Origin of the sequence: Kordia jejudonensis (genome assembly GCF_001005315.1) — a bacterium.
Taxonomy (GTDB): domain Bacteria; phylum Bacteroidota; class Bacteroidia; order Flavobacteriales; family Flavobacteriaceae; genus Kordia; species Kordia jejudonensis.
Genome location: NZ_LBMG01000034.1, coordinates 1 through 57,671 on the forward strand (window position 1 = coordinate 1; position 57,671 = coordinate 57,671).

Annotated in this window: 43 protein-coding genes (1 of these 43 running past the window's edge); 25 read left to right on the forward strand and 18 right to left on the reverse strand. The window is 34.5% G+C overall.

Annotation, left to right across the window (positions count from 1 at the left end):
* On the reverse strand, nucleotides 1-1,645 hold a 1,645-nt coding region (locus tag AA089_RS23820; RefSeq protein ID WP_156169061.1), incomplete at its 3' end, for a hemagluttinin family protein.
* 223 nt (nucleotides 1,646-1,868) lie between these two features.
* Between AA089_RS23820 and AA089_RS16165 the strand changes: the two genes are divergently transcribed.
* Entirely contained in the window at nucleotides 1,869-4,922 is a 3,054-nt protein-coding gene (locus AA089_RS16165) for a glycosyltransferase family 117 protein (protein WP_046758024.1), read from the forward strand.
* 11 nt (nucleotides 4,923-4,933) lie between these two features.
* Nucleotides 4,934-5,704, forward strand: a complete 771-nt coding sequence (locus AA089_RS16170; protein ID WP_046758025.1) for a class I SAM-dependent methyltransferase — start codon at nucleotides 4,934-4,936, stop codon at nucleotides 5,702-5,704.
* Between the two features lie 111 nt (nucleotides 5,705-5,815).
* Here the strand turns inward: AA089_RS16170 and AA089_RS16175 are convergent, their stop codons facing one another.
* From AA089_RS16175 to AA089_RS16205, 7 genes are all read right to left on the reverse strand, one after another.
* Nucleotides 5,816-6,499: an SCO family protein gene (locus AA089_RS16175; protein WP_241480005.1), complete on the reverse strand. Its 684-nt coding sequence runs from the start codon at nucleotides 6,497-6,499 to the stop codon at nucleotides 5,816-5,818.
* Nucleotides 6,465-7,037 carry a toxin-antitoxin system YwqK family antitoxin gene (locus tag AA089_RS16180; protein ID WP_173427066.1) on the reverse strand — a complete coding sequence of 191 codons (573 nt, stop codon included), beginning with the start codon at nucleotides 7,035-7,037 and terminating at the stop codon, nucleotides 6,465-6,467. Before AA089_RS16180 ends, AA089_RS16175 begins: the two co-directional genes overlap by 35 nt.
* Nucleotides 7,038-7,059: 22 nt before the next feature.
* Nucleotides 7,060-7,866 carry a YHYH protein gene (locus tag AA089_RS16185; protein ID WP_046758026.1) on the reverse strand — a complete coding sequence of 269 codons (807 nt, stop codon included), beginning with the start codon at nucleotides 7,864-7,866 and terminating at the stop codon, nucleotides 7,060-7,062.
* A gap of 73 nt (nucleotides 7,867-7,939) precedes the next feature.
* Nucleotides 7,940-9,124, reverse strand: coding sequence for a YHYH protein (locus AA089_RS16190; RefSeq protein WP_053002496.1), 1,185 nt, complete (start codon nucleotides 9,122-9,124; stop codon nucleotides 7,940-7,942).
* Nucleotides 9,125-9,218: 94 nt separating this feature from the next.
* The gene (locus AA089_RS16195; RefSeq protein WP_046758027.1) at nucleotides 9,219-9,665 is read right to left on the reverse strand and encodes a Spy/CpxP family protein refolding chaperone; all 447 of its coding nucleotides are present in this window, start codon (nucleotides 9,663-9,665) and stop codon (nucleotides 9,219-9,221) included.
* Nucleotides 9,666-9,734: 69 nt separating this feature from the next.
* Complete coding sequence (locus tag AA089_RS16200; protein WP_046758028.1) at nucleotides 9,735-10,049, reverse strand: hypothetical protein; 315 nt, start codon at nucleotides 10,047-10,049, stop codon at nucleotides 9,735-9,737.
* Between the two features lie 38 nt (nucleotides 10,050-10,087).
* Complete coding sequence (locus AA089_RS16205) at nucleotides 10,088-10,666, reverse strand: RNA polymerase sigma factor (protein ID WP_046758029.1); 579 nt, start codon at nucleotides 10,664-10,666, stop codon at nucleotides 10,088-10,090.
* Between the two features lie 77 nt (nucleotides 10,667-10,743).
* Here AA089_RS16205 and AA089_RS16210 point away from each other — a divergent pair, with 77 nt between their 5' ends.
* The 4 genes from AA089_RS16210 (at nucleotide 10,744) to AA089_RS16225 (ending at nucleotide 16,474) form a co-directional block, all read left to right on the forward strand.
* On the forward strand, nucleotides 10,744-11,949 hold the full coding sequence (locus AA089_RS16210; RefSeq protein WP_046758030.1) for an RsmB/NOP family class I SAM-dependent RNA methyltransferase: 1,206 nt from the start codon (nucleotides 10,744-10,746) through the stop codon (nucleotides 11,947-11,949).
* Between the two features lie 29 nt (nucleotides 11,950-11,978).
* The gene (locus AA089_RS16215; RefSeq protein ID WP_046758031.1) at nucleotides 11,979-13,835 is read left to right on the forward strand and encodes an endonuclease; all 1,857 of its coding nucleotides are present in this window, start codon (nucleotides 11,979-11,981) and stop codon (nucleotides 13,833-13,835) included.
* Between the two features lie 321 nt (nucleotides 13,836-14,156).
* On the forward strand, nucleotides 14,157-15,278 hold the full coding sequence (locus AA089_RS16220; protein ID WP_046758032.1) for a T9SS type A sorting domain-containing protein: 1,122 nt from the start codon (nucleotides 14,157-14,159) through the stop codon (nucleotides 15,276-15,278).
* Nucleotides 15,279-15,361: 83 nt separating this feature from the next.
* Nucleotides 15,362-16,474, forward strand: coding sequence for a T9SS type A sorting domain-containing protein (locus tag AA089_RS16225; protein WP_046758033.1), 1,113 nt, complete (start codon nucleotides 15,362-15,364; stop codon nucleotides 16,472-16,474).
* 149 nt (nucleotides 16,475-16,623) lie between these two features.
* On the opposite strand, the gene AA089_RS16230 is transcribed toward AA089_RS16225, so the two are convergent.
* On the reverse strand, nucleotides 16,624-17,313 hold the full coding sequence (locus AA089_RS16230; RefSeq protein WP_046758034.1) for an aspartate/glutamate racemase family protein: 690 nt from the start codon (nucleotides 17,311-17,313) through the stop codon (nucleotides 16,624-16,626).
* Nucleotides 17,314-17,387: 74 nt separating this feature from the next.
* Between AA089_RS16230 and hutI the strand changes: the two genes are divergently transcribed.
* The 5 genes from hutI to AA089_RS16255 all read left to right on the forward strand — a co-directional run bounded on the left by hutI (nucleotide 17,388) and on the right by AA089_RS16255 (nucleotide 21,474).
* Nucleotides 17,388-18,623 (forward strand): imidazolonepropionase, encoded by a 1,236-nt coding sequence (gene hutI / locus AA089_RS16235; protein WP_046758035.1) that lies wholly within the window; start codon nucleotides 17,388-17,390, stop codon nucleotides 18,621-18,623.
* A gap of 90 nt (nucleotides 18,624-18,713) precedes the next feature.
* A complete protein-coding gene (locus tag AA089_RS16240; protein ID WP_046758036.1) occupies nucleotides 18,714-19,283 on the forward strand; it encodes a hypothetical protein in 570 nt (189 codons plus the stop codon).
* 34 nt (nucleotides 19,284-19,317) lie between these two features.
* The gene (locus AA089_RS16245) at nucleotides 19,318-20,334 is read left to right on the forward strand and encodes a formimidoylglutamase (RefSeq protein ID WP_046758037.1); all 1,017 of its coding nucleotides are present in this window, start codon (nucleotides 19,318-19,320) and stop codon (nucleotides 20,332-20,334) included.
* Nucleotides 20,335-20,337: 3 nt separating this feature from the next.
* On the forward strand, nucleotides 20,338-20,808 hold the full coding sequence (locus AA089_RS16250) for a GNAT family N-acetyltransferase (RefSeq protein WP_046758038.1): 471 nt from the start codon (nucleotides 20,338-20,340) through the stop codon (nucleotides 20,806-20,808).
* Between the two features lie 108 nt (nucleotides 20,809-20,916).
* Nucleotides 20,917-21,474, forward strand: a complete 558-nt coding sequence (locus tag AA089_RS16255; protein ID WP_046758039.1) for a TVP38/TMEM64 family protein — start codon at nucleotides 20,917-20,919, stop codon at nucleotides 21,472-21,474.
* Here AA089_RS16255 and AA089_RS16260 read toward each other — a convergent pair.
* On the reverse strand, nucleotides 21,467-23,665 hold the full coding sequence (locus tag AA089_RS16260; protein WP_156169062.1) for a tetratricopeptide repeat-containing hybrid sensor histidine kinase/response regulator: 2,199 nt from the start codon (nucleotides 23,663-23,665) through the stop codon (nucleotides 21,467-21,469). The genes AA089_RS16255 and AA089_RS16260 overlap by 8 nt on opposite strands.
* A gap of 149 nt (nucleotides 23,666-23,814) precedes the next feature.
* Here AA089_RS16260 and AA089_RS16265 point away from each other — a divergent pair, with 149 nt between their 5' ends.
* The 4 genes from AA089_RS16265 to AA089_RS16280 all read left to right on the forward strand — a co-directional run bounded on the left by AA089_RS16265 (nucleotide 23,815) and on the right by AA089_RS16280 (nucleotide 25,858).
* A complete protein-coding gene (locus AA089_RS16265; RefSeq protein ID WP_046758041.1) occupies nucleotides 23,815-24,228 on the forward strand; it encodes a VOC family protein in 414 nt (137 codons plus the stop codon).
* A gap of 23 nt (nucleotides 24,229-24,251) precedes the next feature.
* Entirely contained in the window at nucleotides 24,252-24,797 is a 546-nt protein-coding gene (locus AA089_RS16270) for an aspartyl/asparaginyl beta-hydroxylase domain-containing protein (protein WP_046758042.1), read from the forward strand.
* A 117-nt stretch (nucleotides 24,798-24,914) separates the two neighbouring features.
* The gene (locus AA089_RS16275) at nucleotides 24,915-25,169 is read left to right on the forward strand and encodes a hypothetical protein (RefSeq protein ID WP_046758043.1); all 255 of its coding nucleotides are present in this window, start codon (nucleotides 24,915-24,917) and stop codon (nucleotides 25,167-25,169) included.
* 131 nt (nucleotides 25,170-25,300) lie between these two features.
* A complete protein-coding gene (locus AA089_RS16280; RefSeq protein ID WP_046758044.1) occupies nucleotides 25,301-25,858 on the forward strand; it encodes an REP-associated tyrosine transposase in 558 nt (185 codons plus the stop codon).
* 305 nt (nucleotides 25,859-26,163) lie between these two features.
* Here AA089_RS16280 and ettA read toward each other — a convergent pair whose 3' ends face one another.
* The gene (gene ettA / locus AA089_RS16285; protein ID WP_046758045.1) at nucleotides 26,164-27,855 is read right to left on the reverse strand and encodes an energy-dependent translational throttle protein EttA; all 1,692 of its coding nucleotides are present in this window, start codon (nucleotides 27,853-27,855) and stop codon (nucleotides 26,164-26,166) included.
* A gap of 326 nt (nucleotides 27,856-28,181) precedes the next feature.
* On the opposite strand from ettA, the gene AA089_RS25670 reads away from it, so the two are divergent.
* The 4 genes from AA089_RS25670 to AA089_RS24890 all read left to right on the forward strand — a co-directional run bounded on the left by AA089_RS25670 (nucleotide 28,182) and on the right by AA089_RS24890 (nucleotide 31,339).
* On the forward strand, nucleotides 28,182-28,832 hold the full coding sequence (locus AA089_RS25670) for a DUF4331 family protein (RefSeq protein ID WP_046758046.1): 651 nt from the start codon (nucleotides 28,182-28,184) through the stop codon (nucleotides 28,830-28,832).
* Nucleotides 28,833-28,866: 34 nt separating this feature from the next.
* Nucleotides 28,867-29,424, forward strand: coding sequence for a DUF4331 family protein (locus AA089_RS25675; protein ID WP_046758047.1), 558 nt, complete (start codon nucleotides 28,867-28,869; stop codon nucleotides 29,422-29,424).
* Nucleotides 29,425-29,692: 268 nt separating this feature from the next.
* A complete protein-coding gene (locus AA089_RS16300) occupies nucleotides 29,693-30,988 on the forward strand; it encodes a tetratricopeptide repeat protein (RefSeq protein WP_053002497.1) in 1,296 nt (431 codons plus the stop codon).
* Nucleotides 30,989-31,174: 186 nt separating this feature from the next.
* Nucleotides 31,175-31,339 (forward strand): hypothetical protein, encoded by a 165-nt coding sequence (locus AA089_RS24890; protein ID WP_156169063.1) that lies wholly within the window; start codon nucleotides 31,175-31,177, stop codon nucleotides 31,337-31,339.
* 777 nt (nucleotides 31,340-32,116) lie between these two features.
* On the opposite strand, the gene AA089_RS16305 is transcribed toward AA089_RS24890, so the two are convergent.
* The 6 genes from AA089_RS16305 to AA089_RS16330 all read right to left on the reverse strand — a co-directional run bounded on the left by AA089_RS16305 (nucleotide 32,117) and on the right by AA089_RS16330 (nucleotide 42,485).
* Nucleotides 32,117-32,926 carry an anti-sigma factor gene (locus AA089_RS16305; RefSeq protein WP_046758048.1) on the reverse strand — a complete coding sequence of 270 codons (810 nt, stop codon included), beginning with the start codon at nucleotides 32,924-32,926 and terminating at the stop codon, nucleotides 32,117-32,119.
* Nucleotides 32,926-33,456, reverse strand: coding sequence for an RNA polymerase sigma factor (locus AA089_RS16310; RefSeq protein WP_046758049.1), 531 nt, complete (start codon nucleotides 33,454-33,456; stop codon nucleotides 32,926-32,928). Before AA089_RS16310 ends, AA089_RS16305 begins: the two co-directional genes overlap by 1 nt.
* Before the next feature lie 147 nt (nucleotides 33,457-33,603).
* On the reverse strand, nucleotides 33,604-33,786 hold the full coding sequence (locus AA089_RS16315) for a CAL67264 family membrane protein (protein ID WP_046758050.1): 183 nt from the start codon (nucleotides 33,784-33,786) through the stop codon (nucleotides 33,604-33,606).
* Between the two features lie 393 nt (nucleotides 33,787-34,179).
* Nucleotides 34,180-34,584, reverse strand: coding sequence for a LytR/AlgR family response regulator transcription factor (locus AA089_RS23825; protein WP_053002498.1), 405 nt, complete (start codon nucleotides 34,582-34,584; stop codon nucleotides 34,180-34,182).
* A 223-nt stretch (nucleotides 34,585-34,807) separates the two neighbouring features.
* A complete protein-coding gene (locus tag AA089_RS16325; protein WP_046758051.1) occupies nucleotides 34,808-38,920 on the reverse strand; it encodes a DUF6443 domain-containing protein in 4,113 nt (1,370 codons plus the stop codon).
* A 7-nt stretch (nucleotides 38,921-38,927) separates the two neighbouring features.
* Entirely contained in the window at nucleotides 38,928-42,485 is a 3,558-nt protein-coding gene (locus tag AA089_RS16330) for an RHS repeat domain-containing protein (RefSeq protein WP_156169064.1), read from the reverse strand.
* Nucleotides 42,486-42,912: 427 nt separating this feature from the next.
* Between AA089_RS16330 and AA089_RS16335 the strand changes: the two genes are divergently transcribed.
* Complete coding sequence (locus AA089_RS16335) at nucleotides 42,913-43,803, forward strand: TraB/GumN family protein (protein WP_053002501.1); 891 nt, start codon at nucleotides 42,913-42,915, stop codon at nucleotides 43,801-43,803.
* Between the two features lie 112 nt (nucleotides 43,804-43,915).
* Here the strand turns inward: AA089_RS16335 and AA089_RS16340 are convergent, their stop codons facing one another.
* Nucleotides 43,916-45,940 carry an NADPH-dependent 2,4-dienoyl-CoA reductase gene (locus tag AA089_RS16340; protein ID WP_046758053.1) on the reverse strand — a complete coding sequence of 675 codons (2,025 nt, stop codon included), beginning with the start codon at nucleotides 45,938-45,940 and terminating at the stop codon, nucleotides 43,916-43,918.
* 554 nt (nucleotides 45,941-46,494) lie between these two features.
* On the opposite strand from AA089_RS16340, the gene AA089_RS16345 reads away from it, so the two are divergent.
* The 5 genes from AA089_RS16345 to AA089_RS16365 form a co-directional block, all read left to right on the forward strand.
* Entirely contained in the window at nucleotides 46,495-47,664 is a 1,170-nt protein-coding gene (locus AA089_RS16345; protein WP_046758054.1) for an acyl-CoA dehydrogenase family protein, read from the forward strand.
* A gap of 167 nt (nucleotides 47,665-47,831) precedes the next feature.
* Nucleotides 47,832-48,725 (forward strand): DUF6734 family protein, encoded by an 894-nt coding sequence (locus AA089_RS16350; RefSeq protein WP_046758055.1) that lies wholly within the window; start codon nucleotides 47,832-47,834, stop codon nucleotides 48,723-48,725.
* 5 nt (nucleotides 48,726-48,730) lie between these two features.
* Nucleotides 48,731-50,683: a lanthionine synthetase LanC family protein gene (locus tag AA089_RS16355; protein ID WP_046758056.1), complete on the forward strand. Its 1,953-nt coding sequence runs from the start codon at nucleotides 48,731-48,733 to the stop codon at nucleotides 50,681-50,683.
* The gene (locus AA089_RS16360; RefSeq protein WP_046758057.1) at nucleotides 50,676-57,140 is read left to right on the forward strand and encodes a non-ribosomal peptide synthetase; all 6,465 of its coding nucleotides are present in this window, start codon (nucleotides 50,676-50,678) and stop codon (nucleotides 57,138-57,140) included. The genes AA089_RS16355 and AA089_RS16360 overlap by 8 nt, the downstream gene beginning before the upstream one ends.
* A 14-nt stretch (nucleotides 57,141-57,154) precedes the next feature.
* Nucleotides 57,155-57,671, forward strand: the beginning of a protein-coding gene (locus tag AA089_RS16365) for an NAD(P)/FAD-dependent oxidoreductase (protein WP_046758058.1). Its footprint extends 1,220 nt past the window's final position; the window shows 517 of its 1,737 coding nt (coding positions 1-517); its start codon is at nucleotides 57,155-57,157; its stop codon lies off the right edge, out of view.

Below are 57,671 nucleotides of genomic sequence, written 5' to 3' on the forward strand. Positions count from 1 at the left end.
TATCTGTATTGTCTAAGTAAGGAGATAAATCTACAGTTCCTGCACTTCCAGTAATACTCAAAATATCTGAAGCGACTGAAATTGCTTGCTCGTCTGTATTCATACTTGTTTCCCAAGAATCGCCATCCCAATAGTAGATACTATCTGTTTCTGTATCGTATACAGTCATCCCTTCATCTGTTGCACCTAAAGAACTTCCAAAAGTAGTACGTTCAGCAGTTGTTAATCTATTCAAATGTAAACCTTTGTTTGCACCTGTTAAGTCTAAAGAAGCATTTGCATTTGGTATATCAGTACCAATACCAACGCTCAGTGGGTTTGTAGCTCCACCAAGAACCATTGTATTATTGTTTACAGCAGTTGCAGCATTACCGATAGCAACTGAGTTTGTTCCCTGTACATTTGCGGCAGTACCAATAGCAATATTATTACTAGGATCTAAAGCACTTGGATCTGTAGAAGAAGCTTGGTAACCCATTACAATAGCACCATCGTTTTGTGCTATTGTTGTAGAACCAATGGCAATTGCAAACTGATTGTCAACATCTACCGAGCGTCCAATACCTACAGCATCATTTTCTGCAACATTCACACGGTCACCAATACCAACTGAGTAATCAGCCAGCGTTCCCATATTTCCTAAATATCCCATCATAATAGAGTAATCTCCTCTTACATCATGATCATGTCCTAAAGAAACTGAATATTGTCCATCAATAAATGCTCTGTTACCAAATCCCATCACATTATTATTACTTACAGTAATGTCATAACCATAAAATACGGCGTTAGAACGGTTTGTATTGTCAAAATCTGCTAACGATCCCATACCTACATTATATTGTCCTTCACGGTTTGAAAAACCAGTAGAAAAACCTACATATGTATTGTGGTTAGCGTTTGCTGTATTGTTTGTACGGTTGTTATCCCAACCTGCTTGTGCTCCAATAAATGTGTTATAATCTGCCCATTCTGTAGCAACACCAGCAGCGGCACCAACCATCGTGTTGTAAATACCGTCTCCAATATCAATAGCTGCAGAATCTCCTAAAGCAGTGTTGTGGTGACCATCATCAACATCACTCATAGATTCACTACCAACAGCTGTATTTCGGTATCCAACATCAGATGAAATACCTACTTCGTTACCAATAAATGTTTGTTTGTAACCAGTAGTGTTACTAAAACCAGCATCTTCTCCGATGAATGTGTTTTCGTAACCAGTGGTGTTGTTAGCTCCAGATTCTTCACCGACGAATGTGTTATCGTAACCAGTCGTGTTGTTTTCTCCAGATTCAGCTCCAACGAAGGTATTATCTCCACCGTTTATATTTAAGCGTCCAGCTTCATACCCAATAAAGGTATTATCAAAACCTGTGGTGTTAGAATATCCAGCCAAATAACCGATAGCAACAAGTTCACTTGTTGTAACGCTTCGTCCAGCACTGTATCCAAATAAGGTTACTCTAGATCCTGAGGTAATGAAACTACCTGTACTGTCTCCGTAAAAGGTGTTAAAATCACCTGAACTGATACTTACTCCGGAACCTGTACCCATAGTTTCGTTTAGTGTTTGTGCTTGCATAGATGTCATGCCCAATAGACACAAGACAAACACAACTACGAGGGGTAATTGTTTTCTCATAATAGAATTGTTGTTAGTTTACTTTTAAAATAAAATGGTTACTTCAAATATAGAAAATATTATTTTAACATATTTTCAAAAGTAATTAACAAAGCATTAAGATACATGCGTATATACACCTGTTTTTGATTCAACTCAAAATTGAGAGCACTTTTTTATTTGGATTTGTTAGTTTTTAGATTGAATAATTCTTTTATATTGCATCAAAAATTAACCAACTGTAATGCCAAAAGCTAAAAAAATTATTAGCTGGATGCTCTTCGCATTCGTGTTTATTGTATATGCGATCTCATCGTCTAAAACCATTGCTTTTTGGGATAGTCCAGAGTTTATTGTAAGTAATTTTACACTACAAGCATCACATCCAGCAGGAGCTCCTTTTTACACTATTCTATCAAAAGTTGTTCTATCATTTTTTCCAGCTAGCATGGCGGCATATGTTAGTAATTTGATCTCTGCCTTTTTTGGCGCATTGACTGTTGTTACATTATTTAGAATCGTTATAAATATAGCCGAACGCGTACTTTCTGAGTCAAAAAGTAACCATGCGCCTACATTAGCTTTGTTTGCTGGACTTATTTCAGCATTAACATTAGCTTTTTCAGATAGTTTCTGGACAGCCACAACAGAAACAGAAGTGTATACTTTATCATTTGCTTTGCTTACTGGAATGATCTACGTAATGCTAATGTGGGAGAAAACACAAGCACCACGAAAAGAGATAATTTTATTAGTATTTCTTGCTTTTCTTTTGGGAATTTCTACAGGAGTGCATTTAATTACTATTGCCGTTGTCATCCCTTTTTCAGTGTTGATAGCACACAAAAAATTTGGGCTGACAATCAAAAATTTTATCATTGCAATTATACTTGGTTGCATTGGCTTTTTTATCATTTATGGTTTTGTCGTCCAAGGACTCATCAAGCTAGCAAATAATTTAGACATTTGGGCAGTAAACTCGCTTGAAATGCCTTTAAATTCAGGAATACTGATCTTGTTATTTTTGCTCTCAACGCTGTTTGCAATCGCATTGGTATTCTCGCGAAAGCGTAAAAAAATAATACTTCATCATTGCATTTTAGGATTAATTTTCTTTTTGATCGGAATGAGCTCTTTTTTCATGCCTATCCAACGATCGCATACAAATACTTTAGTTTCTGATAGTATTAAAAATAGCAACAAAATGTTACAATATTTGCGTGCTGAACAATTTGGCGTTGCTGCAATTCCGTTGCTAAAAGGTCCTGTTTATAATGCTCCGCTGGATAAAGATGTTGACTTTTTGGATGGAAAACCCGCGCTGACGTATGACGATGTACAGAAGAAATATGCTGTAGTTCACGACGGAAAGTTTAAAGTTGTAAATTATTCCGATGAATTTACGATGTTTTTTCCAAGAATGTTCGATAAAGGAGATGCGGAGAAATACAAAGCGTGGACTCCTATTTTTGGCGAACCTATTACATATCCTGTTCAGGGGAAAATTGTGACAATCAATAAGCCTACATTTGGAGAAAATCTCAGCTTTTTTGTCAATTATCAAGTTTTTTGGCTAAATCTACGCTATTTGTATTGGAATTTTATCGGACGACAAAACGATCATCAAGGACTTGGTTATATCAAAGATGGAAATTGGATTAGCGGAATTAATGCGCTCGATAAACATAGAATTGGCGATCAATCTATCATTCCTGAATACTACAAAAATCACAAAGGAAATGATGCATATTACTTTTTACCGTTTATTTTAGGGATCTTGGGACTCATTGCATTGTGGAAACAGAAACACTATTTTTGGACGACTTTACTCCTATTTTTAACTTTTGGTATCGGAATTACCATTTATATAAATCCTGTGCCTTCTAGTATTCTAGTTCGTGAACGCGATTATATTTTTATCGGTTCGTTTGTCATTTTTGCATTGTGGGTTGGACTTTCAGTAATTGCGCTTTTTAAAGTAACTGCTTTCATCGCCAATCAAAAAACTCGCTATATTGTTGTTGGAATGATTGCATTTTTAGCCGCGCCAGGACAATTGTTTGCCAAAGGTTGGGACAACCATCAACGCAGTCATGACGACTTTGCATATCACTTTGGAAAAGCCTATTTAGATGCATGTCCAGAACAAGCAATTTTGATTACTGACGGCGATAATATGACCTTTCCACTTTGGTATTTGCAACAAGTGGAAGGTTACAGAACAGATGTCCGTGTGATTAATTTTGATCAATTGAATCTTGAAACACATATTGATAACTTAAAACAAAAATTATTCGCTTCAAACCCTTTAAAACTTAGCTTACGCAAAGAGAATTATGTAAGTGGTATTGAAAAATTAATCCCTTTGCAGGAAGAAATAAAAGAAGCTGCAAATTTACCTGTACTATTCAACTTTTTAAATAACGAAACTACGCGTATCAATTGGAATGGACGCATGCGACATTACATTCCGTCAACTTCATTTACAATTCCTATTGATACTGTAAACATCAAAAAAATAATAGATCCAAAAGCCGTAAATGCTTCTTATACTGAAAGCATTACTTGGAGTCATCCGAAAAAGTTTTATGGGCTAAATGAAATTGTATTGATGGATTTGCTTACAAACAACATTCAAGATCGTGCTATTTGTTTTGCAATCAATGGAAAAAAACGTCACAACATAGGTTTGGAACCTTATCTAATTCAACATGGAATGGTCAATGTTTTAGCACCAATACAACGAAAAAACCCGAAGCTCAATCCTAAAATAGTGGATACACAAATGATGTATTCGTATTTAAAAAATGATGTCAATTTTGAAGGTATCAACAATGAAGATGTATTTTTTAGAAGTGAAATTAAAGATTATACGCGTATCATATTGAGACAAAACTATTACTTTTTAGCGCAAGCATTATTGGAAGAAGGAAAGACTGCCGAAAGTGTCGAAATTTTAGATACTTGTATTTCATTATTCCCAAATAAAACAATTCCATTTGAAGAATATGCCTTTGCAATTGGCAAGTTGTATGTAAGAGCTGGAAAAGTGGAAAAAGGGACACAGATTTGTAAAACTGCGATGCAAAATATTTGGAACGAATTGCAATGGATGACTTCATTTGATCCACCATATCCAATCATTAATTTACGGCATGCATACCGTTTAAAAAATATGTATGCGCAAATGATGTCACAATTTCCAACTGGTGAGCAAAACTTGCCGGTAAGCAAAGAAAATTTTCAACAATTTGATGCTGCTTTTTTAAAGTGGCAAAACCGAAATTGGCCATATTAATTCCCCTAAGCATGTTATTTTCCACTGAAGTTACTTCATCTAAAATTATTTCTGACAATCCATTGTTTCAACGGACGCTCAAAGCTTACCATTTGGTAGCGCCACATATTTACGGCAATGTCCTTGAAATTGGTTGTGGCGAAGGCTACGGCGTTGAATTGTTGTATAAAAATGCATCGCAATTAACGTTGATTGACAAATCGCCTTATACGGCAGAAATCATTAAGGAAAAGTACCCGAAAGCAACAATCATTCAAGAGAAAATTCCGCCACTTACTACATTTGCAGACAATAGTTTTGACGTTATCGTTTCGTTTCAAGTTATTGAACATATCAAAGAAGCAGCATTGTATTTAGAAGAAATCGCTCGCGTATTAAAACCTTCTGGAAAAGCATATATTTCCACACCAAATGCTTTAAAAACGATTGCTCGAAATCCTTGGCATTACAAAGAATATACGTTTGAAAGTTTATCCGATTTGTTTCAAAATACATTTTCAACATACACAATTCAAGCAATTCAAGGAAATGAAAAAACAGTTGCCTATTATGAACAGAATAAGAAGTCTGTAGCACGGTTTTTACGGTATGATATTTTTAAGTTGGAACACAAAATTCCGTCTTGGTTATTGCAAATTCCATACGAAATTGCCAATCGCATGAATCGAAAAAAATTATTGAATAAAAATCCTGAATTGGTAAATAGCATTACGCTTGAAGATTATTCGCTTGCTGAACATTCGGAAGCAACATTGGATTTCTTTTGTACGCTGGTGAAATAGTATGTAGATGTTTTGGGTTTTGGGTCTTTGGTCTTGGGGTTTTAGATTTTGGTTTAAAAAAAGCTCCACAATATTACTTGTGAAGCCTTTACGAATGATGAAAACCAATCTTCACTCTAGTTGCAGCGTCTTAATGTCTGCAATTAATTGTTGTACTGCTGTTTTATTCAAACCGTTATAAATACCTCTGATTTGTCTGTTTTTATCAATCAACACGAAATTTTCTGTGTGTAAAAAATCGTCATCTGTTTTGTTTTCTCCTAAGTCTTCTTCAACGAAATAATAATTTCGACCTAAGTCGTAAATATCAGCACGTTTTCCTGTAACTAAATGCCACTTTTTACTATCAATTTTTTTATTTTCTGCATACGATTTTAATACGGAAACGGAGTCTATTTCAGGTGTCACTGAATGTGATAAGAGCAAAATTTCAGCATCATTTTTAAACTCTTGTTGCAAAATGCCCATATTCGCCGTCATTTTAGGACAAATGCCTGGACACGTTGTAAAAAAGAAATCTGTAATGTAAATTTTATCCTGAAACGTAGCTTCCGTAATGGTTTCGCCATCTTGATTTGTTAGCTTAAACGCAGGAATTTGATGAAATTCTTTTTGTGCTTTGCTTCCACTTTCCAACCAATGCGGTGTAAATGTTGCTTCTTTGTAATATGGCAAACTCGCCACACGACTGTCTATAGCATTTGTTGCTTTTTGCTCACAATTGAACAACAACAAACAACTTACAAAAACTACTAAAATGTTACTTTGTTTGTACAATTTCATTTTCCAATTCATAACACAATCCTGCTTTTTTCAAACCAAAAAAACGTCCGTTTTTAGCTTCGTAATTATTATATAGTTTTCCATTTTTACGCCATGCTTTTTGCAAGCCTTCTTCTTTTCCATTTACAATGGTCAGTTGCTTAAATTTCTCGCCTGTCATATACCATTGTTCTTGAATTCCGTTGACGATTCCATTGGTATAATTAGATTTTGAACGTACATTTCCATTGCTCCACCATGTTTTTGAGGTTCCATGCAATTTTCCATCCAAATAGGTAGCTTCAAAACTCAGCATTCCGGTTTCAAACCACTTTTTCCGTTCACCTTCTTTTTTTCCATTGACATATGTAATGGTTTCCGCTACAATTCCATTAGGATATATTAGTTTAGAAACTCCTGTAAATGGTTGATTTTCATAATATACCAATCCAATAGTTGACTTTAGCGTGAGCATATCTTTAGCAACTACAACCAAAAAGTTTGGGGGAGAAATATTGGCAATAGCTTCTTGCTGCTGCGGAACTTTTTTACATGAAACTACGAACAGCATAATGATAAAAATGATTGCAATATTATTGTATATTGCTCGCTGTTCCTTGATAATTTCCTGGAAATAAGATATAATACGCATTCAAATAAAGTTCATTTTGTATGTGATAATGATATTCTGCTTCAGTGGTATGTTGTGTCGTACTTGTATGTCCGCCAGAAGCATCTAAATCTGTTGGATATGTTCCTGTTGCGTTACATTTTCGTCCATATAAGAAAAAACCATCTGCAATAATTCCAATCAATTCTTCATCGTCATCTGACCATGCTTTTGGTTCTAAATGATAGTGATAACTTTGTGGTCCTGTATGCGCCGCTGTATAATCTAGTGACCCAACAGCATTGTCTAAAGGTACATTTGGACCTTCTTGATCGTTGTAAATCATTCCGCCAGAAATGGCAATTCCGATCGCTCCCAAACCTGTAGCACTTGAATTGGACGCTAAGGTAGGATTTGCAGAAACTGTCAACGAATACGATCCGTTAAAATCATCAATATTTCCTGGCGCCATATTATTAAATGAAGTAACTGTTGGTGCCACAAATAATGGATGATCCGTAGATGCAGCAGGCGTTCCCATTCTAGCAGTTGTACTTGACCAATATGGCGATGTATGATTTGGCATTCCGTTAGATTCTATTTCTACATTTGAGCCGTTTAGCATAATGGTTACATTAGTTGCATCAAATTCATCAAAAGCGGCATGCAATGTTGCCGTTTCTCCGCCACCTGTTGTAGTTGTTGTTGCATCATCATCACTTCCGCAGGCAACTACAAAAGCGATAGAAGCCAAAACTAAAAGTAGTATGATTAAAGATTTTCTGTTCATGTTGTGTACGTTTTAATTAGGTTATATTTTAGTTAGATGCCTTATTTTAAAAAAACTTGTGTTGAATTTAATATTATTGTCTTCCGCCACGTTGTCCTCGTTGTCCGCCACGCTGTCCGCCTTGTCTTTCTTGAGGTTCTGGCATATTTTCTAATTCTTTTTTTGTGATAAATCCGTCATCATCTGTGTCAATTTTTGAAAAATTTCGCTGCAATGGCCCTTTTACTTCTTCTTTGCTTAGTTTACCATCTTCATTTGCGTCCATTTGTTCAAAAAGTTCTTCCACACTCAAACGTTCTCTATTGTTTCTTCGTTTATTTCTTCTAGAACCTCTTTCTCGATTTCCGCCACGCATATTATCATTTACTTTGAAACTCTTGTGAGGCGTTCCAACAAAAAATCGTGGCAATGAAGGAAAGGTATCTGTAATGACATAATAGTAAGTTCCATCGGGAAATTCAGGTGTGTTTCCGAAACGACCGTTGGCTTCATCCAAATCGCCGTGACCTTCTACATATTCAAAATCACGCACGTATGTTCCATCATAAGGTCCATTTGGCGCTGTAATACCATCTCCAGGACGATTTCCTTGTTTTAGTTTGTAACTAGATGTCAATTCAACCAACTGCGTATTTTCTGCGGAAGCGAAACCATATTTATAATATATTGGAAACCCATCAGCCGCCCAACCAAGTAAAAACATTGTATTCTTTTTGGCTTGATTTACAATTCCCCACGGCGTTCCATGATAATGATATTCGCCAGTGGGTTGCACATGTGCGTTGTTGCAATCGTCGCCTAAATTAACTTTTGTGCTTAGTGCTTCTTTTGACCAAGTAAAATTCATCTCGCGCGTGTTTGGATTGATGAAAAATTCCATGGCTGTTGGTTCCATCTTTACACCATTAATCGCAACACCAAAAATGTATGCAGGTCTTCCCTGTCCTAACATTCCGTCACTATATACTGACGTTAGTTTTTTGTTCTTTTTGGGTTTTAATGCAACTGTATATGTCTTTTTTTGAGGAGAAATTGTATTGGGATTTCCTGCATTTGGAAACTTTCCTGTTAGATGTTCTGGAATTGCATTTGATTTGATGATGCGATAGTTGCCTTTTTCAGAAATGCTCACAATATTTTCATATCTGATCATTTCAGAACAGTCGTTTCCGCTGCTTACAGAAAAAGTATTTATTGTTTCTTGTGCAAATGACACGCAGGCAACAAGCAAAAATGTAGTGGTAAGTATGTTTTTCATATAGAAAGATTTTCATCATGTTTTGTAGTTAGATGGATTCTTTCAGAAAAACTTGTGTGCTTTTTCATTTATTTTTAAAAAACACTAAAAAAACTTACGGTCTTCGTCTTTTTTTACCGTGTTGTTTTAACGCCTTTTGCACTATGGTATTAAATTGTTTGCTTTGCTCGGCTGTACAGATTTTTTGCACTTCTCTAAAATGATAGAACGTTTTTAAATCTTTTTGACGTGTTTTTTCGCCAATACGCTTTGTCAAATTGTTTACTTTTTCTTCGTCTAGCGTAGGTTTGGAAATTTCTGCAAATAGTTCATCTTTCAACATTTTTATATCTTCCGAAAGAACTCTCATTGCTTCGTGATGCGCATCGTTTAGTAGTTCAAATTCTTGCATTTGTGTTTCCGAAAACTGTAATTCTTTGGCGATAAAATTTCCAGGATTTGGTCTTGGCGGACGTTTATCTCCAAAAATTTTAACCATAAAAAAACCATTCATCACAACTAGAAAAGCAATTAAAATGTATAGTAAAGTATTTTTTTTCACATGTATAAATTTTTAATAATAAATTAATAATGAGCTGATTATAAAATTTAAAATGTTCGTTTCATATGCTTAGTCAAATAACGAAGCTTGTTCTTCTTGCGATAGTTCATACGCGCTAGCAAATTCAGAAATATGCGTATTATATTCTGTTGTTGACAGTTGCCAGAATCCGATACTATTGATCACTAAAATACAAATTAGTGTTGCAAATTGTAATTTTGGTGTAAACCATCCGAAACCTGTTGAAACTACTTCTTCCTTTTCTGAAAACAAACGTTGCATCGTTTTGTCTTTAAAAAACGGAGAAACCTGTACCGCTTTGATTGTTTCTAAAACTTCAAAGGCATCATCAATAGGTGTATTTTTATTGTTTGCTGTGTTCATAACTATTAGTTAGATGTCATATTTAGTAAAAACTTGCGCTAGATTTCATTTTTATAAAAATTATCTAAAATTTTCTGTAAATTTTTCTTGGCGCGAAACATGAGCGATTCTACTGAAGATACACTTTTTTCAGTAATCTCAGCAATTTCTTTATATGGTAAACCATCTACTTTATGCAGTGTAAACACAACTTTTTGTGCTTCGGGCAATTGATGAATGGCTTTAAATATAGTTTCACTTTTCTCTTTATTTTCTAATAAAATCCCAGGATGATTCATCTCTGTAAAGTACGCAGTTTTATCTAATGGAATTTCATTTCCAAAAATAGATTGCATGAACGCAAATCGTTTTTTTGTATTTTTCTTTCGGATGAATTCTAAGGATTTATTGGTGGCAATTCTGTACATCCAAGTAGAAAGTTTTGAATTTCCTTTAAATGTTTGAATCGATTTGAATACTTCTACAAAAACCTCTTGCGCAATATCTTCGGCATCTTCGTTATTAGGCACAAACGACAGGCAAGTACTAAAAACAAGTTGCTCATATTCATCTAAAAGACGACCGTATGCTTCGCGTTTTCCTGCTCGTAAATCGTTTATAAAAGTAGTTTCACTCAATGATTTTATTTGAATGTTTAAATAAACTAAAAAATCTAAACATAAAACAATACCTTTGCGGTTTAATTTTGAAATAGATGCGATTACACAGAAATTTAGTTTTTTCCGTAATAGATGGACTGAACTTAATATTTAATGAAGGAGCATATGCAGACAAAGTAGTTGAAAAATTACTAAAACGAGACGCCCGCTGGGGAAGTCGTGATCGTAAGTTTGTTGCTGAAACCACTTATGAAATAGTCCGCTGGAAGCGTTTGTACGCTGAGATAGCTGATATTAAAGAAAATTATTCCCGAGAAAATTTATGGCGCATTTTTGCAGTTTGGGCAACGCTTAGAGGCATTGAGTTACCCGATTGGAATCAGCTTGCAGGTACGCCAACACGCAGAATAAAAGGTCGTTTTGATGAAGTTTCTAAAATCAGAAAAATTAAGGAATCTATTCCTGATTGGTTAGATGAATTAGGTGTTTCTGAACTGGGCGAAGACGTGTGGACAAAAGAAATTAATGCGTTAAACAAACAAGCAGACGTTATTCTTCGTACGAATACTTTACGTACCACAAAAGAAAAACTACACCAATTATTGGCTACTCTTGACATAGAAACGGAAACCGTAGAAGGACATCCTGTAGCATTGCGTTTAAAAGAACGTGGCAATATTTTCAAAAATGAAGCCTTTAAAAATGGTTTCTTTGAAGTACAAGATGCGAATTCTCAATTGGTTTCTGAATTCTTAGATGTAAAACCAGGAATGAAAGTCATAGATACGTGTGCTGGTGCTGGTGGAAAATCATTGCATTTAGCCGCGTTAATGGAAAATAAAGGCAACTTAATTTCTTTAGATATTTACGAAGGAAAATTACGTGAGTTAAAACGTAGAGCACGACGAAATGGTGCGCACAATATTGAAACACGCGTGATTACTTCTACGAAAGTGATTAAAAAATTACATGACAAAGCCGATCGTGTATTGATTGATGCGCCATGCTCTGGATTGGGCGTTTTACGTAGAAATCCGGATGCGAAGTGGAAAATTCAACCTGAGTTTTTAGAAAAAGTAAAAAATACACAACAAGATATTTTACAGCGTTACGCGCGTATGGTAAAACCTGGAGGAAAATTAGTATATGCTACTTGCTCTATCTTACCTTCTGAAAATCAAGAACAAGTAACAAAGTTTTTAGCTTCAAATGACGAATTTACACTTATAGAAGACAAAAAGCTTTTAGCATCTGAATCAGGATTTGACGGATTCTACATGGCGTTACTTGAACGAAAATAAAACCCTAAATTATTTCAATATATAGTACAATGAAAAGAATACTACCCTTTTTTATCGGATTAATTTCATTAGCAACTTTTGCACAGCAATCGTATTATAATGATGTAAACCTTACCTTAACTGGCACACAATTGCGTGATGAATTGGCAACAAAAGTGATCAATACACATTCGAACTCGTTATCGTATTCAGAGATTTGGACAGCTACGATGGTTACTGATTTGGATCCAAACAATTCAAATAATGTTTTATTATTATACGGCTGGGAAAATGGAAGTGACGGAGATGTTACGAATGACTTATCTAGAGACAAAAACAATAACGGAGGAAATGTTGGCGAGTGGAATAGAGAACATACATTTGCAAATTCATTGGCAAGTCCTGATTTAGATGCAAATACCACAAATGGACCTCCATACAGTGATGCACACAATTTACGTTCTACCGATGTACAACGAAATGGACAGCGCGGAAGTCGTTTGTTTTCAGCAGGTTCTGGAAATTCTGGAACTGTTGGTGCTTTTTGGTATCCTGGAGATGCCACACTAGGTGGAATAGATTGGCGTGGTGATGTAGCACGAATTGTAATGTATATGTACATCCGCTATGGAAATCAATGTGCGCCAAATTTAGTAGCAAACGGAACTCAAAACAGCGTAGATGCTAATATGATTGATTTGTTGTTAGAATGGAATGCTGCTGATCCAGTTTCGGCTTATGAAGATGTTCGTAATGCATATCACGAAGATATTTTTAACGCAACGGCACAAGGAAATCGTAATCCTTTTATTGACAATCCTCGTTTGGCAACACAAATTTGGGGAGGAACTCCAGCAGAAGATCGTTGGGGAATTTTTGGCACAGATACCGAAGATCCAACTGTACCAATGAATGTGATGGTAAGCAATGAAACATCAAACTCAATTACTGTTTCTTGGGCAGCTGCCACAGACAATGTTGGCGTTACAGGATATGATGTATTTGTAGACGGAATGTTAGCTCAAAATGTATCAGGCACAACTGCTACAGTAAGCGGTTTAGCTGCTTCTACGACATATGCATTTACGGTATTAGCAAAAGATGCAGCAGGAAACACTTCTGCATTATCTACTCCAGTCAATGGTACAACACTTGCTGGCGGCGGCGGAACTGGTGCAAGTTTATACTTTTCAGAATATATAGAAGGTAGTTCATTCAATAAAGCAATAGAAATTGCTAACTACACAGGAAGCACTGTAGATTTAAATGATCCTACAAATATATATACATTAAAAATTAGTACTAACGGAAACGCCATGTGGAATTCTACCTATACTTTTCCTGCTGGTGCAATGATAAGTGACGGCGATGTGTATGTCATTGGAAATACTGGTTTGGCTGTTTGTACTGGCGAAGTAGACGATTCGGACGATACTATTACAGGTTTTAACGGAAATGACGCTATCGGATTGTTTAAAAATGACGTTTTAATCGACATTTTAGGAACACTCGGAGACGGAACAACCTATGCAAGCAATACTACTTTGGTAAGAAAACCAAGTATTGATAGTCCTAATACAACTTTTACAATTGGCGAATGGGATACGTCCGCTTCAAATACGTGTACCGATTTGGGAAGACATACACAAACATTGAGTACGGAAACGTTTGAAACAGAAACATTTGCAGTGTATCCAAATCCTACAAGTGGAGATATCGTCTATATCAACACAAAAAATAATGCTGTCATTAGCGCCGTACAGGTGTATGATATGACTGGTAAACAAGTGTTGCTACAAGCTAATCCTGCTACTGAAATTAACATTCAAGGATTACAAAAAGGAATGTATATTTTACAGTTACAAATTGGAAATCAATTAATTACTAAAAAATTAATTAGACAATAAGTACAATTATTATTTTAAAAAAAGCGGTAGTGTTTCCTGTAAATGCTACCGCTTTTTTTTATTTAGGAGAATTGAAACCGATCATGAAAAAAAACTCTTGTTCTTCTTATGTAAAAGTGTTGCAACAAACGAATCTTTCAACTGAAATCAACATTCAAGAATTACGGAAAGGAATGTACATTTGACAGTTACAAATTGAAAATCAACCAATTACTAAAAAACTAATTGAACACTAAAAGTACTACTGAATTTATAAAAGGCGATCACATTCACACTGCTAGTATCGGTTTTTTTTATACATTTATGTAAAATTACCATGCTATGAAAAAAATTACTTGCATTGTTATACTACTTGTGTATAGTTTTCCATGTTTTGCACAGGATACACAAGCACCAACAACACCTACCAATTTTCAATTCTTGACGGACAATCCTTTAAGTTCATTAACTCCAGAATCATTTTATGTGGAATGGGAACATGCTACTGATAACGTTGGTGTTGCAAGCTATGAAATTTACATCAATGGAATTTTAGACGAAATAGTTCCTTACGATGGATCAAATCCTGTTCAAATTCAATATTTTTCTAATTTTCCAAATGGAACCTATTGTCTTACCATGTTAGCAAGAGATGCGGCTGGAAATGCTTCGCCACTAACTGGTCAAATTTGCAGAAACATCTATGTTATTTATCAAACTGAACCGAATAAACTTTACATTTCAGGGATGCTAAATCATGCAGGAGATGACAAAGCTATTGAATTGTCAAATCTTACATATCAAAATCTAGATTTATCAGATTTCACCTTAAAAATTAGCTACAATGGTAGTGGCACATGGGACGATGTATATACATTTCCTGCAAATGCGGTTGTTTCTACTGGCGATACGTTTATCATAGCACATCCAAATATCTCAATATGTTCAAATTTAGTTGATGATTACAACAGTACCATTACCAATTTTGATGGAAACGACGTAATTGGATTGTTCAAATACGATGTCTATTATGATACACTTGGCGAACTAGGTAACGCGGGAAGTATTGTTAACAACAATGTATTTATGAAAAGAACTTTCATGACCTCAATAATACCTACTACTATTTTTGATGGAGATCAATGGTCAACAGATGGAGATGACGGCACGTGTCCAGATTTAATGGGATTTGCTGAAAGTTTAGCAATTTTGAGTACCAATGAAGTCGCAACAAACAACTTTCAAATTTATCCGAATCCTGTTCAAGGTAATTTTATATACATTCAAACTAAAAATAATATAGAAATTAGTGCTATTCAGTTATTCGATATGACTGGAAAGGAAATCATCCGACAAGTAAACCCATCCAATCAAATTAATGTTCAAGGACTACAACAAGGAGTTTATATTTTACAATTAAAATCTAACAATCAAACCGTTACAAAGAAGCTTATCATCGAGTAAACGTGTTCAAATTTATAAAAATGGTCGTATTTTCTTAATGGTATATTTCTTTTTGCTATACTTTTAAACAAAAATTACGCATCATGAAAAAAATTACACTCACTACCTTCTTACTCTTTTTATGGAGCGTTTCTTGTTTTGCTCAAGATACAGAAGCGCCAACAAAACCCACAGACGTAACTATTGATTATCAAATTGGTTATTTATCTTGGACTTCTTCTACTGATAATATTGGAGTTGTTGCCTACGATATATATGTAAATGATACATTTCGCCTGACCATAAATCATCTTGCAAATCCAACAAATGGGATCACTTTAAACGATTTAGGACCATTTACATACGGAGGCATTTATACCTTTAAAGTATTAGCCAAAGATGCCGCAGGAAACGAATCTCCGTTTAGCTATTACAATTCTTTTGTAGCAGACGATCCGCAAGATATTTATATTCCTGATCAAGTATTTATGTCGAAAATAATGAACGGCAACAATAACGATAAAGCCATTGAAATACTAAATCTTTCAAGTACTATTTATGATCTATCTGAATTTACCCTAAAAATAAGCTATGACGGAAATACTACTTGGGATGCTACGTATACATTTCCTGCAAACAGTACACTAGGACTATCGGAAAGAATCCGAATTGCAAACTCAGGACACACATTTCCTTTCTGCAATTTGTATGGTGCGCAAGATATTAATTATCTAAATGATGTAATTACCAATTTTGATGGCAACGATGCTATTGGACTATTTCATAATGGCGTTTTAATTGATCGGCTCGGAAACTTAGGACAAAATGCAACTTTTATTGAACCCAATAAATTAGCATACAGAGCTTTTTATTCCGATCAACACACACCTTGGACACGAGAAACACCAACTTCCTATTATCATATTTGTGCAGATTTTATGGGAGAAGAATACTTACTGCTCAGCACTCCAGAAGTCGTTGCCAAGAATATTGTAGTGTATCCAAATCCTGTAAGAGGAAATCTATTACTATTTGAAACAAAAAATAATCAACTTTTACATACGGCTACAATTGTAGACATGACTGGCAAAACGGTTTTAACAACTGCTAAAATTATCAACAATCAACTAGACATACAGACGATTACACGAGGAATTTATTTTGTAAAAATTCAATCTGGCAATCAAATCAGCATTCACAAAATGATTCGTCAATAAACTACAAAAATACGCTCCAACAAAAAAGCTCCAAACACAACATTTGGAGCTTTTGTATATTACATAATTATGCCAGTAAAAATGTAATTGAAGTATAAAAATATAAACTATTTTCTATTTTTGGAAATGATTACAACTATCTTTTTAAATTAATTCAACGCAAAATCAATTGCTTTGGTAGCGTGAATCGTAGTCGTATCAAACACCGGAATTGCAACATCTTCTTGTTTTATTAGTAACGGAATCTCCGTACAACCCAAAATAATTCCTTCTGCGCCAGCCTGTTGCATACGATCAATAACTTCCAAATAGCGTTGTTTTGAAGCTGGATTCAGTTCACCTTTTGATAATTCGTCATAAATAATCCTATGAATTTCATCACGATCGTTCGCATTAGGAATCAACGTTTGTATGCCAAAAGAAGCCAAAATATCTTTATAAAAATCCTTTTCCATCGTGTATTTTGTTCCTAACAAAGCAACCGTTTCTATCTCTTTGGCAATAATTTGTTCAGCCGTTGCTTCTGCAATATGAATCACAGGAATTGAAACATTTGCACGGACAGCATCTATGGTTAAATGCATCGTATTTGCACAAATTAAAATACAATCGGCACCAGCATTTTCTAGACTTTTCGCGGCTTGTATCATCAAATCGTTCAACAAATCCCAACGACCTTTGGCTTGTAATGTATGTATGTCTTCAAATTGCACAGTATGAATAATACTTTTTGCAGAATGTTTTCCACCAAGTCGTTTCGCGGCCAACGTATTCAATACCTCATAATACAAAATGGTAGATTGCCATGTAATTCCACCAATGAGCCCAATAGTTTTCATAATTAAGAATTTATACGGTTAAAATTAGGGATTTATTCGCTTTGCTTCTACTTTTGTAACTATAAATATAGCGTATGACAACCTTACTCATTAACATCAAAGAAGTGCTGCAAGTTCGTGGAACCGCAATTGCTAACGTCGCTGGAGAAGCCATGAAAACGCTTCCAATCCTACAAAACGGCTATATTTATATTGTTGATGATGTAATTTCAGATGTTGGTATCATGGCAAACATTGAAATCGCTTCCGCAGATAAAATTATCGATTGTACAGGAAAAATAGTATTGCCAACATGGTGCGACAGTCATACACATTTGGTCTACGCTGGAAATCGAGCGCAAGAATTTGTCGACAGAATCAACGGATTAAGCTATGAAGAAATTGCCAATCGTGGTGGCGGCATTTTAAATTCAGCCAAAAAATTACAAGAAACTTCCGAAGATGAACTTTTTGTACAGTCAGCAAAACGCTTGGAAGAAGTCATGCGAATGGGAACTGGCGCTATCGAAATAAAATCAGGTTACGGACTCACTACGGAAGCCGAACTCAAAATGTTACGTGTTGCCAAACGTTTAAAAGAAACCTACAATTTTGCAATCAAAACTACGTTTTTGGGCGCACATGCGGTTCCTGCAAATTACAAAGGAAATCAAGACGGTTATATGGATTTGGTAATTAACGAAATGTTGCCAAAAGTGGCCGCAGAAAATTTAGCCGAATATGTGGATATTTTTTGCGAAAAAGGATATTTCACACTAAAAGATACCGAACGTTTGTTAAAAGCGGCGCAACACTACAATTTGATTCCAAAAATTCACGTAAATCAATTCAATGCGTTTGGTGGCGTGGCTTTAGGTGTAAAATACAATGCACTTTCGGTGGATCATTTGGAAGAGCTAAACGATGCAGACATTGAAGCATTACAAGGAAGTAACACTATGCCAGTTGCGCTACCTTCCTGTTCCTATTTTTTAAGCATTCCGTACACACCAGCTCGTAAATTGATGGATGCAGGTTTACCTGTTGCGCTGGCTACCGATTACAATCCAGGTTCCACACCTTCTGGAAATATGAATTTTGTGGTCAGTACAGCGTGCATTAAGATGAAAATGACACCTGAAGAAGCTATCAATGCAGCCACCATAAACGGCGCATATGCGATGGGACTTTCAGAAACGCACGGAAGTATTACGGTTGGAAAAGCTGCAAATTTGATTATTACCAAAGAAATAGAATCCTACAATGTATTACCATATGCGTTTGGCGATACTAATATTGAGCAGGTTTTGATCAATGGAAAAGTGATTTAAAATTTGGACTGACTTGGATTGTTAGCCGTGCATTTTTCCACACCTGATGCAGCATCTCATACTTTTTAAAAAACTACGTAACTAATTTTCATGTATAATTTCTCGCTTTCGCTGAATTCGCCACTTTCTAAGCTGCTGCTAGATAAAGGAATCGTTGATTTCAAAAGTGCGATTGCTTATGTAAATCAATTGCCCTACGGACGCACCTCTGATCGGAGTGATTACCGTTTGATACTTCCTGAACACAAAGGAACTTGTGCCACAAAACATGCTTTTTTGAAGCAACTTGCGATAGAAAATCAGCAAAATACCATCAAATTATACATAGGAATCTATCAAATGAACGAGAAAAATACCAAAGGTGTCGGAAACGTTTTAAAGCAATTTCAATTACCCTACATTCCAGAAGCACATACGTATCTTAAAATTGATGGAAACATTGTCGATATCACACGAATTACTAAAAATGAAACATCTTTTGCAGACAATTTACTAATAGAAGAAGAAATTTTGCCACATCAAATTGCAGATTATAAAGTAACTTGGCATCAAACATTTTTAAAAGGATGGATTCAAACGGAGCAACTTCCGTACACTTTTGAAAAAATCTGGAATATTCGTGAAAAATGTATCAAGGCATTGGCAAACCAAATCATTTAAAAGTGTAAATTAGCATACGCAATTGACCAAAACTATGCTTAAAGTTTACACCAAAGAACTACTTGATACGTATATCAATCTACGCAAAGGCGAAACCAAATTTGGCGAAAGAGTTACAACGCTTGCTGCTGCTGATCATTTGGAAACAGCGCTCCAAGAAAGTAATGCTAAATATGTTTTATTGGGAATTCCAGAAGATATTGGCATCATGGCAAATCGTGGAAAAGCGGGCGCGGTTACCGCTTGGAAAGCAACTTTACGTTTGTTGCTAAACACGCAACACAACGCCGTAAATAACGGAAAAAGAGTGTTAATCTTAGGACATTTAGATTTTTCTGAATGGCTTCAAACGGCAAAAAAATTAGACACAAACGCACTTGATTATTACGAACAACTTTCTAGTTTGGTTTCTAAAATTGATGAAGAAGTCAGCTATCTTATATTTCAAATTGTAAAAGCGGGTAAAAAACCAATTATTATTGGTGGCGGACATAACAATGCGTACGGAAACATTAAAGGAACTGCGCTTGGTACTAGTACAGCAATCAATGTTGTCAATTTTGACGCACATACGGACTTTAGAAGTTTGGAAGGCAGACACAGTGGGAATAGTTTCAGTTATGCGTTCAAATATGGCTTTTTGCAGAAGTATTTTATGTTTGGATTGCATGAAAATTACACTTCAAAAAAAGTATTCAATACGCTTGAAGAATATGCCGATCGCTTGCATTACAATACATTTGAAAGTATTGAAATTCGTCAGGAACAAGGATATACATTTCAATTGCATCGCGCGTTAGATTTTATAAAAAATTGTCCTTTTGGTGTAGAAATCGATTGTGATTCTATTGAAAATATTCCAAGTAGCGCCATGACACCAAGTGGTTTTAGTGCAAATCAGGCAAGAGCTTTTGCATCATTCTTCGGAAAACATAAAAATGCTGCGTATTTGCACTTATGCGAAGCAGCACCAAACGAAAATGACGCTGACGAAATGTATCGCGTTGGAAAATTACTAAGTTACCTCATTACAGATTTTATGCGTAAATAACTCATGAATACGATTTCCATTATTCCATTTGACGAAAAATATGCCTCCGATTTTTATGATTTAAATATTGAATGGCTTGAAACCTTTTTTTATGTTGAACCACATGATGAAGAAGTACTAAGCCAAGCAAAAAGCTATATTATTGATCAAGGCGGACATATATTTTTTGCTAAAATTGAGGGTGAAATTGTGGCAACCGTAGCCTTCATGAAAATTTCAGACGATATTTTTGAACTTGGCAAAATGGCAGTTACACCGAAACGAAGAGGTCAAAAAATTGGACAACAATTGCTCCAATATTGTCTGGATTTTGCAAAGTCGGAAAACATGGAAAAGCTCCTACTCTATTCCAACCGAAAACTCGAAAATGCAATTTACATTTATAAAAAATACGGTTTTGTTGAAATTCCGATAGAAAAAAATAATCCGTATGCGCGTGGCGATATTAAAATGGAATTAAAACTTAATGTCTAGTTTTTCGAAGTACTATTTGAATGGAATCATTTCATAAATAAAATTTAAAATCCCGTAACAATTGCATAGTTTTATCGTCTAGTTTACGTATCGAACGCCGAATCATCAATGAAAGAACGTTACATCACATTTTTTAGACGCTTTTGGATTGTACTCATTATTGCTTTTATAGTTTACAACTGTATTTATCCTGAAACGTTTTCTAGAGAAAATATTGCCACGCATATTCAAGCGTATGGCAGTTATGGTTTGGCAATTTTCTTTTTCTGCCACCTTATCAGAGGTTTTGTCATGTTGCCCAGTACTGCATTGATTTTTGCAGGTGTGTTTCTATTTCCAAATCACTTATTCTTAGTATTGATGCTTTCCGTAATAGGAATTGTAATTTCTTCAATGATTGTATATTATTTTGCTGACAAATTGGGCTTTGCAAAGATTTTTGATCAAAATACCAAAACATCAAATTTGGTAAAAATGAAGCTTTCCGGAAAATACGGACCGCTTTTTATCATTTTTTGGGCATTTTTTCCGTTCGTTCCTACAGATTTGATTTGCTATACAGCTGGCGCGATGAAAATTAATCCAATTGTTTTTGCTGTTAGTATTTTTATTGGAGAATTAATTTTATGCAGCGTTTACGTATACGGAAGTGCTTATTTTATATAAGATTCACGTATAAATTTTTCAATATGATTTGATGAAATTCTTCAATATCATACGGTTTGATGATAAGATCGTTCATGCCAGCTTCCTGAATTTTATCTTTAATTTGATCTTCTTCAACAGCTGTTAAGGCAATAATTGGGATGTTAATTTTTTGTTGACGAATTTGTTTTGTAGCTTCAATTCCGTCAATTTTTGGCATATTAATGTCCATTAAAATTAAATCATATGTATTGTTTTGAACCTTTTCTATCGCTTCAGAGCCATCTTCTGCAACATCACATTGGTATCCTTTACTTTTTAAAATTCGCTTGGTAACTACACGATTAATTTTATTATCGTCTACCACCAAAATGCATTTTTTCTCACTGTCAATAACATCATTTGGCGTAAGTGCAACTTGTTCTAATAGTTCTTTGCTTTCTTCAAAAACAATTGAAAATTGAAACATTGCACCTTCATTTTCTTTACTTTCAAGTGTAATATCGCTGTCAAACAATTCGAGCAAACGCTTTACAATTGGCAAGCCCAAACCAGTTCCTTGATAGTTTTTTTCAATAGGTCTTAGTTGAACAAACTTGTCAAAAATAGCTACTTGTTTTTCTTCTGGAATTCCTAAACCATCATCTTTTATGGTAAAGTTTATAGTATACTTTGCTGCTTCTTCTTTAATCAAATTGAGCTGAATCCAGATGTTTCCCGATTCAGTAAATTTGATAGCATTCCCAATTAAGTTCATTAATATTTGAGACAGTCGAACAGAATCACCCAGCAATATTTCAGGAATTTGTGGATCAATTTCTTGGTGCACCTTATTTTCACTGTGATTGATAGCAAAACCAAATGAATTTACGACTTCACTGACTAAGTTTCGAATGTTAAACGGAATGCGTTCTAACTTTACACCTTTGGATTCTATTTTATTCATTTGCAACACATTATTAATTAATGATAGCAAATATTTACTAGAGAATTTTAACGATTTAAAGTTTTCATTTTCTTTTAAATTTGGAAAATCTTCCGTGAGTAATGACGTTAAACCAACAACTCCGTACAAAGGCGTTCGTAACTCGTGACTTACTGTAGAGAAAAACTGTGATTTTAAGTTGGCTTGTTGTTCAGCTTCTTCTTTTGCAACACGCAATTCAGTGTTTTTTAAACGTAATTTTGCCAATGCCTTGTTTCTAAACTTGTAGTTTTTAAACATGTTTATCAAGAGTAAAATCAAGATGAAACCTGCTATCATTAACACATAAGAAATCTGTTGCGATTGTTGTAAAATGATATCTTGATCTCGTTTTTCAGCTTCAACTTTTTCGTAGTTTTTTTTAATTTCGTCTACTTCAAACTTAATCTGTGCATTTTGTAATTCTTCTAATTTATTTCTGTTGTACAGTGAATCTTTATACTTTAAGTGCTGTTCCAAACGGATATACGCTTCATCTTTATCGCCTTGATTTTTAGCCAATTCTGAATAATACTTGTAAATTTCTGTCAATTCTTCTAGTAAACCTTCACTTTTAGCATACAAAATAGACGTTCGGAAATAATCATCTGCCAACGTATAATCTTTTGCATACATGTAATAGCGTCCCAACAAAAAACTAACTTGTGCTATTGCTGAATCGTCTCCATGTTTTGTTTTGATTAATTTCTCTGCATCAATAAGATATGCATACGATTTTTCATGTTCCCCTAAATCGGCATATGTCCAGCCAATGTTTAAAATCGGAGTTAAAATTCCAGGAGTATCTTTCAGTTTTTCCGCTAATCGCAATGATTTTTCATAATAATGATTTGCAGAATCTGTGTTTTTATATCCTTCAGAGTAGATATTTCCCAAGTTGTTATACGCCCAACTTTTTAAGGTATCATTCTTAATTTTAATAGCATATTCTAATGATTTTAGATAATTGACCCTCGATTTACTCAACTCAGAAAAACCCTCATACACCAAACCTAAATCATTGTGTAGTATAGCAAGAGAATAAATATCGTTTATTTGCTTCGCGAAAGCAATTGCTTTATTTCCAGACTCTAAAGATTCCTTAAAGCGATACTCTTCGCGGTAATTAGCAGCTTGATAAATATACTTTTCAATGCTATCTTTTATGGCCGATTTGTCTACTTCCTGCGCTTGCAAGAAGCACACAAAAAAGAAAAATAATATAGTAGGTAGTAAGTTATATTTCAAAAAATGAGGCTTTATTATAATCACAAAATACAAAAAAATAAAATAATGTAGGTTTTTTATTTCGTTTATTGCTGAGGATTTTAAAGCACTGATAAGTTTCTATTTTTAGTTGTACCTTTAAAATTTTTATAATTATTCTAAACATAACTATGAATATTTTTCATTATGCTTTTAAAGTAAAAGACATTACATCAACGCGAAAATTTTATATTGATTTTTTAGGTTGTACAGAAGGTAGATCGACTGAAAATTGGATTGATTTTGACTTTTACGGACATCAACTATCTGGACATGTCAGCGAAAATTTTCCGAAACTTGATTATTGTGGAAAAGTTGATGGTGTGAATGTTCCAATTCCGCATTTTGGTTGTGTATTGACAATTTCACAGTTTGAAACTTTACAGCAAACTTTTGAAGAAAATAATATAGAATTCGTCGTAAAACCTCAAATACGTTATGCGGGACAAGTTGGCGAACAACGCACCATGTTTGTATTCGATTTTAGTGGAAATCCGCTAGAATTTAAAGCTTTTTCGAACGCGAATGAAGTTTTTGCCAAATAATCATAAAAAGCTAACTTACACTTATGAATGCACTAAAACTTCCTTTTGAATTTGATGTTGAAATTATAAAAAAAGAACTCTCCCAATTTTCAAAAACCGATTATCAAGATATATACAATTCTTCTGTGATGTTAGAAACTTTATGGTTAATTCATTTTATTGAACCTATTTTGGGCGAAGATGGATTGCCTATTTTTCTACCAAACGAAGCGTTAAAAAAGTGTCCGTATCTGCTTTCTATTTTTGAAAAATTTAAATGTCCCGTTGAAACCTTTCGTATTCATACGTTAGATGCAGGCGCAACTATTCAAAAACATAGAGATGTAGGATATAGTTTTGAACATGGAAAAGTCCGTTTGCATATTCCAGTATTTACAAATGATAAGGTAGAAATGTTAGTTGCTGATGAAATTATTCCGATGCAAGAAGGCGAATGTTGGTATTGCAATTTTCACGTAGAACATGAAGTTAGAAATAACAGCGATCAACCACGCGCACATATTATTATTGATTGCTTGGTAAATGACTGGCTGACAGGTGTTTTTGAGGAGGCTGGAATAGTAAATTAAAATATTGCTGGTTTGGCGCGAGTTGTAAACTCGCGTTAACTGTGGATTTTACTGAAAACCGTAAAAAGATTGTTGATGTTTAAATTAATTTTATGAAATAAACAAAAATTAATTTAAATGAAAAATACACGATACTTTCTAAGCTATGACTTAAGAAATGAAAAGAATTATCAGAAGTTATATGATGAATTAGATAAATTTGATGCGATTAAAATTTTGGAATCTCTTTACTGTTTTAAGTATCTTGATGATAAAACTAGTGATTTAAGAGATCATTTTAAAGGTTTTATGGATAAAAGCGATGGATTTATTATAATTAAATGCGATCATTGGGCAAGTTATAATATTGATGGTAATCCAAATAATTTATAAATTTTAATTAAGTCACAAAGCTAGCGCGAGTTTGCAACTCGTGCCCGCACACAAAATCATGAATTTGTAAAAAATAGATGTTAAGAATCCTATTTATACATAATAAACTAAACTTTTGTATTTTTAGATGTATGAGTAGAAAGTATAAATTCCATAATAAATCTGGAGTGTATTTTATAAGTTTTGCAACGGTATATTGGATTGATGTTTTTACTAGACAACTATATTTTAATATTCTTGTTGAAAGCGTCAATTATTGTAGAAAGCATAAAGGAATGGAAATTTACGCATATTGTTTTATGCCAAATCACATTCATTTAATTTTTAGATCTGCGCATGAAGATCCATCAGGATTAATAAGAGATTTTAAAAAATATACTTCAAAGAAAGTCATTGAAGCTATTATAAATAATCCACAAGAAAGTAGAAAAGATTGGCTTCTTTCAATGTTTGAAAATGCTGGAGAAGAAAAGAGTAATGTAACAAAATATCAATTTTGGCAACATAACAATAAGCCTATTGAATTGTGGAGTGAAACAGTTATTAAACAAAAAATAAAGTACATTCACAACAATCCTATCGAAAGTGGTTTTGTTACTGCCCCAATCGATTGGAAATATTCAAGTGCTAGAAACTTTCAAGATGATCACACTATTTTAGAAATTGATGATACTGGCTTTTTTGGTTAGATTATATTTTATTGTATTCATTGGCACGAGTTACAAACTCGCGCTAGCTGAGGAAAAACTAGTATGAGAAACCCAATTTTAAAAAATAAAACCAAAACCCTTCATTGGCACGAGTTGCAAACTCGCGCTAGCTGAGGATGTAATTACTATAAACGTCCCTTAGAATTAGTATCCGATTTCTCATAAATTGCTATTAATTTTAATGTTATATTCAACCAAAAACCCTCACAAATTGCAAGGGTTTTATAGATTTTAGTTTTATTTGAAAAGATTCCTGCCTTCGCAGGAATGACAAAGCTAATCAATTATCGAATCAACTTCTTATATTTAATACGCTTCGGCATCAAGTCGCCACCCAAACGTTTCTTTTTGTTTTCTTCATAATCAGAGAAGCTTCCTTCGAAGAAATACACTTGCGAATCGCCTTCAAAAGCCAAGATGTGTGTACAAATTCGATCTAAAAACCATCTATCATGCGAAATGACTACCGCACAACCAGCAAAGTTTTCCAAACCTTCTTCCAACGCTCGTAAAGTATTTACATCCAAGTCGTTTGTTGGCTCATCAAGTAATAATACGTTTCCTTCTTCTTTTAAGGTCATAGCCAAATGCAGACGATTTCGTTCTCCTCCAGAAAGTGTATTTACCTTTTTGTTTTGCTCGCTTCCTGCAAAGTTGAAGCGACTTAAATACGCTCTCGAATTTACTTGCTTTCCGCCCATCATGACCAATTCTTGTTCATCTGAGAAGTTTGCCCAAATCGATTTTTCAGGATTAATGTTAGAGTGCGACTGATCAACGTAGGCAATTTTTGCCGTTTCTCCTACCGTAAATGTTCCTTTGTCTGGAGTTTCTTCGCCCATAATCATTTTGAAAATAGTCGTTTTTCCTGCTCCATTCGGACCAATAACACCAACAATTCCTGCTTGTGGTAAGTTGAAGTTTAAATCTTCATATAACAACTTATCGCCAAAAGCTTTAGAAACGCCTGTTGCTTCAATTACATTGGTTCCTAAACGTGGACCGTTTGGAATGTAGATTTCCAGCTTCTCGTCCATTTGTTTTTGATCTTGACTCATCAATTTGTCATAGTTCTTCAAACGTGCTTTTTGCTTGGTTTGACGACCTTTTGCACCTTGACGAACCCATTCTAACTCTCGTTCTAATGTTTTCTGACGTTTGGAAGCTGTTTTGCTCTCTTGCGCCATACGTTTCGATTTTTGATCTAACCAAGAAGAATAATTTCCTTTCCACGGAATTCCTTCTCCTCTATCCAATTCTAAAATCCAACCTGCAACATTGTCTAAGAAATATCTATCGTGCGTTACCGCAATTACGGTTCCTTTGTATTGTGCTAAGTGATGTTCTAACCAATGTACAGATTCTGCATCCAAGTGGTTGGTTGGCTCATCAAGTAATAAAATTTCGGGTTCTTGTAATAGTAAACGACATAACGCAACTCTACGACGTTCTCCACCAGAAAGTACTCCAATGAGTTTGTCTGGCTCTGGCGTCCGTAACGCGTCCATGGCAATTTCAAGTTTGGTATCTAATTCCCAAGCATTTGAAGCGTCAATTTTGTCTTGCAAATCAGCTTGTTGTGCCATTAACTTATCCATTTTGTCTGCATCAGAATATACTTCTTCCAATCCAAACATATCATTGATTTTGTTATATTCATCAAGAATGGCAACCGTTTCGGCAACACCTTCTTTTACAACTTCCATCACGGTTTTCGTTTCGTCTAATTGTGGTTCCTGTTCAAGATATCCAACTTTATAGCCTGGAGAAAATGTTACTTCTCCTTGGTAATTTTTTTCTACGCCTGCAATAATTTTCAGCAAGGTAGATTTACCAGAACCGTTCAAACCGAGAATCCCGATTTTAGCTCCATAGAAAAAACTTAGGTATATATCTTTTAAAACTTGTTTGTTGGTACTTTGATAGGTTTTAGAAACCCTATTCATGGAAAAGATAACTTTCTTATCGTCTGACATAATTATACTTTATTTAATTGCTTTACAGCAAATATACATAATTGTCGTAGCATTCGCACAAGTAAATGTGTATTGAAGAATTGAATGATTAAAAAATTAAAAATTCCGCTTGCGATTACTATTTCATTCAACCAAACACAGAAAAGAACAATCTTTTTATATAATTTCCTATTAAATATAATTGTTTGAAAATCAAATATTTAAATATAAAATACTATAAACTTCTCAATCGTTTCAAACTTTTTTCACTTTTTAGAAAACCGCTTCTTGATTCTTCTCGTATATAAAACTGTAATACAATAAAAATCTAATTAAACTTAAAAATTATGAAACGAGTAACAACCATTTTAGGAATCAGTATTATATTGGTGGGAAGTTTCTTTTTAATTGCTGCTGATCATATTGATGCACCAGCAATACAAGGAACATCTTCTGACATTACAGATTTCTACGCCTTTCAGGGAGAAGATACAAATACAATTGCATTTGTAGTAAACACACAAGGATTATTGAGTCCAGCCGCAACTTCTGGCGCTTCATTTAGTGAAAACACGTTAATTGAAATCAATATTGATAACAACGGAGATAATGTAGAAGATTTAGTGATTCAAGCCATTCCAAGAGGAGACAAAATGTACTTTTTTGGACCCGTTGCACCAAGTGCTTCAGGATTAAATAGTGTCATTGAAACCACGGGAACAGCTTCTTCTGTAGATATTACTGCTTACGGAAGCACTGCAATAATTGCCAATACGAATGGAATGAAATTTTTCGCAGGACCAAGAGATGATCCTTTCTTTATGGATTTTGCACAGTATGGAGAAATTATTACTGGAAACGCAACAAGCTTTAACAATCCTGGTACAGACACATTTGCAGGTTCAAATGTATTATCAATTGTCGTAGAAGTGCCAAAATCAGAAATTGGTGGTACAGGAACTATTAACGTTTGGGCAGAAGCGAAAGCAAAACAATAATTACTAATAATTTATACTTAAAAAAGATATTACAATGAAAACTATACAATCAATTTTAGGAATTTTACTCGTAAGCATGTTTACATTCACGAGTTGTTCTTCAGACGATAATACAATTATTGTTGATAACGGACCCGATTTTTCAGGAACGTTTACACAACAAGATCAAATGGGAAGACCTGCTGTAAATACAGTATTTGTTTCGCAAGCAAGCAAAGACAATTTTAACGTAACAACGCCATCGCAACAAAATGCTGCCTTTCAAAGTATGTTTGAAACGAACTTAACAGGATTAAGTCCAGCATTTGCAAATCCTGGAGATCAAAATGCTTTAGGACAAGATGCAGCAACATTTACAGGATTATTGGCTACAGATGTGTTGAATGTTTCTTTAGACGGAACTACTACATTTTATGATGGAACCAACGTTTTAACAGGTCGTGCATTAGCTGATGACGTAATTACGGTAGAACTTTTATTAATATTTGGAGGCGAAGACTTCACAGAAAACCCAAATCTTTCTGATGATCATGTAGACGCCAACGACAAGCCTTTTTTGCCCTCTTTTCCATACTTAGCCACACCTTGGTAAGGTAGACAAGTATTTATTTTCATCAAGAAAAATTTCATGATAGAAATACATACTTATTAAAATTAGTAAGTAGTTGAGATCCCACTTTACAGCGGGATGAGTTCTACTAACTGCATTGAGTGCGTCTTACAGACTTCTCAACGCAGTGTATCACTAATCTGATTTGCTTAGAGAGTATTTAGCTCATGCAATTTTGTGTATTATTTGATGAAACGATCACGCTAAATGCTCTCTATTTTTTAAATTTTTATCACTAAAAACCATTATTATGAATATCAAAATCGCTTTTCAAATTCTTGGAGTTTGTACCATTCTTATGAGTTGTACAAATTCATCATCACACAAGATTACTAATGCAGAGACGTACAATACGTATTTAGAAGTCGCTGAAAATAAAACCATAGAAACTGCAACAGAAATTCACGATTTCTGGACAACAAAACTAGAAAAAAGTCCAAATCAATATCCGTATCATTCAAAAATTGCCAATGCACATTCACAGTTATTTAAAGCAACTGGAGAAATATCTCATCTTATCGAATCGGCACAGCATTTGGAACTTTTAAATGCGCGTACAAAATATCAAAATGCAGGCTATATCCGAAGCTTGGTTCAGAATTACATTTCACAACACCGTTTTCAAGAAGCGTTGCAATTGTTGGAAAAAGCAGAAGTATTAGGCGAAAATCTACAAGCCACACAAAAAATGTTGTTTGATGTTCACTTGGAACTTGGAAATACGGTAGAAGCTGAAAAGTATTTGAACATTTTTAAAAATGAAAACAGTTTTAATGCAATGATTCGATTATCAAAATGGTACGATCATGAAGGAAAATTGATGGCTGCCATTAAAATGATGGAAAAAGCAATGTTGAAAGCTGAAGATGCTAACAATACTGCATTAAAGCAATGGTCATATACCAATTTGGCTGATTTTTACGGTCACGCCGGAAGAATTAAAGACGCGTACGAACATTATTTAAAAGCGTTAGCGATAGATCCAACTGATGCATATGCAAAAAAAGGAATCGCTTGGATTGCATTTTCATATGAGAAAAATCCTGAAGAAGCTTTACGTATTTTGAATACAATTATGCTACAACACAAAGCACCTGATTACTATTTACTAAAAGCAGAAATTGCCGAATACATGGGAAATATTGCTGAAAAAGAACAACATATTGCAGCGTTTATGAACGCAATTCAAGATAAAAATTATGGCGTAATGTATACTTCCTATGCAGTTTCGGTACTTTCTGAAGAACTAAATAATGCAGAAAAAGCGATCGAAATTGCACAAAAAGAAGTGGATTTGCGTCCTACACCACAATCCTACGATTTATTAGCGTGGACTTACCATTTACATGGAAATTCTGCAAAGGCATTAGAAATTATACAACAACAAGTTCTAGAAAAAACATTTGAACCTGTTGCCATGTATCATGCTGCTGAAATTTTGAAAGCGACAGGAAATACCGAAGACGTAAACGATCTAAAAGAAGAACTCTTAGAAAGCAGCTTTGAAGTTGGTCCCATACTAACAAAAAAAATACAACAGTTATAACTGTAGCAAACTATTTATTGAGCTAACATTAGTTAGGCGATTGGTTTTTATTGATTGAAAAGGCACTTTGTGATGGAGTGCCTTTTTATTTTTTATTGTTTTTCAATGCTTTACGGTGTTACCGTAAACATTTACTAACGATTTTGTGTACTTTATATACATATGTTTAACCAAAAAATTATAATCATGAAAAAAAGAAATTTCAAGTCGCTCACACTTAACAAAAAAGCAATCTCGCATTTAGAAGTTGCAGAATCGAACATTGGTGGTCGTGGCGCAAGTGACCGACTTACCGAATGTAGAAATGATTATTGTGTATCATTTTTCAATAGTTGTCCTTGGGTTTGTTAAGAAAGTTTACAATACTAAAATACTTTACAAGTCACTTCCATTTTATAAAATAGCATGCATAGTATTTGTTTTTGAAAATTCATCCGCGTATTTTAATCTACTTAAAACAAAACACATATGTTAGAAAAATTTGAAGTATTTGAAGTCCAAAATCTATACACAGTGTATGGAAAAGGTGTTATTGAAACCGTAGATAATTTAGAAGCAGAAATTGATTAAACGAACTTAAATTCTCTGATTACACTACATAATCAGCATTTGTTATTTCTGTAAAAGCAGGAACTTATTTAACTTGAGTTCGACGTAAAAAATTTAGTTCGATACTTTTCTTTTCCGAAGTATAGCAGGGATTTTCCGTTAAAAATTTTTGAAGCCTTGGAAAAAATTTAGGGAAATTCATGCGGTTTTAGTTTTTCCCTAAAAGAAAAACTAAAAATACCTCTGGAAATGCTTAGCATTCATAAATACCTTAATTTAAAATATGAATAACATGAACTAAAAGTTCCCTTTCTTTTGTTGATGCCTGTGCTGAACTTGATTCAGTATTCTTTGGGAAAGCAAAGAAATCGAAGATTCACGAATTCCTGTTTAAGAAAATAAAGTCTTATGAGCTAAAATGAAAATAAAAAACTGAAAATGTGGTGTTTAGCAAGGAGTTTCTTAGCTCAATCACAAATATGAATTGAATGACTTATATCGAACTAACGTTATTCAACAAAAAAATTGTCATTCAACACTAAATGTAGAATGACAATTTTTATATATAAAATATCTCTGTTATGGATTCGAAGCCACCACACCAAGTGTATATAATTGCTCTAATGTTGGCGATTCGCTTCCACCTGCTGGCTCTAAGGTAATTCCGAAAGCTTCCGATTCGTTTGCATTTGCCAAATCGAATACTTTATCTGAATCAGCCGAGAATTCTTCTATAACTCCTAAACTTGTTGGCGTTAACGGATTTAGTTTTAACGACCAAACTTGGTATACTTTTCCTGCTGGCGGATCAGGCAATCCTTGTAAATCCAAATATACCTGATTCAGCTTTTTATCCCAATACACTTTTGCATAGGAATCTGGAGAAACGGCTTGTCCACCAAGTGGCACCGAAATAATATCTTTAGTTCGTAACACGCCCAACAGGTCTTTTGCGGCAGTCAAATCACTATTTGCTTGATAAACTTTATCTTTTAAAGCTTCACGTTCTGACGTAACCACTTCAATTTCTGATTGCAATTCATTGGTTTTCAATACGGAATATATCAATCCAATAGCTAAAATAATAGAAGCTGCCCAACCAACATACAAGAAAATAGAAGATTTCCTCTGAATTGGTATTACTTTATCATCACGATTATCTTCTGATAGATTCAGCTCTTGCTTTACAGCTTCAAAAACATAAGAGGTATCTCTAGGCGCTGTTGCCGCTGTTAAAGTTACAATTGCATTTTCAATGGCAACAACCTCTGCTGCCACTTCTGGATACTGTTGCATCATTGCATGCACTGCTTCGTTTTCTTCTTCAGAAAGCGCACCTGCTACATACAGTTCTAAAATTCCAGATGCTATGTATTCGTTACTATTCATTATACATGTAATGCTTTTCTAAGTTCCTTAATACAGTTTCTATTTCTAGTTTTTACCGTTCCTAAGGGAATGTCTAATGCTTCAGCGGTTTCTTTTTGCGTATATCCTTTAAAATAAATATAATCAACTACTTTTTTACAATTCTCAGTTAACTTTTCAATATACTGCTTTATTCCGATAGCATTCGTTTTTTGGTCCAAACTATCATGTGTCTCTATACTATGTACGAAAAAATCAATGTCATGGTTTTGTTGTGCATTCTTAAAAGATTTCGAACGCACTTTATCAATAGCCGCGTTTCTAGCAATATTCAACAACCACGTAAAAAAACGACCTTTTCCAGCAGTATAAGAATCTGACTTATTCCATGCTTTTACAAAGACATCTTGCATGACTTCTGTAGCAATATCATCATTTTTAACAATAGTATGAATGACACCAAAAATACTTTCATTATACATATCATATAACGCTTCAAGAGCTTTAGGGTCCTTATTTTTGAATTTTTTGATGAGTAATGCTAACTCCATATAATGTTGGTTTTCTAAGTATAAATAGCTGATATAATCAACTTTGTGATAAAGTTAGCCTTTTTCATACAAGTTTTTGTGCTGTATCGCTTCAAAGGTGTCCGCATATACGAAACATACAAATTGCTTCGCTCTAAAAAAAACTAATTATACTCTACCTTTCAATGCATTAAAAACCCATGCAATAGCAAAAAAACCAATCCCAACTGCCGCAAATCCATATCCTGCTACATCATCATATCTAAAAGCGCCGAGTGCAATCAATCCTATTCCAACTAAAATCATTATAAAAGTTGCCCACGCTAATACTGTATTTTTGTTCATTCCCATAATCTGTTTATTAGTGCGCATCTTCCGCTATCTCGGAAGTCGGGTTTTCGGTAGTCGCTCTCTCCGAGGAGCTTCAACAATACCTCAATCCCTTGCGCGGCATGAAGTGCAAATATCGAATTTTTAAATCAAAATTTAGAAGTTTACTACATACAAATTATAAAACGGCGTTCATGTTTGAATAAACTAGAGCAGCTATTTTTTAGTATTTTTTGTAAGAATAGTTAAAAAGTAGTTCCGCCTGTTCTATCAAAAAAAACTTAGATCGCTCGTAATATGAACGTTAACATTAGTTGTTGGTTACAATACTACTTGAACTGTGATTAGAAATTTACCCATAAACTTGAAAATGTGCATACTTATACTGTTTTTGTTTGCTGAGTCGCTTCTTTTTTATACTGCTATTTGAAACGGTATTTTTATTTCTTGATTTCGAATCATTTTTGATATAGAACGACTTCTTCTATGACTTATAGGCAATACAATTTCTCCTTTTAGGTAAACTAGACGGTATTTTTTTTCATATGATTTTACATGAGAAAGATTGATAAGATAGGAACGATGAACACGAATAAACGAATTGTCTCGGAATTTTTCTTCATAGTGTCCAATAGATTTACAGCTAAGCATTGTTGAACCATTTTTAAGGTGCAACCAAGTATAGTTTTCATAAGCTTCTATATAAATAATTGTTTCTTTCAGTACATAGTCTCCTTTGTGCTTAGTTCCCAAACGGATGTATTGATTCGTATGTAATCGGTCTTTGAGATTTTTCAGCGTACTTTTTGTTGCTATCATGTGATATGTATACTGTTTTAATGAGTTTTGAATGTATTAGGTTGGAAAACTTTTTCAGCACAAGCGTTTTGTGTGAACGTTGGATATCAGTATCTAAAATTTTTTAGATGGAATTTTTAGAAATAAAGCAATCATAATTTTATATGAATTATGATTGCTTTTTGTTTCTGTTTTTGTTTGCTTTTGCTTGGTGTTAGCTAGAAGCTAACGTAGCATGAGGTTTTTACTTTATTTTATTTATATCACTATTTGCTATTCTTATCCTTCTTCTTATTAAAGAATCCTTTTTCGCCTTTAGATTACTACGAACAAAAACACTATTAACACTGTCGTTTACATTTCTAGATATACTTAATGCAAATCCTGCATTTCTTCCAATTGAACCTTCACCATCAAACTTCAACCACTTGTTATCTAAGTCTCTAACAGCTTTTTTTGTATCTGCTAAATTATGAGACCTAGTTATTTCTTTAGAAACGCTATCTATTTCATTATTTAATGTTTCAGTAACTTCTGGATGATTAAATTCAAACTTACTCATCTCTAATGTTTCTAACCAGGCCTCATTAGCTACTGGATTTTCTCCATTAGGATTATCGCTACCTGTAAGAGAAAAGGGTTCACTACTCGACTCTGGAAGACTAACAACATCTCCAACTTCAACATCTGACATCAACATACCATCCGATTCTCTTTTATAGTTTTTACCAAGTTGACTTTCAACGACATTATTAGCTTGCTCAGCAGAAATATTAGCATCTTGTGATAAAGTCCAAGCACTATCTCCTGCTTTAGCTACCCAATTTCCATTTTTATCTTTTTCCCAATCTGGACTAGCTGGAGCCATCCCATCATAATCTTGGAAATATACAGGATTGTTAAATCCAAAATTATAAGGCGAATGTCTGCGCATTTTCTCCGCTAATGGATCAAGGTTCATCCAACGCCCAATAGCAGGATCGTAATTACGAGCTGTAATATCCATCCATTCTAAACCAAGTTCACTTTGCTCTTCTTTTCCACCAAAACCATACTTATGATCTCCCAAAGCACCAATGTTAGTGTTGTATCCTTTATGCTTCAATCCAAAAGGATAATAATTGTTTTCCTCTACAATTTCTGTGACATCAACAGTGTTGTCATTGTTGGTATCTGAGTAGCTTACACGGATGTTTCCTAAGTGATCTTTAAACTGATATACATAATCAAATCTCCCTGTATTGTTTGGTTGCGCGTATCCTTCAGAATGATTGAAAAATTTTAATTCTTCGCCAGCACTGTTGCTTTCATAGATAAAGTTTCCTGCGTAATAGGTTACCGTGTAATTTCCATTGTCTGCCACGACTTTGCTTTGTTTTACACCCGTAGCATCGTATAAATAGTAAATACTTTTGTTAGGATCATTATCAAATACTATCTGTGTTGGCAAGTTTAGATGATTGTATTTGATACCATCTGTTGCGGTTGTTCCTATGCCTTTATTTAAATCTTTTAGCATGTTTCCATTGGCATCATACGTATAATCGTCTCCAATAGTGTTTCCGTCTTTAAAGCCTTCTAAAACTTCTGGTCCGCCAGAATTGTCATCTACAGATACCAGTTTGTTTCCGATATCATAGTTATAAAATAAAAAGTCTATATAGTCATTCGTAGTTTTCTTTCTATTTAAGCGTAAAATGTTCCCATTTTTATCGTATTGAATACCACCTTCATTGTAATGCACATGACTTGCAAATAACGTCCCAAAAATATGAACAATTCCTTTAGCGCCTTTCAATCTGTTTAATGCATCATACGTATATCCATATCCGCGTCTTGTTGTGGCAGCATCATTTGCTGTTCGCGAAAGGGTTTCGCTAATGTTTCCGTTATACAAAGGATTGGTTGCTGTTTTTGTGGTGTTATAGGAAAGTTCAAAACTGAATAAATCGTCTTCTAAGTTTTCAACATCGTTAATTTGTTTTAACCAACCACGCACATTGTATTTGTAATCCACACTTTGCAATCCAGTAGAAGCTTCAGCTTCACTAGCTACTGAACCACCGACTTTTTTGTTTACAAGTTGTCCTAACGCATCATAGCTATTATTTACAATAAGTTCTGTAATACCATTGTTAATAGATTGTGTTTGCGTTAATAATCGTGAAGCATGATCGTAGGTAAAAAAGTCATTTATTTTAATGGCTACATTGTTTCCTTTGGTATGTAAACTTTCGGTTTCTAATACTTTTCCTGAAAAGTCTAAAGCCGTTTTTACAATGTCTAATGTATATAAATATGCATTGTGACTTCCTGCATAAATAGGGCGTTTTTTGTCATCATAATACGTGGCACTAATAATCCATTGATTGCTGTCAAGTATTCTAACTTTACTTCCTGTAGCTAAAGTTCTTGTAAAGTTGCTAATGGTATGTGTAGTTCCCGCTAATGTGAAATTGATAGGATTTGGTATGACAGCGTCAATTTCTTTAGGATAATCATCAAAATAGTTTACCGTTAAGACTTGTATATCCGTATTTGGGAAAGTAGTATTGCTGTAATAAGCATCTGCATCGCCAATAATTGTAATACCAACTGTTCTTGTTTCGCTTACTACATTTTGTGTATCAATCGTATTTTGAACTGCTGTACGTGTACTATTATTTGTGTATAATCCTGTATATGCAACACGCCCGAAATGATCATATTTTGTAAATAACCATTGTTTAGGCGATTTGTTTCTTTGATTGGCATCTTGCATTAATACAGGTCTGTCTAGTGTGTCATATATGATATATCCCCAACCTTTCCCTGGTATTTTCTTTTCTACCAAACGGTTTCTGCCATCATATTTGTATTGATAGCATAATTCATCTAAAATGTTCTGCGCAATTACATAGTTTGCTACTTTGATTGCTTCCGAAGCTTTTGGCGATAACACATAGGTTAAATTTCCAAAATCGTCATAGATGTAAAAGGTATCATGCTCTTGATCCTGATCATAGTTACGTTTGAGCAGTAGTTGTCCCGATTTGTTTTTGAATTCTTCTGTGGTATGATCTTTTAGATGTGTTTGAGTTGGATTCCAATTTTCATCCTTTGTGATATTTTTATAAAGCTGTTCTTCGGCATAAGCACCATTGTATTGTAATTGTGGAGCTTCAGTGTTACCTCCAGCAAAAGTTACGGTGTAATAGGCAACTTCGTCTACGGCATTTGTTTCATATTCAAATTTTATGGTATGATCCGTATCTGCGGAAGCATCAACTTTCCAGTCGGTTCCTGGCGCACCTTGCTCCAAGATTCTTGCAAGTGGAGAAGCTTCTAAATTCTTTTCGGAATACGGATTTAGCGTTCCGTTAAAATCTTCACTATACGTGTTTGAATAGTAATTATTTACCCTAGAAATTGCGATATTCTCACGCGTGAATTTTGCTAAAGTTTCATCGGCATACGGTAAATATTCTTTGGTTTTACGACCATCCGCATCGTACACAATTGGTGTTACAATATCTTCAATTACAGTATCACTATCTGAATGCTCTAAGTGTGGTTTGTACCAGTATTGTTCCACAGTTAAATCAGTACAATAAACTAAATAGTTTCTAAATCTGGATACTGTAGTGTCTGGATTCCATTTGAATTCTGTTCCATCTAACACTTTATTTCCGTTGATATCATATACACCACTTTCTCCAGTATCAGCGCCAGTATAATCATGCGGATGTACAACACCTTTTATCTGATACCATACATCTAATTCAGGAAGAAATCCATACCAAAAATAAGGATTACTTTGTGCATTACCCGAAAGGTCACTAACATATCTTGTTCCAAAGTAAGTAGTTCCATTGGTAAGATTTCCTGTTTTTTTAACCCAAGTAGTATAGCGATATGTACGATTTTTGTCTACAGAAATTAAAGCACCTGTCCAGCCACCATCTTGACGAGCACTAGAATCAGTAACATCCGTATCATCTTGATTGGTAGATTTCCATAACAAATCGGTATTTCCAAATGGCGTAACACCGCTAGTTATTATATTTTCGGATGTACTTCCATATTTAATGTAATACGGAGTTGTAGTCAATCCTTCTTGCCATTCGTTTGGAAGTTCGTTGACATATTTTGTGCTTGTTCCTCCTGCACGAAGTGCAATACTTTGTTCGGGTCTACCTAAACCATCGTAATAGGTAATATTTTCTACCTTTTCTAAGATTGGTAGTGCTTGTATTTCCGTTTCGTTTTGAACAGGTTGTTGGTAACTTGTATTTTTTACGTAATTTTTACTATTTGTTTGTGCCATCACTATTATAGACACAAACATTGCTGTTAAAGTGATTAGTAACTTTTTCATATCTATCTTAGTTTTGCGTGTAATTGTATTCGTTTTTACTTAAAATGTTTCCATCTTTATCTTTGATGTATTTCAGTCGATAAAAGGCATCATATTCGTAACTTATTTTGTTACAACTAGGATCAATAATGTGTGTTAAGAGATTTGTTGTTGCATCGTAAAAATAAAGTGTGACATAAGAGTTTGGATACACCGATGCAGCATTTTGACACAGTATAGTCAAGTTGGGTTCCGTAAAGTTAAAACCACCAATAGGCGCTTCATAGTTTTCTATTTTTTGAATGACTTGATTGAGTCCGTTGTACTTGTACTTTGTAATACTTCCATTTTTGTATTGGATTTCTGTGGGATTTCCTTTTGCATCATAATCAACAAACACCACACGATCTTCTAAAGTATTGGCTCCTTTTGCAGATTGAATAATGGCTGGTAATACTTTTCCACCTGTATTTACAGCATCGTAAATTGTTTTTTGAGTAGCCAATAAAGTAGGCACATTGTTACGATTTACATACGATTCTGTTTGAATAGGATTGTTTACACGATGTGCATTATACAACGCATCATAATTGGATAATTGCGTCGAATTTCCGTTTGCAATAGCTACACGTTCATCTAAATAACGACTTACTGTTTCATACGTTTTGTTATCAGTACTCGTTGTTACAGTAGTCTTGGTAGGTAATCCTGAATAGTCGCTGTTGTATTCATAATTTGTAGTCGTAATGATTTTTCTAGCTTCTGCTTCTTCTATTGTAGGCTCAGGTTCATAAGTAGCTGCTAAATCTAAATAGTCTTGATCTTCAAAATTTGCAATTCCATCGGCATCATGATCTCCTATTTGCCATCCTGGTTGTTTATATGGATTTGTATTGATTGGTTTTACCACTACAACTGCATCTATATAATCGATATTCACGGTTTCATAGACAACAATATTTTTAGCATGTATTTGAAATTTCCCCAAACCAACATTGGTATACGGCATGATATATCCAGGTCCTATATCTTGAAAAAACGAACCTGCAAATCCTTCAATGGTAGAAAGAATAGTGTTGGTGTACTTAGTGGTTGTTTCTTTAATTTTATATAAAACACTATCTTCATAAGTTAAAACAGTTTGTTTGGTTGGTTTTCCATTTTTTAAAAAACGCCAACTAGCATTTTTATTAGTGCTACTTAATCCATCGAATTGCGGTGTTTCAATTCTAGGAGTTTTAAAAATAGCTGTGATGATACCTGATTCAGTAATGAATTGCTTTTCAATACCGCCGTTTTCAAAATTATCACCTCCATAACTAACAGTAACCCTATTATAGTTATTTAACACATGCTCATTGGTAATATTTGTAGGACTCGAATCTAAGATAATTCCAGGGTGAGGACTTATACTTGAAGCCAAAAAGTCTTCACAAGTTTGATTAATCACCTCCAGTATTAATAATTGTGTTGGTTTCACATAACTAGGTTCTTGAAAATAATCAACAACATCAATAGGATCTTTAAATACATCTTCTTTAGGTAAGTAGTAATAGCGTTTTATATTTGTTACATCGGCTCCTGAGGCAGTTTGGTCGAATTGTTTTTTAACTCTTAAACTACCGGCATTTACAAGTTGTTCGCCATTTATGAAGTTAAAGTTAAGATTGGCATGCATTGCAGGTCCTGACGTATTATTCGGCAATTCTAGTTCAATATGATATGTTTTATCTTTTTCAAAAGTGAAAGGAAATGTAAATGTGTATTGTGCAGAAACTGGACTATTAGGCGTACTTGTGCCCGAAAATACTCGAAATGTTTCTGCTAATTGTGTATTTGTTTCTGCATCAAATACTCGTATGTAGGTTCTTTCATGTCCAGGAAAAGAGAGTGCATGAATAGTTAAATTGAATTCAATTTGCTGATCGTACAATAATGTATTTCCTGTATACGGCTCAGGATCTTGACCTAAATCAACATCTATTGGACCATTTCCACCAATTGTTGCAGAAACGACCAAATCATCATTCGCATACGCACCTGTATCATCAATAGGGAAACTGTTTCTAAATGCTTTTAAACCAATTGTTTTAGTGGTTGCTTTCTTTTTTAAATGCGATTCATATTCAAAAGTTGTACGTCCTCCAGTTGGATAAATAATTTGTTCTAAAGCTCCATACAGACTTTTTTCAAAATTGAAACTTCTATTTGCATAATCTGAATATGTATTGATTGGATGTGTAGGTGAAGAATCTATAGGATGTAGAACCGTAGGAAATAAGCCTGTATTGTTTTCTTCCCCATTATAAAATCCATAATGATCTTGTGCATACGAGAATCGTCTAGGTAATTCTAAAGGATTATTGTAGTTAAACGAGTATTTTTTATCATCATTGAAATCAACTGTAGTTAGAAAAAAACGATTGGCATAAAAACCTTCATAATCAAAAATATAATCCAAATCAATAGTTCTTAAAACAGTAGTATTGTTTACAATTTCGATAGATTCTAAAACGCGTTCAAAATTAAAACCACCATTAACGGTTGTGGTTGAGTTAAAACGTACTTCCTGAATTGAATTTGCGTTGGTATACATCCGTTTTAAAAATCTTGCATTATAAATATTATTGAAAACAGTTTGTGGAGCATATGCTGGCAATCTTCCTATAGCAGATTTAGGTTGACAGTATGATGGAGGAAACGGAACTCCGCCAACTGCAATATTCTCTAAGTAATCTTGTGCAGAATGCATAGCACTTACGCTTGTTTTGTAATGTGCAATATTGTGATACTCAAAAAATACATTCCCATTTATTGGATGTTCAATTTTGTGTAGATAATATCCTGTATCTGCTAATGGCTGTACTTCGCTATGCCAACCATATTCCATTTTGGTCTGTTCAACTTCGTTTCCTCCAAAATAATACTTGGTTCCATCGGCAGTTGTGATTCTAAATTCTTTAAACTGCACCAAATTAGCTTGGTTTCCCTGATTTCCAGTAATTTCAATCTTTAAAGGATTATCATTTGTAATTAATACTGGTTCGAAATTTTCATCTAAGTAAAAACTGCCACTTCCTCCTGGAAATGAAAAAGAAAAAACATCTGGTTGTGTATCCCAGCCAGGACTGTTAAAAAATTGATGTAACAAAACTGCATTATTACTAGGAGCAGTCAATTCTTCAGCTTGGCCATGATCTACAAGACCTAACGCATCAATATCTGCTTGTTTAATTCGATGTTGTGCCACTTCATCAGGATCATCGTGAACTACTCTGGTAATTACACCACCTGCGTTTAGCGTCCAATTAACGCCAGTCCAAGTGTTGGGTGCATTTACTTTTACACCACTACCAATATAATTAAGACCTATAGGAATACTAATGCCGCCCACAGTGTACGTGTGAATAGGAATGCTTAAGGCAGCTTTACCAGTAGATTCATTAATTTCTTGATTCCCATACTGAGTTATCGCTGCAGCTTCTGGCGAAGGTGGCGTAAAGTTGGGGATTTCGATTCCTTGTTGCTGTGCATAAAGCGTAAAGCTTCCGAGTACGAACAACATCATTAAAAAGGGTTTATTCATTGTCATAGATATAATTTTTTTAAACTCAAATCTTAGTAAAAACGAACTGTTGTTTTACATAAGAATTATGAAATATGTATTAGAAATAACTGTTCAAATGAATAGAAAAATTCCATGATTTTTTAATAAGACAACCCTGAATTATCGAATTAAAGGCAATGATTTAAATTATAATTAACTGATAATAAAAACTTTATAAATTTTAATTGTATTCATGAAGTGAAATACTCATTCTTTTAAATTTTGAGGAAAATTTGAGAATTAGAAGCAAATTGATCAATGTCTGAAAAAATATTTGATGAAGATTTACTAGTCATTTTTTACAGGTTTAATACTTTTCAACGAAGATTCATTTTAAATGATATGCTCATATTTTTAGTATCTTTCTACAAAATTCAACCCTAAACAACTATCTCAATTACAATTTATGTACAAAAGACTTTCACTATCAATACTTTGCGTTCTAGCCTTCTTTATCAGTTGTACTTCGACAAAATCTGTTTCTAATAGTAACACAACTCCAAAACTTGAAAATTCACTACTTTGGAAAATTACAGGAAATGGTATCGAAGAAGCTTCATACCTATATGGAACCATTCATTTAACCTGTGATTATGTGTTTACCGATAAACTCAAAAAAGCATTTGACGAAACAGATCAATTGGCATTAGAACTAGACATGTCAGATCCAAAATTACAAAACGACATGATGAAATACATCTTCTTAGAAGACGGTAAAACGATCAAAAGCTTATTAAATAAAGAAGATTATGACACCTTAGCAACGTTTTTCAAAAAACAAGTTGGTATGGACATGTCGTTATTCAATACCATGAAACCATTGGCAATTACTTCTGCATTGACTTCAAAAATAGCGAGTTGTGAAAACGGAACTGCCTACGAAACAGAATTTATCAAAGTAGCCACAGCGCAAAAAGAAAAAGTCATTGGGTTAGAAACCGTAGAAGATCAAATGAAAGCTTTTGACAACATTCCTTACGAAGAACAATTGAAATCATTAGTGAAAATGGCAAAAGAAGGTTCTGAAAAAACTCAGGAAGGATTTGCCGAAATGACAAAATATTACAACGCGGAAGACTTAGAAGGACTTCTAGAAATAACGTCCGATCAAGGTTTGGTAACTGATTATCAAGAAGATTTAGTAGATCAACGCAATCGCAATTGGATTCCACTCATTGTAAAAATGACAAAAGAGAAACCAACATTTATTGGTGTAGGCGCATTGCATTTACCTGGCAAACAAGGCGTGATTAACTTATTAAGAGAACAAGGATTTACGGTTGAAGCTGTATATTAGACTCGTTCCTGCGAAAGCAGAAACCTCTTAGATCACTGCGCTTTTAGACCATAAAAAATCCACAATATTCATCTGAACATTGCGGATTTTTTATGTTTATATTTTTGTATTGCTACAACTTCGCTGCCAAACGACTTCCTTGGTCAATTGCGCGTTTTGCGTCTAACTCTGCGGCAATATCTGCACCACCAATCACGTGAACGGTCATTCCTTTAGCTTGTAACGGATCTAACAATTCTTTCAAAGGCGTTTGTCCTGCACAAATGACAACATTGTCAACTTCTAAAATTTTTGCTTCTTCATGTTGTGTATAATGCAATCCTTGGTCGTCAATTTTCGTATACTGAACTTCTCCAATAAAATTGACGTTCTTCTTTTTTAAGTTCGTTCTGTGAATCCAACCCGTTGTTTTTCCAAGATTCCCTCCAAACTTACCTTTGCTACGCTTGAACATAAAAATTTCTCTTGGCGAACCGTGAAAATCTGGTTTCATATGTTCAATACCGCCACGTGCTTCCAACGTTTTATCAATTCCCCATTCCTTCAACCAAGCATCAATATTTTGCGAAGTCGATTCGCCTTCATGCGATAAATATTCAGAAACATCAAAGCCAATTCCTCCTGCTCCAATCACAGCGACGCGTTTTCCAACTGGCTTTTTATGCTTTAAAACATCTAAATAACTCAATACCTTTTCGTGTTCAATACCTTCTATTTTTGGCAATCTAGGCTTAATTCCTGTTGCCAGAATGATTTCTTCAAAACTTCCTTGCGAAAGTTCATCTGCATTCACACGTTTTCCGAGTTGCAATTCAACATTGTGCAATTCAATTTGTTTATTGAAATAACGAATGGTTTCATAAAATTCTTCCTTTCCAGGAATTTGTTTTGCGATGTTAAACTGTCCGCCAACTTCCGTATGATCGTCAAACAGCGTCACTTCATGTCCACGTTGCGCGGCAATTGTTGCGGCTGCCAATCCTGCAGGTCCAGCTCCAATAACGGCAACTTTCTTTTTAATGCTTGCCGGTGTATAATCAAATTCCGTTTCATGACAAGCTCTCGGATTTACCAAACAACTCGCCACTTTTTGCTTAAAAATATGATCCAAACACGCTTGATTACAGGCAATACAAGTATTAATTTCATCATCCTTTTCTTCAGCAGCTTTGTTTACCCATTCAGCATCAGCTAAAAATGGACGTGCCATCGAAACCATATCTGCATGTCCGTCAGCTAAAATTTTCTCCGCAACACTTGGCATGTTAATTCTGTTGGAAGTGACCAAAGGAATACTGACTTCTTTGCGCATGCGTTCGGTAATCCACGTAAAGGCAGCTCTTGGAACAGACGTTGCAATTGTTGGAATTCTGGCTTCATGCCAACCAATTCCCGTATTTATAATCGTTGCGCCAGCCTTTTCAATGGCTTTTGCTAAGTGTACAACTTCTTCCCAACTGCTTCCATTTTCTACCAAATCGAGCATCGAAAGACGGTAAATAATGATAAATTCATTGCCTACAGCTTCTCGAACTGCTTTTACGGTTTCCACAGCAAATTTCATTCTATTGGCATAATTTCCGCCCCATTCATCTGTACGTTGGTTCGTACGTGTTACAATAAATTGATTGATCAAATAACCTTCAGAACCCATAATTTCGACACCATCATATCCTGCCATTTTTGCCAAAGAAGCCGAATTTGCAAAGTTTTTTATTGTTTTCTTTACGCCAGAATTACTTAATTTTTTAGGTTTAAAAGGCGTAATTGGAGATTTAATCGCAGAAGGTGCTACATTTAGCGGATGATGTCCGTAACGACCAGCATGCAAAATTTGCATACATATCTTTCCGCCATTTTTGTGTACGGCTTCTGTAATTACTTTATGCTTTCGCGCATGCTTTTTGGTGCTCATTCGTGATGAGAACGGCGACAACCAACCGCGAACACTTGGTGCCATTCCTCCTGTGACAATCAATCCTACACCACCTTTTGCACGTTCTCCGTAGAATACAGCCATTCGCTCAAATCCATTTTTCTCTTCTTCTAAACCGGTATGCATTGATCCCATCAAAACCCTGTTTTTAAGCGTTGTGAATCCTAAATCTAAAGGTTCAAAAATATGTTTGTACTTCATGTATTCTAACAATTTTAACTGATTGTACTCAATATAGCACAATTCTATGAATTAAATATTATGCACGCATAGCATAAATGCAAGATAAGTAATATTTTGAAACTTCTTGACGATTATTTGCTGATTTCGCAACTATCTTGATTCTTTTGAAAGTACTAGATTATCAAGAATACTTACATTTTAGACTAATACCAACTACTTTTTACATGACACTTTCATCTGTTTCTAAATAACAATGGCATAAAATTCAGAAATACAAGATTTCTCCGTTTTAAACGATACATTTTTAAGTCCAAAAAACGATTTTACACATATCATTTCAGACAAAAAAAGAGTCACATTTTTAATTTCTTTAAGATTGTAAATCAACAACTTTATATAGTTTTAGAATTGAAACGTAAAAATAATACTACACAGTTTTTAGTACGCAATCGATGTAGTTGTAAACTTCTCTGTAACAATCGATAATTTTAGTTTAAATCTATTCATAACAGCTATTTTTTTACTATTTTAATGGGAAAAATAGTAATTATTTTAAGACTGTACTTACTAAAATGCTAAGCGAATTACTAGTAAAAAGAAAAATATACGAAAGTCAAAATCATGAACTTATCAGTTTGATGATTGATGATTTTATAAAAAGAGAAATCCTTCCTTTACATAGCGAATGGGAAAAAAATGCAGTAGTTTCTAGAGAAATTTGGAAACTTACAGGCGCGCAAGGCTTGCTTTGCATTGATGTTCCTGAAAAATATGGTGGCGTCGGATTCGATTTTACGTTTAGTGCCTTATTTATTGAAAAATTGGCAACGTACGGAATTACAGGACCTGGCTTTTCGTTACATTCTGATATTGTGGCAAATTACATCGTTAATTACGGTTCAGAATCACAAAAATATAAGTACTTGCCAGAAATGGCAAAAGGAACAATGATTGGCGCCATTGCAATGACAGAACCCGATTGCGGAAGCGATTTGTCTAACATTACTACAACAGCTGTTGATCATGGTTCACATTATATAGTACATGGAGAAAAGACGTTTGTTACAAACGGACTTTTGTGTGATTTTGCCATTGTAGCAGTAAAAACACCAAATGCTTCACAAAAAGATAGCATTACACTATTGCTGATTGATACGGACACAGAAGGAATACAAAAAGGAGTTCCTTTTAAAAAGTTGGGTATGCATGCGCAGGATACCTGTTCGTTATTTTTTGACAATGTAAAAGTCCCTAAAACACAGATTTTGTTTGGAGAAGGCAAAGGTTTTCAACTGATGATGAATGAATTGTCACGTGAACGTTTAACCATTGCAATTGCAAGCGTAGGCACTGCAAAAGGTGCTATTGAAGAAACGATTGCCTATACAACAACTCGAAAAGCGTTTAAAAAACCCATTGCTGGTTTTCAAAACACACAGTTTAAACTTGCTGAATGTGTTTCTAAATTGCAAATTCATCAAGCATTTATTGACAATTGTATTGAGTTGGAAAAAAACGGAGCATTAAGCGCCGAATCTGCCGCCATTGCTAAATATTCCGCTTCTGAAATGAGCACTTCCATTATTGATGAATGTTTGCAACTATTTGGTGGTTACGGCTACATGTGGGAATATCCAATTTCTCGCAGATTCGCAGATAATAGAGTTTCCAAAATATACGGCGGCACCAATGAAATTATGAAAATTCTTATCGCAAAAAAATTATTAAAAGGACATATATAAAACAATCGTTAAACACTAAACAAATCAGAACATAGAAGTATATAAAGACTATAGAAAAACAAGAGTATAATAAATTCCCCAAGAATTTAATCACATAAAAAGTTCACATAAGAAAAACCTAAAAACTGTATTTCATCTAAAAATATTGAAAAAGAGAAAAACAGTTTATGAAAATAGTACAAAGTTTTTGGTCGAAACCAAGCTTAAAGTTTAAAAATCTAAACGATTTTGATCGCTTTAATGGTGGATGGCTTGACAAGCGATACAACTTTATGAGTTGGACACTAAGTTTTCTGCAACTCAATAAGTTTTACGATCGTGTCGAATTGGTCACAGATGCCGAAGGAAAAGCGTTATTAATTGACAAACTAAACCTTCCGTACAGTGCCGTAAATGTGACACTTGAAAAGGTAAATCACTATCACAATGATTTGTGGGCAATTGGCAAATTGTACACGTACTCGATTCAAGATGAACCGTTTATGCATATTGATGGCGATGTTTTTATCTGGAAAAAGTTTGATGAAAGCATCAACAGCGCACCATTAATTGTTCAAAATTTAGATGCCGACTTGCCATTTTACTACCCAATTCTAAACGAGGTAGAAGAAAACTTAACATACATTCCAACAGTTGTCAAAAAACAACGACAAAAAAACCGAATCGTACACTCATGCAATGCTGGGGTTTTTGGTGGAAATGATATTGCATTCCTAAAAGAATACTGCAAAAAAGCATTTCAATTTGTAGATGAAAATCTGGAAAATTTAGACAGGATAAACGTCGGTTATTTCAATTGCATTTACGAACAATACCTTTTTTACTGTATGTCTGATTATCATAACAAAGACGTACGTTCTGTACTTAATGATCTTGATAAAGGTGTCGAAGGTGTCAAAATTGATTTCAACGGCGTTCCTTCAAAAGTAACCTACGCGCATCCTGCGAACTACGCTAAAAAAAGTGAAACCATTTGCAATCATATTGAACACAGGTTACAAATGGATTATCCTGAACACTATTTCCGCGTGTTAGACCTTTTAGATTCACATAAAATATAACGGCAATGAAAGAAATACATGAAATGATAGAAAATCATGGGTTCACATTCGATACAAAAACGATGTACACAAAAATTACTGACTTCTGTGAGCATCCTGAAAATGAAGAAATTACGCCTCACGGATTGTTGCAAATCATTTTATTTTACATAGATATATATTCAGTTCATGCAGATGCGAATACGTTGAAACAAATCACGTCTTTATTTGATGATTACCATGAATATGTTCAAAAAATTGAAGGCGATTATTCGTTTGGAAAAGGAAAATTAGGCTTTCTCTACGCAGCAACACGATTGTATGAACTTGACAAATCTTCATCCTTTTTAGAAAAAGCTACTGTTTTTTTAGAAGAAAGAATGCTCAATTTTATCAGTTCTCCATACACGAACAATTCAATCTTTACAGGACGTGCAGGAAGTTTGTTGGTGTTAGAATATTACTATGCAGTTACAAATGATTCAAAAGCAAAAGAATGGATTGATACCATCACACAAAAAATAATTTCGGAAGCGCAAGTAACAGACAAAGGTGTTTTTTGGAAAGATCGAGTAGAAAAAATGCACGGTTTGTTAAATTTTGAATTCGGAAACGCAGGAATTGGTTACACATTTCTCCAACTTTCAAAAACATATCAAAACGATGATTTTCAATTACTTGCAAACCTAATATACAAGTATCAATCGCAGTTTTGGGATGCAACAATAGGTTTTAAAGCCACCAAAAAAGGAATTGAAAATAACAATACCTATCAAGCGGCTTTAAAAGCAATTCAACAAGAGGAATCATCCTATTTTGAACCTGTACTTGACATCATTTTTATTCATGTTGGCGTAACGAAATTTACATTGCATTTATGGCAAACAACAGACGACGATTCCATAAAAGAAAACGCACTACAGTACGTAGCATTTTGCAAGCAGTTAATTGAAAAATCCAACACAACACTTTCAACAAAAAAAGCACTATTGCTTGGAACACTTTTCCTTGAGGCCTCTAAAATTTTACAAGAGGAATCGTATAAAACAGTTGCGACAAGTATGGCAGATTTCATTAAAGAACATCATAAAAAAACGGAGAATCCAAGCTTTACGGACTGCGTTTTTGAAATCAAAATTGCACATTTTTATCTATCACTAGAAAATGCTTCCGTTGATAATGCGTTGCTTCCAAAATATTCGGTTCAAGACAGAAAAAACATAGCAACAAGTATTGACGTAAATTGTAAAGAAGGCATTCTTAAAAATACGTTTCCAAGGACTTTTACATATTTACAGTCGCACAATAACGAATTGATTTCTAATTATTTAAAAACTCCATTAGAAGAAAAATCAATGCGCAACTTTATGATGTTTATCAAAAAAAATTTGAATCAATTTCCTTCAATTCAAAAGAAGCAACTCTCCGAAATTTTAAAACTAGAAATTACGATTCAAAACCTCAAAAAAAGCATTAAAAATTATGCACAATTAGAAGCCAAAAATATTCACACGTATCAAACGGTTCAAGCGTTGTTTAATGAACCAACTGAAGTATTGCTTTCCAATGTATTACAACTCAATCCAACTGCAAAAAAACTAACTACAGCTTGGAATTGGGAGCAAAAACAAGGTGTAATTTCCACACAAAAATTACAGCAACCTGAATCTAACATCAATGTATTTTTATTTCCGTATTACACACATATTATAAAAGAATATTGGCAGCATTCACACAATGTTGTGTTGCACTATTTTGAAAATCAGACCCGAATTTCGGATGCCATCGCACAAATAAAACAGTTTTATCTATCCAAAGATGAAATTTTTATAGACAGCTTTTCTCAGTTTGTCATGGCAGAAACGAGCTATGTACTTGAAAATTTAGACACCATCATTTTAAAAATAATTCAAGAATACATGGCAATTGGTCTTTTAGAAATTGTACAAACTTCAAAATCACGCGAAACGTATGAATAGTAAAGAGTTAATAAATGCGTTGAGAAAAGGAGAAATTTCCATAGAAAGCTACAAAGAATTGTTGGCAAATAAAGGAAATGAAACTACTATCGTCAAAGAAGAAAAAAGTCTTTTAGACACGCTGAATGAACAATCAAAACCGTTTACGTCTAAAAAATGTATTCATGAACTATTTGAGGAAATTGCGCAAAAATATCCGCGACACACTGCTGTCATTCATGATAAAGAATTGATTTCCTACGCCGAATTGGACGGCAAAAGTAACAGACTCGCAACAATTATTCAAAAACGCGGCATTCAACCAGACGATATCATCGGAATTTTCATGGATCGTTCTATCGAAACCATCATTTCCATTCTTGGGATTCTAAAAGCTGGCGCGGCGTTTCTTCCGTTAGATGTTAATTATCCTGAAGCCAGAATTTCGTATATCGTCGAAAATAGCAACCTGAAAATTGTAGTTACAAAAACGAAATTTGAAGCACAATTACCAACTATTGAAGCACTAATTTCAGTTGATAATTTGAAACACGAAATACATTCTGAAAATACACAAAAAGTTACACCTGAAAACTTAGCATACATCATCTATACGTCGGGAACGACAGGTTTTCCAAAAGGCGTGATGTTACGACACGATGGTTTTGTACCAATGATTACCGATCAATTGAAACGATTCTTGTGTACGGAAAAAGATGTCTACGCACAATTTGCCTCCATCTCGTTTGATGCTTCGGTTTCGGAAATATTTCTAGCATTATTAAGTGGTGGAACTTTAGTGATGATTCCTGAAACTGTTAAAACGAATGGAAGCTTACTATTAGATTATTTTATTGAAAAAAACATCACGATTGCTACACTGCCGCCAACGTTGGTTGCTACCATTCCGAAAGATAAAAAATTACCGCTAAAAACGTTGATTACGGCTGGAGAAGCCGCACGAATGGATGATGTGCAACATTTTTCCAAATACATCACCTACATAAACGCTTACGGACCAACGGAAAGCACGGTTTGCGCTTCAAGTTACACGGTTGACGGAAATTCAACGTATGATGAGATTCCAATTGGAACGCCAGTTTCTAATATTCAGTTTCACATTTTAGACGAACATCTAAACGCTGTAAAAGTTGGCGAAGCAGGCGAATTATTCCTTTCCGGAAACGGCTTGGCAAGAGGTTATCTCAACAATCCTGAATTAACGGAAGAACGTTTCATCTCCATCAACGGAACTCGTTGTTACAAAACGGGCGATCGTGTCATCTGCAAACCTGACGGACATGTGTACTTTTTGGGAAGAACCGATCATCAACTAAAAATTCGAGGATTTCGTGTAGATCCACAAGAAATAGAAGTCGTTTTACAAACACATGATTTGATTGAAAGTGCAATACTAATTCCTAAAAAAATAAACGAAAATCTAAGTCTCATTGCGTATTTCACAGCTTCCGAACAACTTAAAAATCAAACACTCAAAACATTCTTAGAACAAAAACTTCCATCGTATATGTTGCCGCATTTTTTCTTTCAATTGGAAGAAATGCCGTTAACGATCAACAAAAAAATTAACCGAGAACAATTACTACAAAAAGAACTTCAACTCAATTTGGACAACGAATATGTTGCTGCTCAAAACGATACGGAAAAAGAATTGGTTGCCATTTGGCAGGATATTTTAGGAATTGACGATGTCGGTGTAGAAGATAATTTCTTTGATTTAGGTGGCGATTCTATCAAGAATATTCAAGTGATTAACAAAGCTTCAAAATACGGACTTGATCTGAAAAACGTAGATCTTTTCAAGCATCAAACCATTCAAGAATTGTCTAAAAATGTGTCTATTTCTACAGAAAAAGAAGAAAACACAACTGTTGAAGAAACGCTGAGTGAAGAGGAAATCACGCAATTTTTAGAAGAAAATCAATTACTTCCACAAAAAGAAAACATCGAAGCGGTTTTCAAACTAACGTCTTTACAACTAGGAATTTTATACGAACACCTAAAAGCGACAAATTCAGATTTATACTATTTACAATCTGTAATTACGATTGAAGAAGCCATAAATTATACCGCTTTTGAAGCAACTATCAATGAACTTGCAGAACGTTACGATGCACTCAGAACAGGAGTTTTCTATCAAAATATCGCAAATCCGTTGCAAGTCACTTTTAAAAACTGCAAACCGACAATTGAAATTCTAGATTGGCGAACAGTTCCAAATAAAGATGAAAAACTACAGGAAATCATCAAAAAAAGAAGACGGCAAAATTTTGACTTAACGCAACCACCTTTATTGCGAATTTGTTGTGTGGAATTTGACGATAAGATGGTAAAAATCTTAGTAGAATCGCATCACATTCTCATGGATGGTTGGTCCAACGGAATTCTGCTAAAATACATTTTCAATTCGTATGCAAGTAAAATATACACATCTAATTTTCAACCTTCTACACCAATTCTGTATCGAGATTATGTAGCACAATTACAACGTATTAAAAACGAAGCGAAGGAAAAAATATTCTGGGAAAATCATCTAAAAGGTTTCGAAGAAATCACTCCATTACCGTTGGAAAATCTGGAAAATAAACCTTTGACACAACAGACGGAAATACGAAAAGAAACAAAAATCTATACCAATCTAACGGACGCAACAACATTTAAAGCATTTGTACAATCCAAACGAATAACGCCCAATACAATTACGCTTGCGGCACTTTTTATCGTACTAAAAAAGCTTACAACTAAAAATGATATATTAATTGGTGGCATCAGTTCTGGAAGATCATTGCGCGGAATTGACACAAAAGATTCTGTTGGTTTGCATGTAAATACTACACCATTTCGCATGTGCATGGAAGATGAAACATCTATTCATGAGTTCCTGAAAACCATTCAAGAAACGAGTTTGCAACGTTTGGAATATGAACACACAGCCATGGCAGACATATATTCGTATGCCGATTATAGTTCGCCAGAAGGATTGTTTCAAATTCTATACGGTTTTCAAAACTTCCCGAAATATCAAGTGGAACAACAAGAAACGCAACTCAAAATTACAAAGTTGGAAACCATTGAACAAGATCATTATCCACTCGGATTTGCATTTTCGTTCAGCGATTCATTGGAAGTTACGCTCAATTTTGACGCCAATCGCTATTCGGAACAAACGATTGACACCTTGGTATATTACTTCAAAAATACAATTGCCAATATGCTGAAAAATGAGGAAAATCAAACGATTGCTTCGTTGCAGCTACTAAAAGAAAAAGATATTCAGCAACTCATTTACGATTGGAATGCAAATGAAACGTCAATTCCAACCGATTGTATTCATGAAGTTGTCGAAAAATTTGCCAAACTCAACCCAACGAAAATTGCATTGCAAGATGAACATCATCAAATTTCTTATGCGGAATTAATCACAAAAAGCAATCAACTAGCAAGCTATCTCCTATCGCAAAATATCACAAAAGGAAATGCAGTTGCCGTTTTTATGGAACGCTCTGCCAATGTTATCATTGCCATGTTAGGCATCATGAAAGCTGGCGCAGTTTATGTTCCTATCGCGATCGCTTCTCCTGAAAAACGCGTTTCGTACATTCTAGAAAATGCAAACGTAAAAGTCATCATCACGCAAGAAAAATTACAAGATCATTTTACAAATGCGAAACAGCAAATCATTCCGATTGACACAGAAGATTTTACTCAAAATGTAGCAAAATCATTTCCAAATGTTGCACCAACTGATGTAGCCTATATTATCTATACGTCAGGTTCTACAGGAGTTCCCAAAGGTGTTCCAATTGTACATCAAGGTTTTGTCAACATGATGACCGACAAAGCGCAACAATTTGAAATTCAACAAGATGACATTTTATCACAAGTTGCTTCATTGTCGTTTGATGCGTCTATTTCTGAAATATTTCTTGCACTATTTTCAGGCGCAAAATTGGTCATCATTCCAGAAGCTATCAAAAAATCTGGAACGGAACTGATTTCATATTTAACCACACACAATATTTCGATAGGCACGTTAACACCTGCGTACATTTCTGTGTTAGATAAAAGTCAAAAACTTCCGCTGCGCACCTTAATTTCTGGTGGCGAAAAAGCAAAAACGGAAGATGTATTTCACTACAGCAATTACCTAACGTACATCAACGCATATGGACCTACGGAAGCGTCTATTTGTGCTTCATTTTACAAAGTAAACGGAACGAAAAAACTGCAAAATATTCCTATTGGAAAACCGTTGGCGAACACAAAATTGTATGTATTAGACAACAACCTAAATCCGCAACCGATTGGCGTTTCAGGCGAATTGTACATTGGTGGCGTTGGTTTGACAAAAGGTTATTTGGGCAACGATGAACTCACGAAAAAAGTATTTCTAAAAAGTCCGTTCAACAATTCAGAAATTATCTACAAAACGGGCGATATGGTCAAACGGTTGCCAGATGGAAACTTAATTTTTGTAGAACGAACCGATTTTCAAGTCAAAATTAGAGGACATCGCATAGAATTGGGCGAAATTGAAAATACGTTACTCAAATTTCCAAACATTAAAGAAAATGCAGTTGTTCATAAAACGACTGATCACGAATCGTTTCTGGTTTGTTTTTTCGCTTCCGCAGAAAATACACAGATAGACGGAATGCTTTTGCGAACATTTTTACAATCGTACTTGCCTGCGTACATGATTCCTTCAAAATTTATACAATTGGAAACCTTGCCAACAACACTAAACGGTAAAGTTGATTTGAAGCAATTGAAAGCGTATGAGATCAGTTTTACAGGCAAAAAAGAAATCATTGAACCAATCAACGAAACGGAAGCCAAACTCTGTGACATATGGAAAGAAACCTTACAACTTGACAAAGTTAGTACGGATGATAATTTCTATGAACTTGGTGGCGATTCCATCAAAATCATGAAAATATTAGGGCAAATTCAACACGAATTTCATCAAAAAGTTGACATTAATGTATTTTCAGACAATCCAACTATTGCAAAACTAGCAAGCGTAGTAGGTTCACAAAAAAGCATTGAAAAACAGCAAATTGAACCAGCTCCTGTTGCTACGTTTTATCCAGTTTCCAACACACAATTACGTTTTTGGATGCAATATCAAATGGGCTTGCAAATTGTTGCCAATAGTATCAGTTTGTACAACTTAAAAGAAGAAATAAACAGTGAAACTTTTGAAAAAGCAATTCAACTTTGCATAGAAAAACATGAAATTCTCAGAACTGCTTTTATCGAAATTGACAAATCGCCACAACAAAAAATACTTTCGCTAAACGAATATCAATTTTCGTTGCAATCCACCGATTTTACGAATACTCCCGATTGGAAAAAAGCAATTGTACAACTCGCAAATGAAGATTACAATACACCTTTCGATCTCACAAACGCACCATTACTCAGAGGGAAATTGATCAAAATTCAAGATGAAAAATATGTCTTTGTCATGACTTTGCATCACAGTATTGTAGATGGTTGGTCGATAAAATTACTGTTTGAAGAAATCATAGAGCATTACACAAAATTAAAACAAGATACAGCTTTCAAACCAACTCCTTTGCGCATTCATTACAAAGATTACAGCGTTTGGTTGCAACAACAATTACATGGCGATTTAGGAAAACGCGCCTTAGATTTTTGGAAAAAACAATATCCAACTGGTGTGCAAGATTTTCACTTTCCAACCGATTTTGAACGTAAAAAAGAAAAAACAACCAATGGAAAACGTGTCACAGTACACATTCAAAAAGCACAATTTTCCAAACTAACAACACTTGCCGAAACTGAAAATGCAAGTTTATATATGGTATTGTTAAGTTTGTTAAATATAAGTTTAGCAGAACATGTAAATAGCAATGAAATTACAGTTCGAACGCCTGTTCACGGACGTTTTCACGTAGACTTGCATCAGCAAATTGGTCCATATATTAACAGTATTCCTGTGCGTACCAAACTGGAAGATTCCCAAACGTTTCAGGAACTACTCAAAACGATCAAGGACTTTATGTTGGGCGCATTCAACCATCAATTTTACCCAATTGATAAGCTTGCGAGCGATTTACATGTAAAACGTTACTACGATCGCATGCCGTTTTCAGATGTGGTCGTTGTGATGCAAAACAAAGAAATGGCAGAAGCCGCTTTAGACGAAAAAGAGGACATTTCTACGGCTGATTTGAGCGATTCTGGAATTATCAGCATGGTAGATTTACGCATAGAACTCAATGAATTAGAAGATTCATTACAAATTGCGCTCGATTACAATACCGATTTATTTAAAGAAAGTACCATTCAACAACTTGCGGATACGATTGTTTCAATTACCGAAAAAGTCATTGAAAATCCGAAAATGCAACTTGAAGAACTAAAAGAAGATACCAGCAATCAAGAAATAAAACAATCATTTGATTTCGATTTCTTTTTTGACAATTAAAAAAAAGCAATGTTATGATACCAAAGAAAAACAAGTATGATGTAATTATTTGTGGTGGCGGCTTGGCTGGACTCACATTAGCAAGACAACTCAACGTAGAATTTCCCGAATTGGAAACCTTAGTCATTGAAAAACGAACGTTTCCAAAACCCATTGCAACGTATAAAGTTGGCGAATCGACCACAGAAATTGCTTCGTTTTACTTTAAAGAAGATTTACAATTAGAATCGTATTTCAAAAATGCACATTACAAAAAATTAGGCTTCCGTTTCATTTTGGGCGATGGAAAAGAAGAATGGACAACACGTCCAGAAATTGGGCTAGCAAGCTATCCGCCATACGATTCGCTTCAAATGGATAGAGGCGTTTTGGAAAATGATTTATATGAAATCAACAAAACAAACGGCGTTGAAATTCTTGATGATACCGCAATTACTGACATTGAAATCAATGAAAATTCACAAGATAATTTCGTACGTATAAAAACAGATAATCAAGCGTTTGATTTGCAGTGCAGATGGACAATTGACG

Excerpts from the sequence above, each read along its gene's own strand:
- AA089_RS16280 (WP_046758044.1), top strand. The coding sequence starts at position 25,301 with ATGAGTAGAAAGTATAAATTCCATAATAAATCTGGAGTGTATTTTATA.
- AA089_RS16185 (WP_046758026.1), bottom strand. The coding sequence starts at position 7,866 with ATGAACAGAAAATCTTTAATCATACTACTTTTAGTTTTGGCTTCTATC.
- AA089_RS16200 (WP_046758028.1), bottom strand. The coding sequence starts at position 10,049 with ATGAACACAGCAAACAATAAAAATACACCTATTGATGATGCCTTTGAA.
- AA089_RS16275 (WP_046758043.1), top strand. The coding sequence starts at position 24,915 with ATGAAAAATACACGATACTTTCTAAGCTATGACTTAAGAAATGAAAAG.
- AA089_RS16335 (WP_053002501.1), top strand. The coding sequence starts at position 42,913 with ATGTACAAAAGACTTTCACTATCAATACTTTGCGTTCTAGCCTTCTTT.
- AA089_RS16325 (WP_046758051.1), bottom strand. The coding sequence starts at position 38,920 with ATGAAAAAGTTACTAATCACTTTAACAGCAATGTTTGTGTCTATAATA.
- AA089_RS16190 (WP_053002496.1), bottom strand. The coding sequence starts at position 9,124 with ATGAAAAACATACTTACCACTACATTTTTGCTTGTTGCCTGCGTGTCA.
- AA089_RS24890 (WP_156169063.1), top strand. The coding sequence starts at position 31,175 with ATGAAAAAAAGAAATTTCAAGTCGCTCACACTTAACAAAAAAGCAATC.
- AA089_RS16265 (WP_046758041.1), top strand. The coding sequence starts at position 23,815 with ATGAATATTTTTCATTATGCTTTTAAAGTAAAAGACATTACATCAACG.
- AA089_RS16355 (WP_046758056.1), top strand. The coding sequence starts at position 48,731 with ATGAAAGAAATACATGAAATGATAGAAAATCATGGGTTCACATTCGAT.
- AA089_RS16245 (WP_046758037.1), top strand. The coding sequence starts at position 19,318 with ATGCTTAAAGTTTACACCAAAGAACTACTTGATACGTATATCAATCTA.
- AA089_RS16330 (WP_156169064.1), bottom strand. The coding sequence starts at position 42,485 with ATGAATAAACCCTTTTTAATGATGTTGTTCGTACTCGGAAGCTTTACG.
- AA089_RS16345 (WP_046758054.1), top strand. The coding sequence starts at position 46,495 with ATGCTAAGCGAATTACTAGTAAAAAGAAAAATATACGAAAGTCAAAAT.
- AA089_RS16170 (WP_046758025.1), top strand. The coding sequence starts at position 4,934 with ATGTTATTTTCCACTGAAGTTACTTCATCTAAAATTATTTCTGACAAT.
- AA089_RS16270 (WP_046758042.1), top strand. The coding sequence starts at position 24,252 with ATGAATGCACTAAAACTTCCTTTTGAATTTGATGTTGAAATTATAAAA.
- AA089_RS25670 (WP_046758046.1), top strand. The coding sequence starts at position 28,182 with ATGAAACGAGTAACAACCATTTTAGGAATCAGTATTATATTGGTGGGA.
- AA089_RS16220 (WP_046758032.1), top strand. The coding sequence starts at position 14,157 with ATGAAAAAAATTACTTGCATTGTTATACTACTTGTGTATAGTTTTCCA.
- AA089_RS23825 (WP_053002498.1), bottom strand. The coding sequence starts at position 34,584 with ATGATAGCAACAAAAAGTACGCTGAAAAATCTCAAAGACCGATTACAT.
- AA089_RS16300 (WP_053002497.1), top strand. The coding sequence starts at position 29,693 with ATGAATATCAAAATCGCTTTTCAAATTCTTGGAGTTTGTACCATTCTT.
- AA089_RS16310 (WP_046758049.1), bottom strand. The coding sequence starts at position 33,456 with ATGGAGTTAGCATTACTCATCAAAAAATTCAAAAATAAGGACCCTAAA.
- AA089_RS16165 (WP_046758024.1), top strand. The coding sequence starts at position 1,869 with ATGCCAAAAGCTAAAAAAATTATTAGCTGGATGCTCTTCGCATTCGTG.
- hutI (WP_046758035.1), top strand. The coding sequence starts at position 17,388 with ATGACAACCTTACTCATTAACATCAAAGAAGTGCTGCAAGTTCGTGGA.
- AA089_RS16180 (WP_173427066.1), bottom strand. The coding sequence starts at position 7,037 with ATGCTGTTCGTAGTTTCATGTAAAAAAGTTCCGCAGCAGCAAGAAGCT.
- AA089_RS25675 (WP_046758047.1), top strand. The coding sequence starts at position 28,867 with ATGAAAACTATACAATCAATTTTAGGAATTTTACTCGTAAGCATGTTT.
- AA089_RS16250 (WP_046758038.1), top strand. The coding sequence starts at position 20,338 with ATGAATACGATTTCCATTATTCCATTTGACGAAAAATATGCCTCCGAT.
- AA089_RS16225 (WP_046758033.1), top strand. The coding sequence starts at position 15,362 with ATGAAAAAAATTACACTCACTACCTTCTTACTCTTTTTATGGAGCGTT.
- AA089_RS16210 (WP_046758030.1), top strand. The coding sequence starts at position 10,744 with ATGCGATTACACAGAAATTTAGTTTTTTCCGTAATAGATGGACTGAAC.
- AA089_RS16315 (WP_046758050.1), bottom strand. The coding sequence starts at position 33,786 with ATGGGAATGAACAAAAATACAGTATTAGCGTGGGCAACTTTTATAATG.
- AA089_RS16360 (WP_046758057.1), top strand. The coding sequence starts at position 50,676 with ATGAATAGTAAAGAGTTAATAAATGCGTTGAGAAAAGGAGAAATTTCC.
- AA089_RS16215 (WP_046758031.1), top strand. The coding sequence starts at position 11,979 with ATGAAAAGAATACTACCCTTTTTTATCGGATTAATTTCATTAGCAACT.
- AA089_RS16255 (WP_046758039.1), top strand. The coding sequence starts at position 20,917 with ATGAAAGAACGTTACATCACATTTTTTAGACGCTTTTGGATTGTACTC.
- AA089_RS16240 (WP_046758036.1), top strand. The coding sequence starts at position 18,714 with ATGTATAATTTCTCGCTTTCGCTGAATTCGCCACTTTCTAAGCTGCTG.
- ettA (WP_046758045.1), bottom strand. The coding sequence starts at position 27,855 with ATGTCAGACGATAAGAAAGTTATCTTTTCCATGAATAGGGTTTCTAAA.
- AA089_RS16230 (WP_046758034.1), bottom strand. The coding sequence starts at position 17,313 with ATGAAAACTATTGGGCTCATTGGTGGAATTACATGGCAATCTACCATT.
- AA089_RS16175 (WP_241480005.1), bottom strand. The coding sequence starts at position 6,499 with ATGAATTGGAAAATGAAATTGTACAAACAAAGTAACATTTTAGTAGTT.
- AA089_RS16350 (WP_046758055.1), top strand. The coding sequence starts at position 47,832 with ATGAAAATAGTACAAAGTTTTTGGTCGAAACCAAGCTTAAAGTTTAAA.
- AA089_RS16305 (WP_046758048.1), bottom strand. The coding sequence starts at position 32,926 with ATGAATAGTAACGAATACATAGCATCTGGAATTTTAGAACTGTATGTA.
- AA089_RS16340 (WP_046758053.1), bottom strand. The coding sequence starts at position 45,940 with ATGAAGTACAAACATATTTTTGAACCTTTAGATTTAGGATTCACAACG.